Here is a 56,804-nt window from a genome sequence, read left to right as displayed (position 1 = left end):
CTCGCCTGTCGGGGCTCAGACGGCCAAGCTCTATCTGGACTCTGCGGTCGCGGCCATGGGCGGGATTGAGGCGCTGCTGGCGCTTCAGACTCAGCATATCCGGGCCTGCGGAGAAAACTTCGATCCTGCCCAGGCGATTCGTCCCGGCGCCGCCGCGCCCAAGGTCTCGCGTTTCTGCTACCGCCTGCTGCGCGACTTCGGTGGCGGCCGCTACCGCTATGAGTGGCAGCGCGACACCGTGTTCCCTGTTCCGGCCCGGTCGGTGTATACCGAAATCAGTGACGGCTATAGCGGCCTGATCCTTGGCGCCGACGGCCTGCGCAGTCCCCACCGGCGGGCGGCCTCGGCTGCTCGGATTGCCATGCGCAAAAAAGAGTTGGGCCGCTCACCAGTCTCGGTGCTGCTGACAGCCCTGTCCCGACAGACCTCGCTGCTCCGCCTCCGCGACCAGCTCATCCGTGACCGCCTGCACTATGTGATCGCCTACGATGACGGCGGGACAGCGGTGATTATCGCCCTGGACGCCCAGACCCGCCTGCTGAGCAGAGTCCAGTTTCTCGAAGACGACCCCCTGCACGGCGACAGCCACAACGAACGCTTCTTCTCCGATTGGCGGCAGGTGGGGGATATCACGATGCCGTTTTCATCGCTGTGGCGGGTGAACGGCCGGCTCATCATGACCGAACGGGTTGAGTCGATTGAGAACAACGTCCCGCTGGCAGAGGCGGATTTTGCCCTGCCGGCGTCCATTGTCCGGGCCGACAACGGCAGCCCGGCTCGGGGCGAGCTGAGCTCGCAGTGGCTGCTGCGGCGGATCGCCCTGGCCGACCCGGTGGATGAAGAGCAGACCCGGGTTCGGATGATTGATGTCGCCCCGGGTGTGGTGCATGTCACCGGCGGCAGCCATCACAGCTTGGGCATTGCCATGGCCGACCACGTCATCGTTGTTGAAGCGCCGCTGTATGAGGCGCGTTCGCTGCGGGTGATCGACAGCCTGGAGCGACGCTTTCCCGGCAAACCGCTGCGGACGGTCATCAACACCCATTTTCATGACGACCACGCCGGCGGGCTGCGGACCTATGTCGCGGCTGGCATCAGTCTGGTCACCAGCCAGACCAACGTCGCGTTTTTACAGCACGTCTTGGACGCGCCGCACACCGTCAGGCCTGATCGTTTGCAGCGCTATCCCAGGCCGGCGGTGATTGACGGCGTTGGACAGGACAAGAAGGTCCTGACCGACGGGCGGCGGACGGTCGAGATCTATCCGGTCGAAAACTCGCACGCCGAGGGGATGCTGATGGTGTTTCTGCCCCAGGACAAGCTGCTGTTTGTGGCGGATCTCTTCTCGCCCGGCGCCCCGCGTCAGGTGCGGGCCTGGAGCCGGGAGCTGGTAGCGGCGATCGAAGCCTACGGTCTTGAGGTCGAGTGGCTGGTCGGGAGCCAGGGCGGTCTGGCTCCTATCGGCGAGGTCTACCGGGCGGCGTATGACTGAGCACGCGTCTTGGATGGCCTTGGCCCTCGACCAGGCCCGGCGCGCCGCACGGGCCGGCGAGGTGCCGGTCGGCGCGCTGCTCGTTCGGGACGACCGGTGTCTGGGGCAGGGGCACAACCAGCCGGTCGGCCGCCACGATCCAACCGCCCACGCCGAAGTCCAGGCCGTGCGTGAAGCCGCGCGCACGGTCGGCAATTACCGACTGGTCGGGGCGACCCTGTACGTCACCCTTGAGCCGTGTGTGATGTGCATGGGTGCGCTCATTCAGGCCCGGGTCAAGCGACTGGTCTTTGGCTGTCCCGACCCCAGAGCCGGGGCTGCCGGTTCGGTATATGACTTGGCCCACGATACGCGCCTCAATCACCGGATTGAGGTCGTGGCCGGAGTGCGGGCTGACGAGGCGCGCACCCTGTTGCAAGGCTTTTTTCAGGCCAGACGAAAGGCCGGCCGGGGCTAGAGGACGGGTCGCCCCTGGCCTGCGGCCTTTACGCATACGTCAGAAATGCCGTATAGTGGCCAGTATAGCCGTGCGGAGAGATGGCAGAGTCCGGTTGATCGCGCACGACTCGAAATCGTGTATGCCGAAAGGCATCGAGGGTTCGAATCCCTCTCTCTCCGCCACCACCGCTGACGCTGTGAACCTGTAAGCCTCGGCGTACAAAGGCGCTTGTCTCTATGGATATCGGACTCGGTATTGCTCTGCTGGCCGGCTTTCTGTCATTTGCCTCGCCGTGTGTCCTGCCCATTGTTCCCGGCTATCTGACCTTTATTACCGGTCTGAGCTTTGAGGAGCTGAGCCAGGGGCGGTCGCGGGTCATGCTGGGCGCGATGCTGAAGAGCCTGCCGTTTGTGCTGGGCTTCTCGCTGGTGTTTATCGCCCTGGGCGCGGGCGCGTCGGCCCTGAGCGCTCTGCTGCGCGCCCATCTCGGTCTGCTCAAGGGCGTGGCCGGTATCGGCATCATGCTGCTCGGACTCCACCTGACCGGGCTGCTGCCCATCCCCGGCCTGTTGCGCGAGCGCCGTTTTTCCGGCCAGGATGCGCCGCCCGGCATGGTTCGGGCGTTTGTTGCCGGGTTGCTGTTTGCTTTTGGCTGGACGCCGTGTGTGGGGCCGATCCTGGCTGCGATCCTGGCCCTGGCGGCAACGGCTGATACCCTGGGCCAGGGGGTGTTGCTGCTGGCCGTCTATTCGCTCGGTCTGGGTATTCCGTTTGTTCTGTCGGCCGTTTTTCTGAACGGCTTTTTGACCGTCTTCGGTGGAATGAAAAGCCATCTGCGGCGGCTCGAGGTTGCCAGCGGCGTGTTGCTGATGGTGGTTGGTATCCTGGTCTTCAGCGATAAGATGGCGTGGATCTCCTCGCGGCTGACGTTTCTCAACCCTGAAGAACTGCTGGTTGCCGAGACATCCGAGCCGGCCGCCTCGGCGGCGCTCACGCCGGCGGATGAGCACTACGGCAGCTACAATTTCACCCTGACCACAATTGATCGTGAGCAGGTCAGCCTGGCCGACTACCACGGCAAGGTCGTCCTGGTCAACTTCTGGGCGACCTGGTGCGGCCCGTGCGTGGTCGAGACGCCGGCTCTGGTGCGCATGTACAACAAGTATAAGAACCAGGGCTTTGCGGTCATTGGCGTGGCCCTCCAGAGCGAAGAGGACGGGGTGCGGGAGTTTGCCGACAGATACCACATTCCGTACGCCGTTGGGCGGGATACCGAGCAGGCCATCGGTATGCGCTACCAGGTCTTTGCCCTGCCCAGCAGCTTTTTGTTCGCACCCGACGGCACGATCAAGCGGGCGTTTACCGGCTTTATCGCCGAAGAGGTCCTCGAAGCCGAGCTGAAAAACATGCTGCCGGTCCGACCATCCCAGCGTATCGCCCGTCAACCCTAGATAGAGTGGGGGAAGAGCCATGATCCAGGGGATTTTTCACATTAATATCAACGTGACCGACTTTGAACGCTCGCTCGAATTTTACCAGATGCTGGGTTTCAGGGTCGTGGCCGACCTGGGCGAAGGCGGGAGCCAGGCCCTGAACGCGGGGCTGCGGATTCCGGACGGACGGGGCAGGGCAGCCCTGCTGATGCTGGGCGAGGACCCGCACGCCACACGCATTGACCTGATCGAGTGGAAGAACCCCAAGACCGCCGGCCAAGCCTACCCGCACCTCTACCACGTGGGCATGGCCCGCCTGGCGCTGAAGACCAAGAACCTGCCCCAGGTCTACGAAGACCTCAAGGCCAAGGGCGTCGAGTTTTTCTCAGAGCCCCAAGAACTCAACTTTCCGAATCAGGGCCGGGCCAGTTTTGTGTGTTTTACCGACCCGGACGGCACCATTCTTGAGCTGATTGATTTCTAGCCTATGCCGACAGCCACGGCCAAGACCAAACGGATCTACAGGGTCATCTTCTCGAACCACGGCCAAGTCTACGAAGTCTACGCCAAGAGCGTCAGCCAGGGCAGCCTGTTTGGCTTTGTCGAGGTTGAAGGGCTGCTCTTTGGCGAAAAGACCAGCCTGGTCGTCGATCCCGCAGAGGAAAGCTTGCAGCGCGAATTCTCGGGCGTAGAGCGGAGCTATATTCCCCTCCACGCGGTCGTCCGTATCGACGAGGTCGAGAAACGTGGGGCGAGCAGGATCCATGCCGTGCCCGAATCCAGCGACAAGGTCACGCCCCTGCCGACGCCGGTGTATACGCCTCCAAAGACCGACAACTAGGTTCCTCTCCACGCCTCAGCCCTCCTACCGACAGATGGAAAGCGCATCATGAGCTGGCAAAAAGAAGTGGACGGTATTGAACTCCGTCGCCGACTGGCCCTCGAACACGGCGGCCCGGAAGCGGTCAAGCAGCAGCACGCCAGGGGACGGCTGACCATCCGCGAGCGCTGCACCGGGCTGCTTGACGAGGGCTCGTTTCGTGAGCAGGGCCGCATTGCGGGCTATTCGGAAACGGATGAGAACGGCGAGTTGCGGACCTTCTCGCCGGCCAACTATGTGTTGGGCTTCGGCAAGATCGAGGGTCGGCCGTGCGTGGTCGGCGGCGAAGACTTCACCCTGCGGGGCGGCTCACCCACGCCGGCCGGCCTGCGCAAGAGCGTGTTCATTGAAGAGTTGGCCGCCCAGTACCGCATCCCGCTGATCCGTTTTCTGGAGGGCGGCGGGGGCAGCGTGCCGCGTGGTCAAGGCCAGGGCGGTGGCGACGGTGGCAGTGCGGCCAATGCGCCACACCGTTTCATGTCGGTCATGCAGGCCATGAGCATGGTCCCGGTCGTGTCGGCTGCGGTCGGGGCGGTGGCCGGCTTGCCCGCAGCCAGACTCGTGGCCTCGCACTTTTCGGTCATGACCAAGGCGACCGCCCAGGTCATGATTGCCGGCCCGGCGATTGTCGAACGGGCGTTTGGCCGCCTGTACACCAAAGAAGAGCTGGGCGGACCCCAGGTCCACCTCAGCAGCGGGGTGGTGGATAATGTGGCCGATGACGAACACGGGGTGTTGGACCTGATTCGGCGCTTTCTCAGCTATCTGCCAAGCAATATCTGGGAGACCCCGCCGCTGGCGGCGTGCGATGACGACCCCAAGCGGCAGGACGAAGCGCTGCTGTCGATTATTCCCCACAACCGGCGCCGGGCGTATGCCATCCGCCGGATTATCGAGGCGGTTGTTGACCGCGGCTCTTTTTTTGAGTTGTCGTCGCTGTACGGGCAGTCGCAGGTCACCGGGCTGGCCCGGCTGAACGGGTATCCGGTCGGAATCATGGCCAACGATCCGATGTGGTTTGCCGGGGCCATGACTGCGGACGCCGCCCAGAAAGTGCGCCGTTTTGTCGACCTGTGCGATACCTTTCATCTGCCGGTGGTGAGTCTGGTCGATGAGCCGGGTTTCATGATCGGTCCCGAGGCCGAACAGGCGGCCACGATTCGGCACGGCACGGCCACTCTGTTTGCCATCATGCAGTCGAGCGTGCCTTGGATTTCGGTCATCGTGCGCAAGATGTACGGGGTGGCCGGTGCCGCCCACTTCGCCTCGGGCGGCACGGTCCTGGCTTGGCCGTCGGCCGAGGCCGGCGCCCTGCCGATTGAGGGCGGCGTGGCGGTGGCGTTTCGGCGTGAGATTGCCGCCGCGCCCGACCCGGATGCCAAACGGCGCGAGCTTGAGGAGCGCATCGCCGCCCAGCGCAACCCCTACTCCCGAGCCGAGAATTTCAGCGTCCACGATCTCATTGATCCCCGCCACACGCGTCCGGCCGTGTGTGACTGGGTTGAGATGGTCCAGCCCCAGTTGCAGGCCCAGCTCGGGCCCCGGGCGTATACCATCCGGCCCTAGCCGTCAGGTCTGGTCCCGGCCCCGTTGCTGGATGCCGAGGCGTCTGTCGGCAATGGCGGCCGGGGTGACGGAGCGCAGGTGGTCGCGCCACTCCCTGGCCTCGATCGCCAGTCCATCCGCCAGGCTCTGGGCAAAACCCGTGTTGATGGTGCGTTTCATCTTCACCAGCATGTCGGGCTCGCACGACAGCATGTCTGCGGCCAGCGCCCGGCAGGTCGGCAGCAAATCCTGAGGCGTCACCACCCGATTCACCACACCCCAGGCGGCAGCCTGTTCGGCGGACAGGAAGTTGCCGGTCAGCGACAGTTCTTTGGCGCGGTAGATGCCGACCAGCCGGGACAGTTTCTGGCTCAATCCCCAGCCCGGCATCACCCCGACCCGGGCGTGGGTATCGGCAAAACGAGCCGCGCTTGAGGCGATGAGGACATCGCAGGCCAGCGCCAGCTCGAAACCGCCGGTGATCGCCACCCCGTTGATGGCCCCGATAATCGGCCGCTCGAAGCGGTTGAGGGCTTCAACCACATCGAGTTCATTGCCGGGAGCCACGTCTCGGGTGAGGCTGGAATCGGCCTGGCCCAGCTCCTTCAGGTCCAGCCCGGCACAAAAGGCGCGCTGACCCGCACCGGTCAGAATGACCACCCGAATCTCAGGGTCGCCCCGCAGCTGTTCCAGGGTCTCGACCAGCCGCAGCCGCAACTCGCGCGACAGGGCGTTCATGGCCTGGGGACGGTTGAGGGTCAGGGTGGCGACGGCGTCGTGTGTATCGACCAGAAGCGTGGGGTCTGACATGGCTGCGGCGTATAGCGCAGGCGGGCGGGCATTGTCAACGCAGGGCGAAATTGCTAGGGCGGTGTGCGAGAAAGGGGAGAAGCCATGAGCACGACGCTGGATTGGCTCGGCTGCGCTACGTTTCGGCTCAGCATCGACGGGCTGGTTGTTTTTCTGGACGCCTATATCGACCGGGTGCCGAGTGCGGCCCCAACCGGCATGAGCACCGAGGACGTGCGGCAGGCCGACTGGATCGTGGTCGGCCACTCACACTTCGATCATCTGTACGGCGCCGAGCGGATTGCCAAGGCCACCGGCGCGACCATCATCGGCTCCTACGAGTCGATCCGCATCATGGCCGCCCAGGGGGTGCCGGAGGAGCAGCTGATGCCGGTGGCGGGCGGTGAAAAGGTGCAACTCGCCCCCCAGGTGAGCGTCGATGTCTACCCCAGCCAGCACTCGTGCGTGTGGTCCAAGACCGCCATGCCCGACTCCGACGCGGTGTGCATCGGCGAGCTGGGCGTGACCTATCAGGAACAGACCGAGCGCTTGCAAGGCTTATGGGCGCAACTCGGTGCCCTGGGCGGCGAGGTGGTTGAGCACCTCAAGGTCTCAGCTCAGGGCGCACGGGGGGACGGCGGCGCGCTGATCTATGTGTTTGAAACGCCCTACGGCTCGCTGCTGTATCAGGACACGTCCGGGCACTGGAGCGGCATTCTGCGCGACCGGCGGCCCGATGTGGCGATTGTCGCCGCCGCCGGCCGGGGCAATATTGACGGCGAGCCGATTCAGGGCTCGCTGGCCCAGTTCGTAGCCCGCCAGGCCGAGATGCTCCGCCCCCGGCGGATGATCCTGGGCCACCACGACAACTGGCTGCCGGGCTTCTCCAAGGCGATCGACATCGCCCCGATCCGGGAAGAACTGGCCCGCTGGGCACCCGGAGTCGAGCTGCTTGAGATGGGCTATATGGACGCTCATCCGATTTTCGAGGGCTGAGCGGACGGGGCTATCGGCGCCGTGGCCTGATTCCGCCGCTGGTCAAGCAGGCGGCGCAGTTCTGCCTGTCGCTCGCGCCCGAGACGAATACGGCTGAGCAGGAACAGCGGAAGCAGGAAGCTGGCCGACAGCACCGGCCCAACAATAAAGCCCAGATTCCACACCACATCCGCGTCCAGCGTGCCCGGTGCGGCACCTGGATTGAGCCGAATCAGATCAATCACAATCCCGCCGAAGAGCTGCCCCAGGCCGGTCGTGGCTTTGGTGGCAAAGGCATGGCCGGCGTAGAACACGCCTTCCTTACGCGCGCCGGTGTGGTACTCGTGCTCGTCGACGATGTCGGCGACGATGGACGGAACCATGATTTGGCTCAGCACGAGGCAGGTGACCTGGACATAGCTCTGGGCCAGGGCCAGCGGGAACAGCCACGGGTCGCCGTTGGCGGGCAGCACGTCGATCAGCCGCAGGCTGAACCACCAGCCGCCGTTCAGAATGATGAGGCCGAACGACAGCAGCAGGATCTGGCTCTTTTCCAGCCGTCGGCCGAGCGGTTTGACCAGGCCGAAGGCGGTGGCCGTGGCCAGCAGGAAGGGAATGGCAAACAGGGCCAGCTGCTGGGTCGAAAATTCCCAGAAGTAGGTGTTCACGTACAGCATCAGGCTGACGTAGACGCCGCTGCTGCCCAGGGCAAACAGCAGGGCCACGAACAGCCAGCGGAAGTTGTGGTTGCCCAGCGCCTGGTACATGTCGATAAACGGCTGGCGGAGACGAAAAGCCTGGGGCGTGGACGACGGGACGGGCAGATGCGGAATTTCCTTCCAGGTGAAGACGCAGGTGATGGTGCCGACGATCAGGACGAAGACGGCCGACAGGCTGCCGTAGATCGCATAGTTGTCGGCAATCAGGCGCCCGTCCGTGCCGTCCTGGGACTGAAACACAAACGCCAGGGACAGGGTCGGCAGGGCAACGCCGGCCAGCCAGGCCAACGAGGTTTTATAGCCCATGATGACCGAGCGCTCTTCGTAGTCCTGGGACAGCTCGGCGCCCAAGGCGTCGTGCGGAATGGAGAAAAAGGTCAGACAGGTACGCAGCAGCACCGAGACCAGGCTCAGCCACACAAAGGTGGCGAACTCGCCCAGGCTCGAAGGCGGGGAGAACAGAAACACAAAGGACACGGCCAGGGGCAGCAGAGCTGCGGCCATGAGCGGATGACGGCGACCGTAGCGGGAGCGGTAATTATCGGAGAACGAGCCGACGATGGGGTCGCTGAGGGCGTCGCTGCACAGGCCGATCAGCGCCGCCAGGCCGGTCAGGGTCCCCGACACCCCCAAGACCTGGGTGTAATAGAACATCACAAAATTGACAAAAGCGGCGTCTTTGGCGGCAAACGCCATCCGCCCCGCGCCGTAGGCGAGCTTGGTGCCGATACTGATTTGTCTGGAGGCGGGCATGTTCTCAGGCGGTCCTTGCCGGGGATTGCCGGTCCATGGACCCCGCCATTAGCGGGAGCCGGCCCGAGCTTGTCAATGGGGCGTGGTGTTCTTCGGCTTGAACACCCTTGGCTCCGCTTATGAGCCGATATGTATGGTCTTGCGTTGTCAAGCAAAACCGAGCGAGCCGTTCTGTGGCGTATGCTGCTCAGCTATACTGGCTGGTAGAAGGAGAACGCCATGGATGAACCGCGCAGCCCGTATGACCGGGGGTGGCACAAGTCGGATGAACAGGCCGCGACCGAAAGACCGAGCGGCGGCTTTCGCCACACGCTGGCCGCCACCCAGGATCATAGCCTGACCATTGATGTTCAAGCCGGACCGTTCAGCTGGACGCTCGATGAGCCGCAGGCCATGGGCGGACGCGGCAGCGCACCGGACCCGGTCACCGCTTTCCTGGGTGCGCTGTGCGGCTGTTTGCTGCTGTCGGTCCAGATCACGGCCCGCGCCCGGCGGGTCCCCCTGGCTGGGGCGACGATCTCGGCCCGGGCGAATGAAAAAGGCTTCGTGAAAACGATAGACGTGGATTTAAGCCTGTGCAGCAGTGCCCCTCAAGAGCAGATTCGGACGATTGTCGAACGAGCCGAAAAAGGTTGCTACATCAAGGGTCTGCTCAAAGACAGCATTGACTACCGGCTGCACCTGCATATCGAGACGGCTGATGCGAGCTGATGAGGCGACGCCCTTCGATGTGGCTCAGGACAGGCCCTTCGACCGGCTCAGGACAGATTTGGCACAAGTGGGTCTTCCGCTCGTGCTGAGCGTAGCCCGAAGGGCGAAGTCGAAGCACGCTCAGCACGAACGGGAGGCCGTCGGTCCTGAGCGTCAGGCGCAGCGTGTCTGAAGTCGAAGAGCTATACGGAATCGTGAATTGCGTTGGCCCGCTTGCCTTGAGCGGGCGGCCTGTCGCTTGACTTTCCAGGCGGTCCGGCATTGAATCCCCTCATGCGTCGGTGCTTTCTCCCTTGGGTTGTGGCTGTGCTCTTTCTGCCCGGTCCGGTGTGGGCGGTTGAAGCGGCGCCGGCCTTGACCGACCGCGAGATTGTCGAACGCCTGACCCGGCTGGAGGTAGGACAGGCCGCAATGCAGGCCGAGATGGGCCAACTGCGGGAGGATATGAACCTCCAGTTCGCCCGTCAGTTTCGCCTGACCGTGGCCTTGCTGAGCGCCTTTGCTGCATTGGTGGCAGCCATCATCGGCTTTGCGTTGTGGGACCGGCGAACGATGCTCCGACCGTTTGAGCGGTCCGTCAGAAGCCTGGAAGAGGATCTGACGACCAACCGACAGCGCGTAGAGGCGCTGCTGGAAGCCTTCCGCGTCCTGAGCCAACGCGATCCGGCCGTTGCCAACGTGCTCAAGCAGTTCAATCTGTTGTAGGCCCCATCTCCTGCCCGCGGGCAAGGTCAACTGTTGCTGAGGCAACAGGGTGCTGCCTTATAGGGAGGCAGGACGCTGGCATCTTTCCCTCTCCCTCCAAAAAGTCGTGTTGTATTCGGGCTTTTCGTGTGGCCCGATTTCGGCATCATTCTTGCTCTCCTCACTAGACTGAAAGCAAGGGCTCACACAGGCTTCATCCATTTGTCACCAAAGAGACACGAAATGCAGCTAGGTAGAACAAAACACCGACCTTAGTCACCTGGGTGACTGAGTGTATGTTGAGCGCGGCCAGGGGCTGGCCTAGCGTAGATATGGATACAGCACAGAGAAGGAGATCAACATGGCAGACACGACAACGAAGAACGGGATGAGTGAGTTCCTGAGCGCCTATACGGCGCTGTGTGTGGATCTGCCGTTCGCCGGGTTGCGGATGGGGTTGGGGATGGGCGATGAGAAGGAGGCGACTGAGGCGGCCTGGAAGGGCTATGACGCTACGGTCAAACTCACCTCAACGGCGATTGACGACCTGTACCGCAATCCGCTCGTCGGCGAACTGGCGGCATCGGCCCTGGACGGGGCGCTCCGTTTGCAAAAGGCCGGGAACGCGCTGAGCGGCGCTTTTTTCACCGGCATGTGGAGAGCCGTGGGCCTGCCGACGGCCGCCGAGGTCCAGGCCCTGCGCGAAGAGGTCCGGGCTCTGGCCGAGAAGAGCCAGCCGGTCGAGTTGCAGGTCAAACCCAAGATCAAACAGGTCAAGCCGGCCACCACGGCCAGCGAAGTTGTGCAGCTTCACAGCAAGGTCGCCTAGCCCCCACGAGGATCGCGGTATGTCTTTATTCAGTGAACTCCCCAAATATTGGCTCGACGGCGCGGTGCGCGGTCTGCACGGCTTTCGGCGTGGGGTGGGCGAGGCTTATCCAGCCGAAGAAGACCCGCCCCCGACCACCCCGTACGAGGTGGTCTACGAGGGCGGCAAGACCCGTTTGCGCTACTACCCGGCGGTTGGCGAGCCCTTGGCTACCCCGATCCTGATCTGCTACTCGCTGGTCAAGCGGCCGTTCATCCTGGACCTGCTGCCCGGCCGCAGCGTGGTCGAGACGCTGACCAAGAGCGGGCTGGACGTCTATTTCATCGACTGGGTGCCGCCGACCCAGGCCGACAGCTGGCGCGGCTTTGACGCCTATGTCAACGGCGACCTGGCCAACGCGGTGCGGGCCATCCAGATCCGCGAGGGCGTGGAGCAGGTCTCGCTGCTCGGCTACTGCTTTGGCGGCCTGCTGACCACGATGTACGCCGCCCTGTATCCCGACCAGGTCAAGAACCTGATCAATTTCACCCTGCCGCTCGACATGAGCGTCAAGGAGTTGCCTACCCAGGCGCTGATGGACAAGATCTCGCCCGAGACGCTCAAGCTGTTGACCGAGGTCCACGGCAACTGCCCGTCCTGGTTCATGAAGGCGGCCTTTGACGCGATGGCGCCGGTGCACCACGCGCTGGACAAGTATGTCGGCCTGTACCGGGGCAAAGACAATACCGATTACGTCCAGATGTTCGATCTGTTCGAAAAGTGGATGAACAGCGATGTGCCGATGGCGGGCCAGATCTTTCGCGAAATGATCGAAGAACTGAACCACAAAAACGCCCTGGTCAAGAATGAGTTCCAGATTCGAGGTCAAGCCGTCGATCTCCAGTCGATCTCCTGTCCGGTGCTGAATGTGATCGGCCAGCACGATGACGTGGTCCACCCCCAGTCCAGCCTGCCCCTGGTCGATCTGGTCGGCAGTCAAGACGCGACCAATCTGGTCTTTCCGACCGGTCACATCGGAGCTGCGGTCAGCACTGGCGCGCAGAAAAAACTCTGGCCCCAGGTCGGGACGTGGCTGCGTGAGCGGGACATGCTCGGTCACTAGACGGCGCGGTGTGACACACCGCTTTCACCAAGAGTGCTAGCAGGGCAGCCCAGAGGGCTGCCCTTTTTTGTGTCAGAAGAGTGGCGACATAAGAAAAGGGGGATGGTGTAGGAGAGGGACACCATCCCCCAGTATAGTAGAGAGAAGCCGAGAGGGGATAGGCATCCTCTCCACTACTCCGGTCGCACCGCTTTTTCTGGGCAGATATCGTGCCAGCCGCCAAACGTGTGAAATACCGGGGTTTTCGCCCAGCTGGTCGTATCGAGTCGTCAGACTTGCCTGTTTTTTGATCAGCGGGCTGCTGTGTCAGGAGCAGGCGATGGCTGTCAGACGATACCGCCATGCTCGTCTGGTATCTGCTCCGCCTGTGGCCCGCGCCCTACGGCCGGCCGCTCGCTTGAGTCGGTGGTGTCCCGATGGTACATAGCGAGTCGGCGGGCAGACTGGGGAAACAGACCATGCACGATGCGGATCTCGCCGTTCCGGCTCCGGCACGCAGCAGTCTTCTTGCGGACTATCACGTCCCGGCCGGGAGCTACGATGAGCTGTGTGCTGCACCCCAACAGCCGCGTCCCCACTGGGAGTATATGATTCGTGCCCTGGATGCCCTCGGGGCTAGGGAGCTGCGGTACCGCGAACAGGAAGTCCGCCGCCTGCTGCACGAGAATGGGGTCACCTATAATGTGTACCCGGATAACCGCGGTGGGGGACGGCCGTGGGCGCTCGATCTGATCCCGGTCCTGCTGACCAGCCAGGAGTGGAGCGGTATTGAACGCGGTCTGATTCAGCGCGCCGAGCTGTACAACCTCGTGCTGGCCGACCTGTACGGCCCACAAAAACTGGTCAGACAGGGCCTGCTGCCGCTCGATTTGATCTACAGCCATCCCGGATTTCTGCGCGCCTGTGTCGGCATCAGCCCGCCCGCCGAGCGCTTTCTGTTTTCCTACGCGGCCGATTTTGCCCGCTCTCACGACGGCCGGCTGTGGGTCATCGGCGACCGCGCCCAGGCGCCCTCGGGGGCCGGCTATGCCCTGGAGAACCGGCTGACCCTGTCGCGGGTCTTCCCGAGTCTGTACCGCGACACCCATGTCCATCGCCTGGCCCTGTATTTCCGAACCTTACGCAGCTCGCTGGCCCGCCTCGTTTCCCACCGCCAGGAGCCGGGCCGGACCGTGCTGTTGACGCCGGGGCCGGGCAACGAAACCTATTTCGAGCACGCTTATATCGCCCAGTACCTCGACTACACCCTGGTCCAGGGGAGTGATCTGACCGTCCGGGACGGGCGTGTGTGGCTCAGGACCCTGGACGGCCTGCAGCGGGTCGACGCCGTGCTGCGTCGGGTTGACGATGCCTTTTGCGATCCGCTGGAGCTGCGTAAAGACTCGCCGCTGGGCATTCCCGGGCTGGTTCAGGCGACACGCACGCATCAGGCCGTGGTCGCCAATCCGCTCGGCGTCGGCATCATCGAAAATCCGGGTCTGCTGGCCTTCCTGCCCGGCCTGTGCCGGGAGCTGCTGGGGCAGGACTTGCGCCTGCCGTCGGTTGCCACCTGGTGGTGCGGCGGCCAGGACGAACGCCGCTATGTCCTGGACCATCTGGATCGTCTGGTGATTAAACCGACCGTTCCACACCCCAGCGCTGAAACCGTCTTTGGCGCTCAGCTGTCTGCGACCGAGCGGCAGGCGCTTGCGGACCGTATCCAGGCCCAGCCGCACCGTTACGTTGGCCAGGAGCCGATTGCGGTGGCCACCAGCCCGACTTTTGTGGATGGCAAACTGGCGCCGCGTCCCCTGGTCCTGCGCAGTTTTCTGGTGGCGCGGGATGACGGCTATGTGGTCATGCCGGGCGGGCTGGCGCGGGTGGCGCCCGGCCCGGATGTCTGGCAGGTGTCGAGTCAACAGGGCGGGGTGAGTAAGGATATCTGGGTTGTGGCCTCGGAGCCCGAGCAGACGCTGAGCCTGCTACCCTCGGCCGAGCGGCCGGTCGCCATCACCCGCAGTGGCGGGGAGATCCCGAGCCGGGTGGCCGATAATCTGTTTTGGCTCGGCCGCTATACCGAGCGTATGGAAGACGGCACTCGGGTGTTTCGGGAGATGCTAGTGCGTCTGTTGGATACCGAGGCCGTCCATCATGGCCCCTATCTGCCGGGCCTGCTGTCGGCGGTGACCCATGCCGCGGTGACCTATCTGCACCTGGTCGGCCACGGCGACGGCCAGCGGCTGGTGGCCAAAGAGTCCGAGCTGTTGTCGGTCATCCTTGAGCCGACGCGCTCGGGCAGTTTGCGTGGTACGCTGGACGCCGTGTTGCAGGCTGGCCGGGCGGTCCGCGACCGCTTGTCCGACGATACGGCACGGGTGCTGAACACGCTGGATCGGGAACTCTCGCCGGGCATGAGCCTGAACCAGACCCTGCAAAGTCTGTCCCGGGTGATCGCTGGGCTGGCCTCGTTCAGCGGCCTGATGACGGAGAGCACGAGCCGGGGACAGGGCTTGCGGTTCCACGAGATAGGACGCCGTTTGGAGCGCGCCCTGCACACCATCAGCCTGCTGCACCTCGCCTGCGAGATGGCGCCGGGCGGGCGGGGCGGGCTGTGGGAGGTGGTGCTGACCATGACCGACAGCCTGCGAACCTACCGGCGGCGCTATCATAGCCAGGTGGACGCCCAGGCCGCGCTTGACCTGTTGCTGCACGATGAGAGCAATCCCCGCTCGCTCGGCTACCAGCTGGTCCGGCTGCAGGAGCACGTCGATGGATTGCCGCGCAAGGCCAGCCTGCCGCACCGCAGCCCGGCCCAACGTCTGGTGCTGCAAGCCCTGACTACGCTGCGTACGACGGATATTGAGGGGCTGTCCCAGGCCGTATGGGAAGCGACGGTGTATGAAAGCCTGGACGAGCTGTTTGCCCGGCTGGGGGCCTTGCTGCTGGCCCTGTCCGACGCCCTCGGCCAGACCTACTTCAGCCATATCGAAGCCCAGCAACAGCTGATGGAACACCGGGCATGATTTCCTACACGATCGTCCACACGACCCGCTATCGCTACAGTCTGTCGGTTCCTCAGTGCCAGAATGAAGCCTATCTGCTGCCGCGGTCTTGTGAGCGCCAGCAGTGTCAGACCAGCCAGCTCCAGATCGATCCGGCCCCGGTGGTGTATCAGGAACGCGAGGACTTTTTTGGTAACCGGGTGGTCCACTTTGCGGTCCAGGAAGCTCACACTGTGCTGGAGGTGCGGGCGTCGAGCAGGGTGCTGCTCAGACCAATCGTGCCGCCACCGCTCCAGGCATCGCCGGCCTGGGAGGAGCTTGGCCGGGAGCTGGCCCAGAGTCTCGATCCCGAGCTGCTGGCCGCCCGCCAGTTTGTGTTGGACTCTCCTCTGATCGTCGCCGCCCCAGCCTTTGCCGACTATGCCGCGCCGTCGTTCTCGCCCGGGCGCTGTGTGCTCGAAGCGGTCCACGAGCTGATGCAGCGCATCTACCACGACCTGAGCTACGATCCGAGCTTCACCCATGCGGCAACCCCGGTCGGCGAGGTCTTGTCCCACCGCCGGGGGGTGTGTCAGGACTACGCCCAGCTGGCGATTGCGTGTCTGCGCTCGCTGGGACTGGCCGCCCGCTATGTCAGCGGCTATCTCGAAACCGTGTCCGACCGGACCGACTCGGCGTCCCTGGTCGGAGCCGCAGCGTCCCACGCCTGGGTGTCGGTCTACAGTCCGGGTCAGGGCTGGGTAGATTTTGATCCGACCAACAATCTGACGCCGACCGAGCGGCATATCGTCCTGGCCTGGGGTCGGGATTACAGCGATGTGACACCCTTAAAGGGCGTGGCTTTTGGTGGCGGGACGCATAGCCTGGAGGTCGAGGTCGAGGCAAAACGGGCCTAGCCGGCCCGTGCCTCAGGGCTGCGGGACGGCGCCACCAATCGGCCGGTCGGCAAAAAAGGTGTCAAATATGCCGTCTCCGACCAGGTTGAGCTTGGTCTGAAAGGCGTCGACAAACCCGTGGACGCCCCGCTCAATGATCTGGCTGACCTCGGTGTAGGCGAGTTCTGAGCGGAGCTGACCCAGGTGTTGCTCGGCCGGATTTCTGAAGGCGCCCAAAGGCGTGCCCGAAATCGCGTGCAGGGACTCGTCGGCTTCAATCAGGCAGTGGTGGACCGAGCGGGGAAAGTCTCGGCCAAGCAGCAGGAAGTCAACCACCAGGGTCGGGACGATCTGGTGGTGGCGCTTGCGATACATCTCAAACGCGCTGCTTGAGCGCAGCACGGCCGCCCACTGGATGTTGTCAAACGGGCTGCCGACCCCAGACGCCGCCGGCAGCAGCATGAAGTATTTCACATCCAGGATACGGGAGGTCTTATCGGCCCGCTCCAGCAGGGTGCCGAGCCGCGAGAAGTGCCAACCCTCGCCGTGCGACATGGTATTGTCGGTCAGCCCCTCGAACAGGTGGCTGGCCAGCTTGATTTCGGTAAAGAAGTCGTGCGGGGCGCTCATGACGCGATTGTCCGCGGCCGATTCATTGACCATCAGGTAAAACGTGTTGACCTGCTCCCACATTTCCGAGGAGATGACCTCCCGGATGGACCGGGCGTTTTCCCGGGCGGTGCGCAAACACGACAGAATGGAGTTGGGGTTTTTCTGATCGAAGGTCAGAAATTGCAGCACGTTGGCCCGGGTCGCTACGCCGTAGGAGTCCTGGAATGGGGTGTGATCCCCGGAGGCGATAATCAACGGCTCCCACTGTTCGCGGACACCCGAGGGCAGGTCAAGCAGCATGAGCAGGTTGACATCAATGAAACGGGCGACATTTTCGGCCCGCTCGATATAGCGGCTCATCCAGTAGATCGTGTCGGCAACGCGGCTTAGCATACGACTCTTCCTGCGCTGGGTGGGCCGTCTCTAGGCGTCCTGTATGGCCGAGGGGACCGCCTGGGTGTGGGCCGACGACGGGCCGGACAGCACCCAGGTGTCTTTACTGCCGCCGCCCTGGGACGAGTTGACGACCAGCGAGCCCTTTTTGAGCGCCACCCGGGTCAGGCCGCCGGGCAGGACATACATATCCTTGCCGTACAGAATATACGGCCGCAGATCGACATGGCGGCCCTCAAAGCGGTCATCGACGAGCACCGGGACGCGCGACAGCGACACCGTCGGCTGGGCGATATAATTGCGCGGCTGGGCCGCGATCTTTGCAGCAAATGCAGCGCGTTCGGCGGCCGTCGAGTGCGGCCCGATCAGCATACCGTAGCCACCCGATTCATTGGCGGCTTTGACCACGAGCTGCTCAAGATGCTCCAGGACGTACTGGCGGTCGGAGGCGTCCCAACACAGATAGGTCGGGACATTGGGGATGAGCATTTCCTCGCCCAGATAATAGGCGATCATCTTGGACACATAGGCGTAGATGACCTTATCGTCGGCAATGCCCGTGCCGGGGGCGTTGACCAGGGCGATACGGCCGGCTTTATAGACCTCCATAATGCCCGGGATACCCAGCGTTGAGTCGGCCCGGAAGACCGTCGGATCGAGAAAATCGTCGTCGATCCGCCGATACAGCACGTCAACCCGCTCGAGTCCGGTGGTCGTCCGCATCTGGACAAAGCCGTCGGCGACCACCAGATCGCGTCCCTCGACCAGCTCGACACCCATCTGCTGGGCCAGAAACGAATGTTCGAAATAGGCCGCGTTATAGATCCCCGGGGTCAACACCGCGACCGTCGGCGTGCTCAGGTGGGCCGGGGCCAGGGACAGCAGCATTTCCAGCAGGCGGTTCGGATAATCGTCAACCGGGCGGACCTGAGAAGCTTCAAAGACCAGGGGGAAGGTCTGCTTCATGAGTTCTCGGTTTTGCAGGACATAGGACGCCCCCGACGGGCAGCGGAGGTTGTCTTCCAGGACGTAGATCTGGCCGTCGCGATCTCGGATCAGGTCGGTGCCGGTGATATGGCACCACACGCCAAGGGGAGGATCGAGGCCGACACACGAGGGACGGAAGCTGGTCGCCGAACGAACGATCTCTGCGGGAATGAGGCCGTCTTTGAGGATCTTCTGGTCGTGGTAGATATCGTCGATGAACAGATTCAGGGCCTGGATGCGCTGCCTGAGGCCGCGCTCGATCCATTCCCACTCTGCGGCGTCGATGATGCGCGGCAGCAGATCGAACGGCCAGATTTTTTCCATGCCGGCCCCGTCGCTATAGACATTAAAGGTGATGCCCCGATGCAGCAGGCTGCGTTCGGCTGCCTCCTGGCGACGGTTTATCTCGCCATCCGGCAGGCTCTGGATCCTTTCCAGCAGGAGTGCGGCGGCCGGCCGCGGCGTCCCCTCAGGAAACAGCATTTCGTCGAAAAATCCCTCGGTGTCATAGCCATCAAAACGCGTCATGGTCGGTCTCTCCCCGTCCTGCGAGTTGGACGCCGGTGTAGGCAGTAGAGAAACCGCATATATCATGCCAAACTGGGCCTGCGTAGCGGGGGAACCTGACAGCAGTCTCCAGCCCGAATTTCAGGCAAAACAGCTTGGCCGGATCGGATATTGGGTGGCACTGGGGGTGGCTGGAGAGGGCTGCACGCCTGCGCAAAAAGCAACACGACTGCCCATTTTTTGGGCATATAAGGACGACACGATGACACCCGCCCCCAAGCTCTACCTCATTCGCCACGGCCAACCGCAGGCCGGGTTTGGCGAAGACCCGGACCCCGGGCTTGACGAGCGTGGCCACCGCCAGGCTGCGGAGCTGGCCAAACGGCTCGAACCGCTCGGCCGCCTGTCGCTCATCACCAGCCCGCTGCGGCGGGCTCGGGATACTGCCGTTCCGTTTGAGCAGATGTGGAAGTGTGAGGCCCGGGTCGAGCCTGCGGTGGCCGAGATTCCCTCGCCCAGCCAGGAGCTGGCCGAGCGTGCAGCCTGGATTCGCCGCGTCCTGGGTGGTCGTTGGAGCGAGCTGCCGCAGGCGTATCAGGACTGGAAAGCGCAGCTGGTCGCTTTTCTGTGCGGCCTGCGAACACCGAGCCTGATCACGACCCATTTTGTGGCCATCAATGCTGCGGTGGGAGCGGCCAGGAGCGATGACCGGATGGTGTGTTTCGAGCCGGACCACTGCTCGTGCACTGTGCTCGAACAGCGTGACGGGAGCCTGCGGGTGGTGAGCCTCGGCCGCGAGCGACCCACCCGCGTCGGCTGAAGCCTCGCCTTGACGGCACCGCTGGCCGGGTGATTGAACTAGGGGACTGTTCGAGAAGGAGAGATGCGCCATGGCGACACCCCAACCCGTAGAGACCAGCCCGCTCACCTCGCTCACGGCTGAGACGGCGCCGGTGCTTGACCAGCACCGTTTCGATGAGGCCGCGCTGACGCGCTACATGACCGAGCATATTGAAACCTTCAGCCCGCCGCTGGCGGTCGGACAGGTGCGGGGCGGCATGTCGAACCCGACTTTTATCCTGACCGACGCGGCCGGCCGGCGCTACGTCCTGCGCAAGAAACCGCCCGGCAAACTGCTGCCCTCGGCCCACGCGGTTGACCGGGAGTTTCGGATCATCTCGGCTCTGTGGCAGACCGACGTGCCGGTTGCCAAACCCCATGTGCTGTGTCAGGACGCGTCGGTGCTGGGCGTGGACTTTTATATTATGGATTTTGTCGAGGGCCGGGTGTTTCGCGGCTATGAGCTGCCCGACCTGAGCGCGAGCGAGCGGCGGGCAGTGTATGACACCATGATCGATACCCTGGCCAAGATCCATCGGGTGGACTTCCGGGCCGTCGGGCTTGAGGACTATGGCCGGGTCGGGGGCTATATGGCGCGCCAGGTCAGGCGCTGGTCAAAGCAGTATGAGGCGAGCAAAACTGAGCAGCTGCCGGCCATGGAGCGGCTCATGGCCTGGCTGCCCGAGCATCTGCCGGACGATGATGAGACGACGATCGCCCACGGCGATTTTCGCCTGGAGAACCTGCTGTTCCATCCGACCCGGCCCGAGGTTCTGGCCGTGGTCGACTGGGAGCTGAGCACGCTCGGCGCCCCCCTGTCCGACCTGGCCTATAACTGTCTGCCCTACCATGTGCCGGACGATATCCGGGGCGACATCACGAGTCTCGATTTTGCCGCCTACGGCATCCCGTCCGAGCAGGACTGCGTGGCCCGCTACTGCCGCCAGATGGATCGTCCGGCCATTGAAAACTGGAACTTTTACGTGGTGTTTTCGCTCTTCCGGCTGGCGGCGATTGTCCAGGGGGTGTACAAACGGGCACTGGACGGCAACGCCAGCTCGCCCGAAGCCATCACCCGGGGCGAAAAGTGCAAACAGCTGGCGACCGCCGCCTGGGACCTGGTCGAGCGCGGCGTGTGAGCAAGGAGAAACTCAGAATGGCGACCGACCCGCAGGCCGAGGCGCTACCGCCGGTCTCGCTGACCGCAGAAACGGCACCGGTGCTAGAGCAGCACCGCTTCGACCAGGCTAACCTTGAGCGCTATATGCACCACCAGCTGCCCGACTTCAGCCCGCCGATGCATGTCGGACAGATTCGGGGCGGCATGTCCAACCCGACCTTTGTGTTGACCGACGCGGCCGGCCGACGCTACGTGCTGCGCAAGAAGCCGCCGGGCAAACTCCTGCCCTCGGCCCACGCGGTTGATCGCGAGTTCCGGGTCATTTCGGCGCTGTGGGACACCGATGTGCCGGTCGCCAAACCCTACGTCCTGTGTCAGGACGCGTCGGTGATTGGCACCGATTTCTATCTGATGGATTTTATTGACGGCCGGGTGCTGCGCGGCTATGAGCTGCGCGACATGCCACCGGCCGAGCGGGGGGTTGTCTACGGGGCCATGGTCGAAGCCATCGCCAAGCTGCACCAGGTGGATTTTCGGGCGGTCGGCCTGGAGGATTACGGCCGGGTCGGCGGCTATATGGCCCGCCAGGTCGGCCGCTGGACCAAACAGTACGAGGCCAGCAAGACCGAAGAGATTCCCGAGATGGAACGGCTCACGACGTGGTTGCCCGCGCATCTGCCGGACGACGACCAGACCACCATTTCCCACGGCGACTTTCGTCTGGAGAATATGATTTTCCATCCGACCGAGCCGCGCGTGCTGGCGGTGGTCGATTGGGAGCTGAGCACGCTGGGAGCACCGTTTGCCGATCTGGCCCACAACTGTCTGCCCTACCACGTGCCGGACGATATCCGGGGCGATATCACCGGGCTTGACTACGCCAGCTATGGCATTCCGTCCGAGCAGGACTACGTGGCCCGCTACTGCGCGCTGACCGGACGCGACCGGATCCCGCACTGGACCTTCTACATCGTGTTTGCCCTGTTCCGTATTGGCGCCATCATCCAGGGCGTGTACAAGCGCGGGCTGGACGGCAATGCCAGCTCGCCCCAGGCCCTGGGCTATAAAGAACAGTGTCGTCAGATGGCGGTCGCCGCCTGGTCTCTAGTCCAGCGGGGCGTTGACTAGGCTGACCTCCACCTGGGGCGGAGACAGAAATATCTCGGTCGCCCGCCGAACCGTGTCGGGATCGGCGCTGTCCAGCAGCAGGCCAAAAACCGACAGGCGATGCGCGCCGCTCTCCAAACGCTTGATTTCAAAAAACTGAAAGCCGAAATGGGGCAGGCCGGGGTCGGCCGTGTTTTCGGCATAATAGGCGCGCTGGTCGAGTTTGGCCAAGGCGCCCCCAAGCCGGGGAATGAACACGACCGTGCGGCCGCTCGGCAGCAGCAGGGCCGCCCAGCGCGCCGGGCGGCCGTTCAGGGCGCGTTTTGCCGCAGTCATGGAACCGTTCACGGCCTCGCCCAGCGGCGCACCGTTCAGCAGCAGGCGGGCGCCGCCGAGATTCAGAAAATCAAAATAGGTCTTGAACTCGCCGTCGGCCAGAACCAGGCGGGGCGGGATTTTCAGCTTGATCAGCGCACTGCCCTCGACAAAGTCACGGTAGAAGATGAGGTTGACCTTGCCCGAGGTGCGCAGGCCAAACGGCAGCGGCACCCAGTAGCGCGCCTGACGGATCACCCGGACCGGGCCGGGCTGGTAGCTGCGCAGCGTGCTGCGCAGATCGGCGTGCGTGCGCTGAAAGCTCAGCAGGCCGCCCAGCAGACGCACATCGGCTGCGGCTTTGATCCCGGCGATGGTATTTGTGCCAAAGTCGCCCAGCCGTTCGACCGGGGCAAAATGGGTTGGCAGCGGGGCGTCAAAGGCCAGGGCGTAGCGCTCGGCATAGACCCGGTCGGTCGCCGGGTCGTAGCGGGCGTAGGGCCGGGTCACGAACTGCGGGGCCTGAGCCGGGGGAAAAACACCCACATAGACAAAACCCAGCGGGTCCGTTTCCGTCCCGACCCGGACCTCGGCCCAGCGGCTGGCCCGGTCCGGCAGGACGGACGGGTCGCCGCGTCGGCCAAGGTCGCGGTTCATCACCACAATGGCGTCGTTGGCGTCAAACACCCCGGCCGGACTGTCGTGTTTGGCCTTTGGACCGTGGTTCAGAATCCAGCGCTCCCGCTCGTCCCGCTCGTCGATCTGAAACGGAACCGGCTGCGGCCTATCGTCGTGGAAGGCGTAGACCCGAAAGGCCGACACGGGCCGATTGTGGAAAAATGGCGCCAGGCGACCCTCGATGAGGCTGACGCCGGGCGGTGGGGACGCGAAAGCGGGAGTGGCGAGCAGAAGCTGGACGAGGCAGGTGGCAAAAAACATGCTGCGGAGAGCAAGCGGAATCGTATTTCGCATCTGTGTCATGACTGGGGTGGGGACCGTATCCATTGCCCGGCTTCAGAGAACGCTCTAGGATAGCGATAATATATCAGCAGGAGCGCACGATGAGCACCCGGACTATGCCAACGGACACAGGTCATCCCTATGTGGAGCGTCGTCCGCACGTTCAGGGAGGAAGACCTGTCATCAGAGGAAGCCGCTTTCCGGTGAGTTCCATCATTCAAGACTACCGTCGTGGATTGTCTGTTGAAGAACTCCTGCGCGAGTTTCCCGCTCTCAGGCCGGCAGAAATCCACGACGCGCTGTCTTACTACTACGACCATCAGGCTGAGATGGACCGGGAAATTACCGAATTAACCAATCTTGACGCAGTTCTGCGGAAATATCCGCCGACGATTCGTCCCTTTGACGATGGCCGCCATTAAAATCTACCTTACATCCTGAACAATTTTTCTGCTGAAGCGCTACGCGATCAGCTTCTTTACCTGAACAATTGGAGCTGAGTCAGCAGGAGAACGAAAGCGGTCACCGGTGTCGGTGGTTCGTGCCGCGACCGGTGTCGTAATGGCGACCCACCTTGCATGCGGGGCCGGTCTCGGCGACAACAGACGGGATGGCCACAACAAAAGATCGACAAGATATCCCAAAGGGGAGTGAAGTTTGGGTCAAGGAGTGGCTCGAACAAATCGGAGCAACAGATATTCGATATGTCGGTGATGGGGACGGTCCTCCCGATTTCTTGGTGAAGTACATGGAGGAAGAAATTGCTGTGGAAGTAACCCTCTTGCATGATTCTGACGGGTGGAGCAGGACCAAAAAACATGCCTTTGAGCGGGCTCTCAAGCGTCTGATTGAAGAAGTCTCGAAAGAAGAGAACGCACCGAGATGGCACTCCTTCTGCGAGTACGACCCCAGAGAGCCGCGCCCGCCAAGTAAGAGCGATAAAGAATGGAAGGAGAAAGCTCGCAAGGCACTCCGTACCAGGGGAGGAGGTAGAGAAATTCAGCTGTTGTCCCTGGAGCGGATACGTGGCCGAGGAGTGATATTGCAATTGTGGCCGGCAAGCAATGAGGGAAGCTTCGCGGAAGTGAGTGAAGACACAGGCTCCCTTATCGTATCCGTTTTGTCCGAGCGAATTGCTGCTGGTGTGGAGGAGAAAACCAAAAAGGTACGACAGGGAAAACGGGCGAAGGAATATAAACAGTGGTGGTTGGTTTTTGATGATGAAGTTCTTATAGCACCCATTAGAGTATTGACAGAAGAGGAGCGCGCAATAATCGAGGCAAGAGTACGGGAATGCGTGGGTAGAAAACAGTGGAGCAAAATCGTACTGGTGAGCCGATTTCAAACTACACCATCACCACCGAAGTGTCCAAAATGGTTCTACGCTCCGTGGGAAGACCATGAGCATCCACCCCTTCCAGTAAGTCCCTAGTGGGACTCCGCAGGTCGGATTAGCGAAGCGTAAGCCGACAATTCCCCTAACCTAAACACTTCTATAGAGATCGAGCCAGATGTTTGATCGTGACCGGTATCAGTCAGCACTGCCGAGCTGTCGATGATCACTTTGGCAATCCCCGCTCGTCGTAGAGCAGGTCGCCATGTTCCACGGAGGACGGTCCCGGCCTCAGTAGTTTGGCGCAACGCTGTCCAATGGCGTGCAGCTCCCGCGCGAGGGCATCCGCATCGTGCCGGCGTTTCTCGCGTGCAAGGCGCTCGCGCAACGCGACGGTAATCGCGCCGGTCATGGTCTCACCGGTCAACCGCGCCAACTCACCGGCCAGCCGGCAGGTTTCCTCGTTCTTGATGGTGAGGCTCATGGTCGTCCTCCAGGTAGAATAACATGAGCGAAGTCTACCCTACGCTGGGGTGTAATCATGTACAACACCATCACGTCGGATACTGTGTGCCTGCGTCTTCGTTCGGGGCAACGTTCCCTATCGTGATAAGCGAATCTGAAGCCTGGATAACGGGCCGGAAATGTTGGATTACGCCTGCGGCTCATCCGAACCTACGGACTCTGCCGAACATTTCCGAGAAGGCAGACGAGGTTGTGAGGCGACTCAGCTAAGGGGATTCGTCCAACGCAATCCTGGAAAGCGCGCCATGTCCGCGTCGGTGGAATGCATTTCGGCTTGATGTTCGATTGCGAGAGCGGCCAGGTGCGCATCCGTTGTCAGATTACCCGCCGTGCCGACTGCCTCAATCAGACCAAGCAGGATGTCAGCATGCCGGGGGCCGGGATGGATGAGAGCCGTTTGCGGGCGGTCAAGCCAGGACCGCACTCGGCGACAGGCGCCGCCCACGTCGAGCGGATTGTCGAGGATCTTCGCGTGCGTCGAGATGTGGATGAAACCCAGGATGGCAATCCAGGGGAGGCCCACTGTGTCTGTTCCATTCATGAGCGCTTCCCACCATTCACGCGCGGCTTGGTGCCGGCGGGATGCCGAATCGTGGGCCTATAGCAACGGGTTGATGTCGGGAACGATCACCGTTCGAGCTTTCGAGAAAGCGCTTCCGCCTTCAGCTCGTCCACGAGTTGATTGAGCCTGTCGGCGTCAACACCAGGTTTGAAATGAAAGGCGTGGGGCTCGACTTTAAACGGCGGCAATTGCCTCATCTTCCCCTGGACGCCGAGGCCGACTCGCAACGCATCGTTGACGACGGCCTTCATGCTCCTGTCGGTGCGCCGCATCTCCCGCTGCAGCAAGGTTAGGGTGGTACGCATGTATGCACCGTGATGCCCTTGATAGGTGCCGTCAATACATCTTCCTGAGCACGCGCCAGCCACGCACGATCAGGTCAACGGCAGGTCTTCGAGTGCCAGCAGGAATGCCCGGTGGGTCATACGAGGAGAATAGGGTAGCTCCCCTGAGCTGTGGGCGTCTAGCCGCGGCTTAGCGAAACAGGTCAGCTTCGGCCGGGCGGATCAGGACCTGTCCGTTGCCCTCGGCCGGAATGTATTTGTAGCCGCGCACAATACGGCCGCGCTCTTCTCCATCAGCAGGCCGGCCGCACAGGCGAGTTCGTCGGCCACCGAGATGACGGTGTGGCTCAGCTCGCGGCCCTGCAGGTCTTCACCGCCACGCAGGTCGAGTAGGCCCTCAAAGCCCGAGACGCCCAGCGCAAACTCGACCAGACCGTCGCGCCACGGCCGACCGAAGGTGTCGGTGATGACGATGCCGATTGAGATGTTGCGCCGCTCCTGAATGGCAATTCGCATGTCTTTGGCCGACTTGTCGGGGTCTTCGGGCAGGACGATGACGATATCGTCGGCCAGGGTATTCGACGCATCGACCCCCGAGTTGGCACACACCCAGCCCCGCTTGGTCTCGGTGATCACCACCCCGTTTTTCATCATGACGATCCGATTGCTCTCGCGCAGCACGACCTCGACGATGCGGGGATCTTTTTCCCACTGGTCGGCAATCTGGTGGGCGAAATCCGACGGCTCGACGGTCTTGAGATCGACTACCGCGCCCTCGGCCTTGGAGACGATCTTTTGGCACATGACCAGGATATCGCCGTCTTTGAGGCCGACCTTGGACCGGTCAATGGCGTCGAGAAGGATCGAAACCAGGTCGTCACCGGGTTGAATCTGGGGAATGTCGGGGATGGGGATGAGTGCAATCGTGCTCATGGAAAATCCTTCAGATCGACAGTCTGGCAAGACCTGTTCCTCTAGGTTTCTTGTGTGACGAGCTCAACAACCGTCCGGGCCAGGGCGACCGACTTCTCCATATCACTCATGATCGTATCGGTCACCCGAACCGTCAGCCCCTGGGCTTCGAGCTTGGTCCGCAGAGCCGCGTCTTGGCTATCAATGACAAAGGCGTCAAGAAAGTCGGCGTACAGGCCGGCCACCCCGGCCGCCGAGGCTTCGATACCCAGGCCGCTGAGCATGCGGTCGGCCGGGCCTTTGATCGGTTTGCCGGCCACCAGCGGACTGATGCCGACCACCGGCGCGGGGGTCTGACACAGGGCGTCCCGAACGCCCGGCAGGGCCACAATCGGCCCGATGCTGACGAGCGGGTTGCTGGGCGGGAGAATCACCATATGTGCAGATCGGATGGCCTCACACACGCCCGGCGCCGGGCAAGCGCCGTCCAGCCCGCGCAACTCGACCCGCCCGACCCGCCCCTCGCCCCGGCCTTTGACAAAATATTCCTGAAAGGGCAGGGCGCCCGCCTCGGTGTGGACCACCGTCCGGACCGGTTCGTTACTCATTGGCAGCACCGTGGCCCGTACCCCCCAGGCGCGGGTGATGGCGGCGGTGACTGCGGTCAGGCTTTTGCCCTGTCGCAGCTGCTGGGTGCGGAACAGGTGGGTCGCCAGGTCGGTGTCGCCCAGACCGAACCAGGTCTCGGGGTAGTAGCGTTGCAGTGCTTTGAGACTGCGGAAGCTTTCGTCCGGCAGCCCCCAGCCTTTGGTGTGATCGACGGCATCGGCGAGCGTGTAGGTGACGGTATCGAGATCCGGGGATACGCACAGACCGAAAAATTCGTCGTCGTCGCCGGTGTTGACCACCACACACAGATTGGCCGGATTGATAACGCGCACCAGCCCGCGCAAAAAGCGGGCCGCTCCCACCCCGCCGGCCAGAGCGGTAATCCTGAGGTCCTCAGTGCGTGGCATGCTGAACTGGGAAAAGGGCATGCCGCCCGCTGGTGTCAGTGAGAAGCGGCCCGCTTCTCGCGTTCGAACGGATGCACGTAGCGGAACTGATCCGAGGCGGTCAGCCTGCGGTAGGAACCGAACTGCTCGTCCGGGTTTTCGACCAGATCAAGCGGGCTCAGCTCCTCGTCCTGACCGCTGAAGACCGTCCGCAGCTTGTAGGTCGTCCCACGCTCGGCCGGGGTGCGACCTACATCGCGGATCAGCCGTCGGAGTTCTTTGGGCGGGACGAGCTGTCCGTACTGGGCGCCGGCCGAGGTGGAGATACTCTCGTTGATCAGGGTGCCGCCCAGGTCGTTGGCCCCGACGTTCAGCAGATGCTGGGCCATCTTCGGGCCCTCTTTGACCCACGACGATTGAATATTGCGGAAGGTCGGGCCGAGCATCAGACGGGCGACCGCGTGCATCTTGACGACTTCCGTGCCGGTCGCGCCCTGCCGCACATTGTCAACCAGTTTGCGCTGGTACATCGGCGCTTCCTGGTGAATCAGGGACAGGGGAACGAACTCGGTAAAGCCGCCGGTGTCCTTCTGGATGTCGCGCAGCAGGTTCATATGCTTGACCCAGTGCTGGGGGGTCTCGATATGGCCGTACATAATTGTCGAGGTGGTCGGAATGCCCAGGCCGTGGGCGGAGGTGATGACCTCAATCCACTGGTCGGTGGTGATGCGGCCCGGGGCGATGCGGTCACGGATGTCCTGGTCAAGAATCTCGGCCGAGGTGCCGGGCAGGGTATCGAGGCCGGCGTCCTTAAGGGCGGCTAGATAGTCGGGAATCGAGACCGCCGCCCGCGTTGCGCCGTACAAGACCTCTTCGGGTGAGAAGGCGTGGATATGCAGGTCGGGGAGCGCCTTCTTGACCGCCCGGGTCAGATCGACATACAGATTGCCGTTCATCTTGGGCGGCAGACCGGCCTGCATGCACACCTCGGTGGCGCCCACATCAACGGCCTCCCGGGCGCGCCGGATGATTTCCTGCTCGGGCAGAAAATAGCCTTCCTCTTCACGGTACTCGCGGCTGAAGGCGCAGAAGGTGCAGTGTTTGATGCACACGTTGGTGAAGTTGATGTTGCGGTTGACCACATACGTCACCACCTCGCCGACCTGACGCCGGCGCATCTCGTCCGCAACCAGGCACGTGACCTGGAAATCCAGCCCGTTTGTCTCACACAGGCGCAGCCCTTCCTGCCAGGACACCTCTTCCCCGTCCAGGGCCCGGTGCAGAATCGTGCTGACCTGGGGATCAATATGTTCGAGAACACTCGCAAGACCGTTGGTTGCCACAGTGGGCCTCCTTCTTCAGACCGAAAACATGCGGTTGGCCGGGGCCGGTTCAGGCGCTGACCTGGGCCTGCAACTCCTCGGTTCGCGGACGCAGGGCCGGCAGCAGCCAGCCGGGTCGATCAATATACTCGGGGTAAATGGCCAGCCGTTCACGCAGCCTGAAGCCCTCCTCTCGACAGGTCTGGGCCAGGCTGTCCAGATGCGGCCAGGCGGCTTCAGGGTTGACATAGTCTTTGGTGACCGGAGAGATGCCTCCCCAGTCGTTAATGCCGGCCCGCAGCAGGAGACGATGATCGGCCGGGTTGAGATTGGGCGGCGCTTGGACATTCATCTGGCCGCCGAGCAGTAGCCGGGCCACGGCTACGGTTTTGGCTACCTCGGGGCTGTCCGGCTCGGGCGCGCCGGCCATGCGGGTGTCGGGTTTGGCCCGGAAGTTCTGGATGATGACCTCTTGGATATGCTCGTGCTCGTCGTGCAGGTCGCGGATGGCGAGCAGACTATCGACCACTTCCTCGCGCGTCTCTCCGATGCCGATCAGAATCCCGGTCGTGAAGGGAATCTCCAGCTGGCCGGCTTCGCGGATCATCTTGACCCGCACCGCCGGCTCTTTGTCCGGCGCCGAAAAATGGGCCATGCCACGCTCGCGCAGCCGGGGGCTGATATTCTCCAGCATCAAGCCCAGGCTGACGTTCACGTCTTTGAGCTGGCGCATCTCGTCGGCGCTCAGAATACCCGCGTTGGTGTGGGGCAGAATACCGTACGACAGCGCAATCTGGCACGCCTCGTAGACGTATTCGGTCGTGGTCCGGTGGCCGAGGTCGGCCAGGGTGGTGCGGTAGGCCCGAGAGACCAGTTCGGGTTTGTCGCCCAGACACATCAGGGCTTCTTTGCAGCCCTGGACTTGGCCCCGGGCCAGCCATTCACGCAGGTCGGCGCGGGTCATGGTCCAGGCTGCCGGATCGCGCGGGTCCTTGCGAAAGGTGCAGTACGAGCAGCGATCTCGACACAGGTTGGTGACCGGCAGAAAGAGCTTGCGTGAGTAGGTGACCGTCCGACCCTTGTGGCGGTCGCGCAGGTCGCCGGCGGTCGCCAGCAGAGCCGGGAACTCCTCGTCCGTACAGTGGAGCAGGCGATAGCCCTCGGCCGCCGACAGCTGTCGGCCATCCGCTGCGTTCTGCAGGAGCTGATCAAAGCTCGGAGAAACATGCTCGGAAACGGGCTCGTGCACTGTGCAACTCCCCTCAACTAAAGCACTGCGAAGGTAGTCAAGACGGGCCGGAATGTCAACCGCTGCGTGGCGATTTTCTCACTTTTATGTGATATCACCTGTCCGCCTGCTTGAAAGGACGCTGGCGGCCGTCTCTTGGGCCTGATGCGGGTCTGCCCCGGACAGTCGGCGGCGGAAACGAATCAGACCCAGCGCCGTACACGCGATGCCCAGACCGAACATCAGCCGGCCACTCGTCAGCACGACATGATAGAAGTCGAGCTTGGCCTGGGCGATCTCCCAGCGCTCACGGGCTTCGCTGGGGACGTAGCGCTGGGCGCCACGGAAGACCAGCGCCGTTGCGGCTTCGACCTGGGGAGTCGTGGCTGTCAGGACCGCCCGGTACTCGTGCACCTTTGTCAGGGCGGCGACCGCATTCCCCACCCCCAGCACGATCAGGACCAGGCCGGCGATGAAGAGGTAGTTTCGGGCGAGCGATTGGGTTATGGTCATGGGGCACTCCCCCCAGCCCTAGCAGCCCGAGAGGGAAAGCGTCAAGTCTGGGGAGACTCCTTGCGCGCGGTGAGGAAGGAAGGCCATCATGTCGAAGCTGGTGCTGAGCGAGACGAGGAACCGAGTCCGGTGGATCACGATAAACCGACCTGAACGGCGCAACGCCCTGGATAGCGAGACGATTTTCAGTCTCAAGGATGCCCTTGGCGAGGCGGCTCGCGATCCTGACAGTCGGGTCCTGGTGCTGACCGGAGCGGGTGGAGCCTTCTGTTCGGGCGCCGATCTGTGGGCCGGACGGTCTGAGGGCAGGCCGCCGGGTGACGTGATGGAAGACGGCTTTAACGGCGTGATCCGTGCGATTTGGAACCTGCCCAAGCCGGTCATTGCGGCCGTTGACGGGGTAGCGGCCGGGTTTGGCTGCTCCCTGGCCCTGGCCTGCGACGTGCGCCTCGCTTCCTCGAAGGCGCGCTTTTCCCTCATCTTCGTCCAACGTGCCCTGACCATCGACGGTGGGGCCAGCTATCTGCTGCCCCGCCTGGCGGGCCTGAAGGGCGTGGAGGTGGCGCTGACCGGGGAGGCGGTCGATGCCGAACAGGCCGAGCGCATGGGCCTGGTGAATCGGGTCGTCCCCCACGACGCCTTCCACGCGTGCAGCGCCGAGTACGCCGAAAAGATGGCCCGACAAGCTCCGCTGGCTCTGGCCGCAATCAAGGCCTCACTCCACCACGCTTTGGAGAGCAGTCTGGATGAGGTGTTGAGCTACGAGATGGCCGAGCAGCGCAAGATGGTCCGTACATCCGACTTTCGGGAAGGGCTGAGCGCCTTTTTGGAGAAACGGGAGCCCCGCTACTCCGGCCGTTAGCCCGAGCGCAGGCTGAGAGACATGGCGCGTTTGTTCATCGTCGGCGACATCCACGCCTGCCCGGCCGAGCTGGAGGCTCTGCTGAGCGCCTTAGGCCTCGAGGCCAAAGATCATCTCGTCTTTTTGGGCGACTATATCGACCGTGGCCCCGGAGCGCGTGAGGTGATTGACCTGCTGCTGGCTCTGCGGGCCGATCAGGAGTGTGGGCTGACCTTCCTCAGGGGCAACCATGAGGATATGTTCCTCGACTTTCTCGGCTACGGGGGAGGCTACGGCGAGGCGTTTCTGATGAATGGCGGGATTCAAACTCTGGACAGCTACGGCTGCTGGCCCGATGTCGACGCTCTGCCCGCGCGTATCCCCGAGACGCATATCGCCTTTCTGCGTGGCTTAGGCCTGTCCTTTTCCGGTCGGGAGCCCGACCACGATCTCGGTCAAGATATTTTGTGCGTCCACGCCGGTATTGATCCCCAACGTCCGCTCGCAGACCAAGGGGTCGAACACCTGCTGTGGATTCGCCACGAGTTCATCGATACGCCCCATTCCCTCCCGTATACGGTCGTTTACGGGCATACGCCCCAGCCTGAGCTGCGGTTCCACCTGCCCTACAAGGTCGGAATCGATACGGGTCTGGTGTATGGGGGGCGTTTGTCGTGCCTCGAATGGACCGCCAAGACCGTGTACCAGGTGGCAAAGGGCAGCCGGCAGGTGCGAGTCGTTGACGTCGGCCGGCAGTGGTCGAGGGGCGGATAGGACGGGCTTGCCGAGCCGGGGTCTTGTCGGCTAATATCCCGAGTTGTCCCGCTAGGGACGCCGTGGCGACGTAGCTCAGTAGGCTAGAGCGAGGGTCTCATAATCCCTAGGTCGGCAGTTCGATTCTGCCCGTCGCTACGCCTACGCCGTGTATCAACACCCGCTGGAGTTCCAGCCTCAGCCAAGGAGAAAAGCCATGGATCCCCTCGCCATCTTTATGCAGATCGTTGCCGGGGCTGCGGTGGTGCTGACTGCGATATCGGCCGCTGCGGTGTTTCTGACCGGAAATCCAGACTAGGGCGCTGGGGAGCCGACGGGCTGAACAGTCGCGCGTCATCGGCTCCGGGCGGAGACTGCCTCGCTTCCCGGTCGTGTCGCTCGAACCGTCGGGACTGTCTTGAGCCGCGTCGCGCCAATGGAACGACACTCGCTCACGGGCTCGTCCAGAGCACTCTTCTCCGAGTGGGTCACGCGGCCTTGATACAGGCGGTATAGCCCAAACGCGGCTGGAGAGAGGGAGATTCGTCCGGCATGCTGCCCCGCCTTTGCCTGCACGCTGTAGAGGAAAAATCGGGCTGTCTGCCGTCGAAGCGAGAGGTGGGGATATGAGCGCACTGACACGGAGAGCGTTACTCCGTTCCGGTTTGCGCTGCTGTCTGGTCATGCCGTGGTTGAAACCCCTGGAGGCAATTGCCGACCAGTCTGCGCCGCAGGCAAACCCGTCGGATCAACGGACGGCGTCCGGTCTGACCGACACCGAGATCATTCTCGGGGTGTCGGCGGCATTCTCCGGTCCCTCCCGGGGGCTGGGCATCGAGCTGTGGCGAGGGGCCAGCGCCTACTTCACGCATGTCAACCGGCACGGGGGCGTGGCCGGCCGCAAGGTGACGCTCAAAACGTATGACGACGGCTACCAACCCGACCCGTCGGTCAGGAACACCATGCAGCTGATGCTACAAGACCAGGTGTTTCTGCTGTTCGGTTACGTTGGCACGCCAACGGTGACCCGTGTCCTGCCCATGCTCAAGAAGTTCCAGGACCGGAATATCTTTTTGTTCTTCCCCTTTACCGGAGCGCAGCCGCAGCGGGAGCCGCCGTATGGCGACTTCGCCTTTAATCTGCGCGCCTCCTATCGCCAGGAAACCGCCGGTCTGGTCGACAATTTCGTGCGCATCAAGCGCAGACGCCTTGCCGTGTTCTACCAGGCCGACGCCTATGGACGGAGCGGCTGGGCTGGGGTCAGACGTGCCCTCCAGCAGTACGGGGAACGGATTGTCGGCGAGGCGACCTACCGCCGGGGCGAAAAGTTCACCGCCAGCATGCGCAAGCAGGTCGAAATATTGAAGGCGTCCGAGCCCCAGGCGGTGATCTGTATCGGCTCGTATGCGGCCTGCGCGGCCTTCGTGCGTGATGCGGTAGACCTCGGGCTGCGGGTGCCGATTGCCAACCTGTCCTTTGTCGGTAGCGAAAACCTGTTGAAACTCCTGACCGAGATGGGTGGCGACAGCGATCCGTATACGCGACTGCTGGTCAATTCTCAGGTGGTGCCGAGTTATGAAGAAACCGCCATACCGGCCGTCAGAGAATATCGTGCATTGATGCAACGCTACGATCCGCAGCCCCCCACGGCACTATTGAAGGAAGCCTACACGCCCTTTGCCCACAGCTTCGTCAGCCTCGAGGGGTTCCTCAACGCCAAGCTGATGGTAGAAGTGCTGCGCCGGCTTGGCGACGACCCGGCACGCGGCCGTCTCGAGAAGGCGGTGTTCAGCGTCCGGGATTTCGATCTCGGCATTGGTGAGCCGGTTTCCTTCGGTCCCGAGCGTCGTCAAGGTCTCCAGCAAGTCTACTATACCGTTGTCGCTGAGGGCCGGTTTGTGACGCTGGATAATTGGGAAGCCAGATTTTCATAACATGAAGGTCCACAAACTTTTTCAGAAAACGCTGTTCGGCGTGTTTTTTCTGTTTGGGGCGATCAGCCTGTCAACCTCCATTCTGTGTGTCTACACGGTCGATACACATTTGTCGGAGGAGTACGAGAGCAACAGCAAGAACATTGCCAAGACCATCGCCGATTCGAGCGTGGACATTCTCTTGAATCGGGATCTGGCGGCCCTGCAATCGCTCATCGACCAGTTCGTCGAAATTCAGAGCATCCGCTATATCTACATCACGGACGAAACAGGCGAGTTGCTGGCCCACACGTTTGTTCCCGGCATTCCCGAAGAGATTCGGCTCGGAGACGCGACGCGTACCGAGACCGTGGAACGCAATCTGCCCGGCATGGGAGATTTCGTGGAAGTCGGCAGCCCGATTCTGGCCGGCGTTGCGGGCACCGTTCATGTCGGCATGGACACGGGTCTGATTGCACTGAAAATTCAAAGAGCGATCGGGCGCCAGGTGTATCTGATCTCGATCATCCTGGTTGTTGGCGTCTTTTCTGCCATCTGGTTCGTCAACCTGGCGGCCAAGCCGCTGGGCGACCTGCTGGCTTATGCGGTGGAGCTGGCGCGTGGCCGGGATGGCGTGGGAGCGGCGGACGACGAGCTGCTGGGACGAAACGACGAGGTCGGCCAACTGGCCCGCCTGTTCCTCTATTTTGCCCAGGGCCGGGATGCCGAAGGAGGGCAGTCGGCACCGCCCGGAAGCGAAGGCTTGGCGGACCGCACCGGTGTCGAGGGCGAGGGGCGGGCCGCGCCGTCCGGAAGCGAGAGGTAGCGCTGTCCGCACGGGAGTTCCGACGGCGCGCCGCGCGGGGTGGAGCGCACGGGGAAATTGCGAGAGGCGATGGAGTGAGAATGGCGAAACCACAGGCGCGGCTCCCGCGCTCGATCATCGCCCTGTTTTGCGTCGTCCTGCAGCTGTGCTTTGGGACGGTGTATGCCTGGAGTTTCTTTCAGACTCTCCTCGTCAGACAGCTTGGCTGGTCGTTCACGGAAACAGCCTGGGCTTTCAGTATCGCGATTTTTTCGCTAGGCACCGCTGCGGCCTGGGCGGGCGCCGCCCTGCCGCGGTTCGGGCCGCGCCGCTTGGCGCTGGTCGGCAGCGCCCTGTTTTCGGGTGGCTATCTTGTGGCCAGTCTGGCCCTGCATCTGGACTCTATTGGGCTGTTCTACCTCGGCTATGGCGTTATTGGTGGGGTGGGAATCGGGCTTGGCTACGTAACGCCAGTCGCCACCGCAGCCAAGTGGTTTCCGGACTACAAGGGCTTGGTGACCGGTACCGTGGTGATGGGCTTCGGTGTGGGGGCGTTTATTTTGAGCAAGGGACTGGCGCCCTTTCTGGTTCTGCGAACCGGGGGAGACCTGGCCCTGATCTTCTTGTGGCTCGGAGTTGTTTTTGCGTGTATCCTGCTGCCTTCCAGCCTGGCCTTGAGCGATCCTCCGGCCGGGGGTGAACCTGTTGCCCCAAGTCCTCGGAATGCGACGGAATCGAGTGACTCGGTTGCGCCCTATCTGCGGTCTTCCGAGTTCGTCTTCATGTGGATCGTCTTTTTTTTCAATATCGCGGCGGGCATCTCCGTCATCAGCTTTCAATCGCAACTCCTGCAGGAAGTGTGGGGACTGGCCGACCCCTCGGTGGAGCCGGCAACGCTGGCCGAGTATGGGGCGACCCTGATCGCCGTCAGTTCGCTGTGCAACGGAGTGGGGCGGCTATTCTGGGGCCTGCTCTCGGACCGGATCGGCCGCGTTCGGGTCTTTAGAATTCTGCTCCTCAGTCAGATGATCGTCTTCGGTATTCTGATGACCGAGCGGAACCCCTGGGTCTTTTCCGCGCTCGTGTGTTACGTCCTGTTATGCTTCGGAGGCGGCTTTGCCACCATGCCCTCTTTTGTCCTCGATGTCTTTGGCATGAAGAAGATGTCCACCATCTACGGAGCGATTCTGACGGCCTGGGCCGCAGCAGGGATTTTCGGTCCCCTGTACGTGGGTTATCTGAAGGACAGCTATCCCGACCGGGCCGTGATCTATTGCTTTTTGATCGGGATCCTGATGCTTGGCCTGGGCTACATCTTCTCCTACCTGTTGAACGACGATCGTATTCGGCTCGGTCGGCCGACTGTGGAGGACACGCTCCGGCAGTATGGTATCGCGCCCGTTCGGTGAGCAGCCCTTGGGGTCCGGGGATCAGGCCGCCTAGGTCTGGCTCTTTGGGGCGGGGGGAAGCTGGAGGCTGACCGGGACTCCGTTGGCAAGAATGGTGGCTTGGGCCAGCAGCTCCTGAGCCGAGAGTTCTTTGTTCAGAAAGGCGTGCAGGGGTTCTGTCGGGAAATAGAACTTGACCTCTCCGGCTTCGCCCGCCTGATCGGGATCGTCGAGCGCCGCGTTCAGCTGCTCAAGGTTGGCGTAGGGTCGGGAGTGGTAGTGGAGGGCCAGCATCACGCCGTCGGCCGGAAATTCCAGGGTCTCAAAGGCCAAGAACGACTGCGCCACGATCTTGGTCCACAGGTCCACCAGCCGGTCGGTTGGGTTCAGCACTTGAGAGTTATAGATCAGGCCGGTCTGCACCCGAAAAGTCAGGAAGGTCTGTTCTTGCCGGGTTTCAATGCCAACCACTTCCACCGATGCGGTGAGCAGACCGCCGCTACGTCTGGCGGTATCGAGCAGGCGGCCTAAGAGGGCAATCGTATCGGGGCCATACTTTTGGTGGAGTTCGTGGAGCAGCTCCGCCAAGCCCGGTGGGAGCGACCGATTCCAGGTGGGGAGGTCGGTTGCCGAAGCGGAGCCGGGTCCAAGCAGGCAGCCGACAAACAGAACCCACCGAAGATATGCCAATACGCGGTGCCGCACAGCTCGGCATCATGCCAAGCTTCTCGCCGTGGCACAAGGACCTTGCCGACCGCTCCAGGCTTGGTGTATGGAAGGGTGCATTCCTGGAGTCTGGATGTGAAAAATCGCTTGCGTTTTTCTCCGCTCGAACGCAAGGTCAAAACCGCTCTGGCGCGGTTTTTTTCCTCCCAAGGAGATGCTGGTCCGGGTGACCGCCCCATCCGTATTGGAGTCGGGGTGTCAGGTGGCCCGGACTCGGTGGCCCTGTTGAGCGCCCTGCTGGCCCAACCGGAGAGCACCCGACTGTCCCTCAGCGTGCTCCACGTCAACCATGGGCTGCGGCCGGAAGCCGAGCGTGAACAGCGTCACGTCGAGCGGCTGTGTCGGCGCTGGCAGCTGCCCTGTGTGGTCAAGAAACTGGACTCCTCCCCCCCACATGGCCTCGAAGCCTGGGCGCGCGCCGAGCGCTATCGGTTTTTTGGCGTGGCAATGGAGCGGGAGGGGCTGGACTATCTGGCTCTGGCCCATACCCGGGACGACCAGGCCGAAACCGTGTTGTTTCGGCTCTTGCGGGGCAGTGCCCGGCGTGGCCTGAGCGGTATGCCGCCGAGCCGTATGATCGGAACGCGGGGGGATAAGCGGCTCATCCGTCCGCTGCTGGACTGTACGCGGCAGGAAGTCCTGGCGTATCTGGCCGAGCGCAGGCTGTCGTCTGTGACCGATCCCAGCAACGCCGACCTGAGCTATGCCCGCAACCGCATTCGGCACCGTCTGCTGCCCCTGCTGGCGACCGAGTTCTCGCCCCGTATCGCTCGTCATCTGGTTCATCTGGCCGACACTCTGCGCGCAGAGGAGGACTGGCTCGAAGCCGCGACAACGGGAGCGCGGGAGCGCGTCGAGCAGGAGCGGGACGGTAAGCCCGGCCTGTGCCTGCACGCCTGGGCGGCGGAGCCCGCAGCCCTACGGGTGCGTATCGTGCGCCAGTGGCTCGAACGCGCCGATCCCGACCGCGAACTGGGCTTTCGCCACCTCGAACAGGTCTGCGTCCTGGCTGAGGGCCGGATCCGGGGGACTGTTGAACTGCCCGGCAGCCTCCAGGTCCGGGTCGAGCACGGCTGTCTGATCGCTGAGCCAAAGCGACTCATCACCCAACCCTACGCCTACCCCATCGCCTGCGGACAAGAGCTGAGGCTGCCCGCCGTCCTCCACATTCCCGGTAGCGGCTGGCGGTGTCGGCTGGGTGCGCCGATCGCGTGGCAGGCTGCTCCGGCCCAGGCACGAACGGTTGACCCGTGGCGGACCGTGTTTGACGCCAGGCTGGTGGCCTCAGGACTCCAGATCCGGAGCGCACGTCCCGGAGACCGGATTGCTCCCCTGGGCATGGCTGGCCGAAAGAAAGTTTACGATGTATTCAGTGATGCCAAGCTGCCGCGCCGTCTGCGCCCAGTCTTTCCCCTGGTCGTTGTGGCGGACAACGATGTCGAGGTGGCCTGGGTGCCTGGCCACGTCCGGGGCAAGGTCGGACTGGTGACGACGACGACGCGTGCGGTATGCCAGTGCGTGGTCAGCCCATTGCCGGAGAAAGTAGAACTATGTTAGGCTGGCCGCAGGTAACGGAAGGGGGCTTTAAGGAGTGAACAAAGTTTCACACAATCTCGCTTTATGGCTGGTGTTGGGACTCATGATTCTCCTGCTGTTTAACGTATTCAGCCGCCAGCAGTCCCCAAAACCCGAGGTAGCGTTCAGCGATTTCTTTGCCGCTCTCCAACGCGGGGAAGTCTCCGAGGTCACCATACAGGGACAGACGATCCACGGCCGCTTCAGCGACGACAGCCGCTTTACCACCTTTGCGCCGGACGATCCCGAGCTGATGCACACCCTGCGCGAGCAGGGCGTGCGAGTGAGCGCCCGGCCCGAGGACAGCGATCCGTGGTATGTGGCGGTTCTGGTCCAGTGGTTCCCGATGCTGCTCCTGATCGGCGTCTGGGTGTTCTTCATGCGCCAGATGCAGATGGGCGGGGGCAAGGCCATGTCGTTTGGCAAGAGCCGCGCCAAGGTGCTGACCGAAAATCAGCAGACGGTGACTTTTAGTGATGTCGCGGGCATTGAGGAGGCCAAGCAGGAGCTGGAAGAGATCATCGCCTTCCTGAAAGACCCCAAAAAGTTCACCCGCCTGGGCGGTCGGATTCCCAAGGGCGTGTTGCTGGTTGGCGCGCCGGGAACCGGGAAAACCCTGCTGGCCCGGGCGATTGCCGGCGAGGCCGGGGTGCCGTTCTTTTCCATCAGCGGCTCCGACTTTGTCGAGATGTTTGTCGGCGTCGGCGCGTCGCGCGTCCGCGACCTGTTCATCCAGGGCAAGAAACAGGCGCCGTGCCTGATCTTTATCGACGAGATTGACGCGGTCGGTCGCCACCGCGGGGCGGGACTGGGCGGCGGCCACGACGAACGCGAGCAGACGCTCAATCAGCTCCTGGTCGAGATGGACGGGTTCGAGGCCAATGAGGGGGTGATCCTCATTGCCGCCACCAACCGGCCCGACGTGCTCGATCCGGCCCTGCTGCGGCCGGGACGGTTTGATCGGCGGGTGGTCGTGCCCCACCCGGATGTCCGTGGCCGTGAAGAGATCCTGCGCGTCCACAGCCGCCGGGTTCCAACCGACGAGAGTGTTGATGTCGAAACCCTGGCCCGGGCAACGCCGGGTTTCTCCGGGGCCGATCTTGAGAACCTGGTGAACGAGGCCGCCCTGCTGGCCGCCCGCCAGAACAAAGAAAAAGTCGGCATGGAAGACTTTGAGCTGTCCAAAGACAAAGTCTTGATGGGAGCTGAGCGGCGCAGCCTGATCCTGACGTCCGAAGAGAAACGCAACACCGCCTACCACGAGGCTGGCCATGCGCTCGTCGCCGGACTCACCCCCGGCACCGATCCGGTCCACAAGGTCTCGATCATCCCGCGCGGCATGGCGCTGGGAGTGACCCAGCAAGTCCCGGTCGACGACCGGCATACCTTCTCCAAAGACTATGTGCTCAAGCGGCTGGCGGTCATGTTTGGCGGTCGGGTGGCGGAAGAGATTGTGCTCGGCCATACCACGACCGGCGCGGGCGACGATATTGAGAAAGCGACCGACCTGGCCCGGCGTATGGTGTGTGAGTGGGGCATGAGTGAGAAGCTGGGGCCGATGACGTTCGGCAAAAAGGATGAGCAGATTTTTCTGGGCCGCGATTTCACCCAGATGAAAGAATATTCTGAGCAGACGGCGATTGAGATTGATACCGAGGTGCGTCAGATCATCATGCACGCTTATGAACGGGCCAAGGCGCTGTTGCAGACCAATATCGAGGTCTTGCACAAGATGGCCGAGCACCTTCTGGAGAAGGAAGTCCTTGACGGGGCCGAGATTGCCGAGATGATTAAGCTGTTTGGCAAAGAGCCGGACGGGATGAAGGATTCCCCGGCACCGGCCGGAGCCTAGTCCGAAAAGTGAGGCCACCAATGCCACCCGCCGCCTGTCCCGGCCACCGGTGTTCGAGGGGTGTCCTCAGGAGACGCCCCGACGCCGTCGTACAGGCACCGCCCCTGTCCGGGCGGATGGTCGCTCTGATTGGTGCGGGGGCGGTAGCCTAAGCTCCATGGCCGATCTCTTCGTTCAACTGCGCTGGCAAGACCTGCTTGATGTCGTCCTCATCGCCTGTGGGGTGTACTGGATCCTCCATCTGATCCGCGGCACCCGGGCGGTGCAGATGCTGGTCGGTCTCGTCCTCCTGTTTCTGGCCTACCTCGGCTCTCAGCTCTTGGAGTTGTACACCCTGAACTGGATGCTGGATAACTTCCTCGGCTCGATCCTGCTGGTGATTGTCGTGCTGTTTCAGAACGATATCCGCCGGGCCTTGACCGAGATGGGGCGTGGCTCGCTGCTCGGCGTTCGCGTGCGAACCGCGTATGCCTCGGTTGTCGAAGAGGTCAGTCAGGCGGCAGTGTCCTTGGCCGCAAAACGAGTCGGGGCGCTGATCGTCCTCGAGCGGACTGTTGGGCTTAACGATTACATCCGGTTCGGCACCCCGCTTGATGCTCGGGTGGGCAGAGAAATGCTGGAGAGTATTTTTCTGCCCGCCTCGCCGATTCATGATGGTGCGGTTGTCATCCAGGCCGGGCGGATAAGCGCAGCAGGATGTTTCTTGCCGCTGACTGCCAATCCCGGAGTAGACAGACACCTCGGTACACGTCACCGGGCGGCAATCGGGCTGACCGAGGAGACCGATGCGCTTGTTGTTGTGGTGTCGGAAGAGGAAGGGGCTGTCTCCCTGGTGCGGGAAGGGCGGATTGAGCGCAACCTGGATGTCGGCACGCTGCGTGCCTCGCTCCAGCAGTTTTTTGTCCATGCTTAAGCACGGCTTGCATATCGCCTGGCGGCTCATCTTTCGGAATCTCTTTATGAAAGGGTTCTCCGTGGTCTTTGCCGCCGGACTGTGGCTGATGGTGAACGCCGGAGAGCGGGACACCGAAAAGTCGTTGACCTTTCCGCTCGAATGGCGCAACCTGCCGCCCCACCTGGTCGTGACCGGCGCACAGGTCGATTCGGTCGATGTTCAGGTCCTTGGACCGCGCACCCTGCTGGGCTTGCTTGACCAGCAAAAAGTCGTGCTGGACCTGGCCGGGATGCGTCCCGGACGCTCGTCTTTCCGGATCGGGTCCGAGCGGCTCAGCCTGCCGCGCGGAGTGCAGTTGGTGCGGATCAGTCCGTCTCAGGTCAACCTCGATATTGCTCGGATTGAGACGCGCACCTTGCCGGTCCATCTTGACGTGCACGACGAGCCGCCCCCGGACTACCGGGTCGGCGAGATGGAGCTAGTGCCCGATACCGTCGAGGTCACCGGTCCGGCGCCGGCTGTCGCCCGTCTGCAGTTTGTGCTGACCGAGCCCTTGCAGCTGAGTCGGCTGACCCAATCGACGACGCTCGATCTTGATTTGATGCGGCCCCAGGACGGTCTGCTGTCCTACAATCTGCAACAGGTGCGCGTCCGGGTCGACGTGCAGGACGTGATACTCTCGCGTGCCTTCCAACAGATCGCGCTGACCGTGCGCAATACGGACTTGGCCTCCAGCCTCGATCCCGCCACGGTCGATGTTGTCGTGTCCGGCCCCAGGCGGGTGCTGGAACAGCTACAGCTGACCGAGGAGGAGGTGTTTGTGGATGCGGCCAGTCACGAGCCGGGGACGGCGCCGGTTGTCGTCACGGTGCTGGTGCCGCCGGGGGTGGAGATTGTCTCCCAAGAGCCGCACGAGGTGTCTCTGACCCTGATCGACATACCGGCCGTTCAGTCGGATGTGGAAGACCAGGAGTCACAAGCGGAATCCGTCGGGACTGCGGACGGACACTAGGCGCGTCGCAGCCGCACGGGCGAGAGGGATACGGCGTATGACGGACAGGGGCAACGGGCAGGGCGATGCGCATACCGGGGAACGCTTGTTTGGCACCGACGGCATTCGGGGCGTCGCCAATATCGAGCCCATGACGGCTGAAACGGCGCTGCGGCTCGGCCGGGCTCTGGCCTATGTGTTTCGCGACGTGCCGGGCCGGCACAGGATTCTGATCGGCAAGGACACCCGTTTGTCGGGCTATATGCTTGAGACCGCCCTGGCCTCCGGCATCTGTTCGATGGGTGCCGACGTGCTCCTGGTCGGGCCTCTGCCGACTCCCGGGATTGCCTTTCTGACCCGCAGCCAGCGGGCGAATGCCGGCGTCGTGATCTCCGCCTCGCACAACCCGTTCCAGGACAACGGGGTCAAGATTTTCTCGCGGGACGGGTTCAAGCTACCCGACAGTCTGGAAGACCGCCTTGAGGCGCTGGTCATGGACGGCAAGATCGACCATTTGCGACCCACCGCAACCGCCATCGGCAAAGCCACCCGGGTGGATGACGCCCTGGGCCGCTACAACGTCTTTGCCAAGACCGCCTTTCCGCGTGAACTGACCCTAGACGGGATCAAAGTCGTCATCGACTGCGCCAACGGCGCGGGCTACCGAGTAGCTCCCGAAGTCCTGACCGAGTTGGGCGCGCAGGTGACTGCGGTTGGGGTTGAGCCGAACGGAGAGAATATCAACGCCGACTGCGGAGCGCTCCACCCGCACCACGTACAACGCCTGGTCCGCGAGACCGGGGCGGACATCGGGCTGGCCCTCGACGGCGACGCCGACCGGGCCATCCTGGTTGATGAGACCGCCGAGGTCGTTGATGGCGACGCCATTTTGGCGATTGCGGCCGAGGAAAAACTGCGGACCGACAGCCTGCCACACAAGACCCTGGTAGCCACCGTGATGAGCAACCTCGGCCTTGAGGCGGCGCTACGCCGGATGGGTGGACAGCTGGTCCGCACCCCGGTTGGCGACCGCTATGTGGTCGAAGCGATGCGACGGGGTGGTTATGTGCTGGGCGGAGAGCAGTCCGGACATGTGGTCTTCCTGGACACCGGTACGACCGGGGACGGGCTGATTACCTTTTTGTCGGTCTTGGCCATCATGATTCAGCGCCAACAGCCGCTGTCCGGACTCAAGCGGGTGATGACGCGTTACCCCCAACACCTCATCAATGTCAGAGTCCGGGAGCGGCGCGATCTGGCCAGCGTCGAACCTATCGCCCTGGCCATTCGGCGGGTGAGCGAGGCGCTGGGCGATTCCGGCCGCCTGCTGGTGCGCTACTCCGGCACCGAACCCCTGGTCAGAGTCATGGTTGAAGGCGCCGACGCCGACCGGGTACGCGGCTACGGCGAGGAGGTGGCCGACGCGGTGCGCACCCATCTGGGCGAATCGGAGCAAGAGCCGTGACGTATCTGGTGACGGGCCAACAGATGCGGGAGCTCGACCGGCTCACCATCGAGCGCTACGGCACACCGGGTCGGGTTCTCATGGAACGGGCCGGAGCTGGGGCCACGACTCACCTGCTGGAGGCGTTTCCGCAACTCCTGAGCGACACCCGGAAGGCTCGCGTGCTGGTGCTGGCCGGCAAGGGCAACAACGGCGGTGATGGCTTTGTCATGGCTCGCCTGCTCAGACAACGCGATCTGACCTGCGAGGTCGTCCTGGCGGCAAAACGGGCGGACGTAGGTGGCGATGCGCGCCGCGCGCTGTCGGCCTTTGTGCGCGGCCGAGGACGCATCACCGAAGTGACCCGGCCGGATCAGCTGCCGCTGGTCGAGGACAAGCTCCGCAGCTGTGGTCTGGTCGTTGATGCCCTGCTGGGGACCGGACTTAACGCGCCAGTCCGGGGCCTGGCCGCCGGACTGATCGCACTGGTCAACGGCAGTGGCCGGCCGGTGGTCGCGGTCGATATTCCGTCCGGCTTGGATGCCGACCGGGGACAGCCCCTGGGGGACGCGGTGCGGGCCCGACTGACCGTCACCTTCGGCTATCCCAAGCTCGGTCTGAGCCAGTACCCCGGGTTGGACTATGCCGGCCGTCTGGTGGTCGTTGATATCGGAACCGCGCCTGAAGCGCTGGCCACAGTCCGGCCGACCGTGGAGCTGCTGAGTCCCGAAACGGTGCGGCGGTTTGTTCAGGCTCGTCAGCCCGACTCACACAAGGGCAGCTTCGGGCACCTGCTGGTTTTAGCCGGCGCCCGGGGCAAGAGCGGTGCCGCGCTGTTGGCCGCCTCGGCCGGTCTGCGGACCGGAACCGGTCTGGTGACCCTGGCCGGGCCTGAGTCCCTCGTTCCGGTCTTTTCTGCGGCGGTGCTCGAAGCCATGACGCTTGGCCTGCCCGAACGCGCCGATGGCAGCCTGCGGATGGCGGCCGGTGCGCTGCGTGAGGCGCTCCAGGCCCGGACCGCGGTCGCCTTCGGGCCGGGTATTGGCGTATCGGCCGACACGCTGAAGCTGACCCGCTGGCTGCTCAAGAATACTGAGCTGCCGCTCCTGATCGACGCCGACGGCCTGAACTGCGTGGCCAGCCAGCCCGCCATGCTGCGGGACGCGTCGCAGCCGGTCGTGCTGACCCCGCATCCGGGCGAAATGGCAAGGCTGACCAACTCCAGCTCGGCCGAGGTCCAGGCCAGCCGTCTTGAGTGTGCCCGCGACTTTGCCACCTCCTTTCGGTGTCATGTCGTTCTCAAAGGCGCCCGGACGGTCATTGCCGCTCCCGACGGCTGGGCCTGGATCAACCCGACCGGCAATCCCGGGATGGCCAGCGGGGGGATGGGCGATGTCTTGGCCGGGATTATTGGCGGCCTGCTGGCCCAGGGCTATCAACCCGCCGAGGCGTGTCAGCTGGGCGTCTTCATACATGGCAGCGCGGGTGACCTGGCCGCCCGGGAGATCGGACCGGCCGGGATCCTGGCCCGCGATGTTATCGACCGGCTGCCGCGCTCGCTCCGCTCGCTGTCAGCCTCCGCCCGGCCCGCGCCTCGGCCATGAATGCCAGCCTGACCGTACGGACGTGCAGCCCCGAACAGACCCGGGCGCTCGGCCGGGAGGTCGGGCGGCGCCTGTGGCTCGGCGCCGTGGTCGGCCTCGATGGTGACCTGGGGGCCGGTAAAACCTGTTTTGTGAAGGGCCTGGCCGTCGGCTTGGGACTTGATGGCGAGGAGATCACCAGCCCCACCTTTACTCTTATCGCTGAGCATTATAGGCAGGGGGCTGCGCTGTTCCATATCGACCTGTACCGTCTGGAGGGCCTTGGGGCTGAGGATATGGAGGAGTTGGGGCTTGAGGAGTATCTGTCCGGCCGGGGAGTGAGTGCCGTCGAATGGTTCCGGTTTCTGCCGGCCGGTCTGCTTGAGGAGTATCTGTTGGTATCCATACGCTTTGGTCCTGCCGATGCCCGGGTCATTACGCTGACGGCGTATGGCGGGCCCTACCAAGGCGTGATACGTCAACTTGGCGAACACCTTTCCTGCTGAAGACATGCCCTATGCTTATTGTTCAGAAATACGGCGGCACATCGGTCGGGTCGTCCGAGCGGATTAAAGCGGTCGCCCGGCGAATCGCCGAAACCCGTGACGCCGGCCATCAGGTCGCGGTTGTGGTGTCGGCCATGAGTGGCGAAACCGACCGGCTGTTAGGCTTGGCCAGGCAGGTGACCGACCGACCCGACGCCCAGGCCAGCGATCTGCTGGTTTCGACCGGAGAACAGGTCACCGTCGCCCTGCTGTCCATGACCCTCAAGGACATGGGCTACCCGACCCAACCCCTGCTCGGCCATCAGGTCGAAATCACCACCGATAGCGCCTTTGGCCGGGCGCGGATCCAGCGCATCGCCACCGACCGCCTGACCAGCGCGCTCAATGACGGCGCCATTGTGGTGGTGGCCGGCTTTCAGGGCGTTGACGCCGACGACAATATCACCACCCTGGGCCGGGGCGGCTCGGACACCTCGGCGGTGGCTATTGCGGCCGTGACCCGGGCCGACGTGTGTGAGATCTATACCGACGTGGACGGCGTCTATACGGCCGACCCGCGCATCTGCCCCAGGGCCCGAAAAATGCAGCGCATCTCCTACGACGAGATGCTGGAGTTGGCCAGCCTGGGGGCAAAAGTCTTGCAGATTCGATCCGTCGAATTTGCCAAACGCCACCACGTGGCGGTCCATGTCCGGTCGAGCTTTGCGCCCGACACCGGAACATTTCTGGTTGAAGAGGAGCCGAGTATGGAGGACGTGATCGTCTCAGGCGTGACGTCTGACCTGAACCAAGCCAAAATCACCCTGCTGCGGGTTCCCGACCGGCCCGGTCTGGCGGCCAAACTGTTTGGCCCGATTGCGGATGACAATATCGTGGTCGATATGATCATCCAAAACGCCAGCGCCGAGGGCTCTACCGATCTGACCTTTACCGTGCCCCAGGACGATGTGCAAAAAGCGCTGAGCCGGGTTGCACACATCGCCGAGGAGATTCGGGCCGGCGGAGTAACGTCCGATACCCAGGTCGCCAAGGTGTCCATCGTCGGGCTCGGCATGCGTAGTCATGCCGGGGTCGCCTCCCGCATGTTTCAGGTCCTGGCCCGCGAGGGGATTAACATCCAGATGATCTCGACCTCAGAGATCAAGATTTCCATTGTCATTGAGGCCAAATACCGCGAGTTGGCCGTCCGCGTCCTGCACGACGAGTTTATTGCTCCGGCCCAGTAGAAGCGTCCCTCATCGACACCCACTTCGAGGTTCAGCATGCCAAGCATAGCCTTGTACGATACCACTCTGCGTGACGGCTGCCAGTCCGAAGACGTGGCCTTTACCCTGGAAGATAAGCTGTTGATCGCCCAGCAGCTGGACGATTTCGGCATCGGCTATATCGAGGGCGGTTGGCCGGGCTCGAACCCGCGGGATGAGGAGTTTTTCAGCGCGGTCAAAAAGCTCTCCCTCAAACGGGCCAAGGTTGCCGCCTTCGGCTCGACCCGTCGGGCCAATATCACGGCGGCCGATGATCTGAACATCAGGCTGTTGCTGCAAGCCGAGACCCCGGTCGTCACCATTGTCGGTAAGACCTGGGATTTACACGTCCGGGACGATCTGCGGATTTCGCTCCAGGCCAACCTCGAGGTCATCGGCGACTCAATCGCCTATCTCAAGACCCGGGTGGACGAGGTCTTTTTTGATGCCGAGCACTTTTTTGACGGCTACCGGGCCAACCCCGACTACGCCTTGGCGTGTCTGAAGGTAGCCGCCCAGGCCGGGGCTGATGTGCTGGTTTTGTGCGATACGCGTGGGGGCAGCATGCCGCACGAGATTCGCCAGGCGACCCAGGCGGCCGCCGGACTGGACAGCCGGCTGGGCATTCACTGCCACAACGACTGCGAGCTGGCGGTGGCCAACTCGCTGGCCGGGGTGGAAGGCGGAGCCAGCCAGGTGCAGGGCACGATTAACGGCTTTGGCGAGCGGTGCGGCAACGCCAATTTGTGCTCGGTCGTGCCCAACCTCCAGCTCAAGCTGGGCTACGGGTGTGTCAGCCCAAGTCAGCTCAAGACCCTGCCGACGGTTTCCCGTACCGTGTACGAGCTGGCTAATATCGAGCCGCACAAGCGTCAAGCCTACGTCGGCGCCAGCGCCTTCGCCCATAAGGGCGGGCTGCACGTCGCTGCGGTCCAAAAAAACCGCGAAACCTATGAACACATCGACCCCGAACTGATCGGCAACCACCAGCGCGTTCTGGTCTCCGACCTGTCGGGCCGCAGCAATGTGATTTACAAAGCCAAGCAGTTCGGGCTCGATGTGGACAATACCGATCCGGCGGTGAAGACGATTCTGCGCGAGGTCAAACAGCTCGAAAACGCCGGCTTTCAGTATGAGGGAGCCGACGCGTCGTTCGAGCTGCTGATGCAAAAAGCCCTCCACGGCAAGGTCCGCCACTTCCGCCTGATCGGCTTCCGGGTGATTGACGAGAAGCGCAGGGAGGACGAGCCCCCGCTGTCCGAGGCGACGATCATGGTCGAGGGCCCGGACGGGGCGGTCGAGCATACCGCAGCCCAGGGCAACGGGCCGGTCAACGCCCTCGACCGGGCGCTGCGCAAGGCGCTGACCCAGTTCTACCCCCAGCTCGAGACCATGGAGCTGCTCGACTACAAGGTCCGGGTGTTGGGCGGAGACGCCGGAACCGGGGCGACCGTACGGGTGCTGATCGAATCCGGCGACGAACACAGCAAATGGGGAACGGTCGGAGTATCTCCGAATGTGATCGAGGCCAGCTGGCAGGCACTGGTCGATAGCATTGAGTACAAACTGTACAAGGACAAGAAGCGCGCGGGCGAGTCCGCGCCGGTCGAGGCGCCCGCCGCGTCGCGGGCCGACTGAGTGTCGGCCGGACCGGGTCGGACACGCGCCGTCTCTCTGCTGTAGGCCATGCTTCGGCGTGTTTATGACTGGGTCCTGGGCTGGGCTGACCACCGTTACGGCGGGCTGGCCCTGCTACTGCTGGCTTTTGCCGAGTCGTCCGTCTTTCCCATTCCCCCGGATGTCCTGCTGATGGCCCTGGCCCTGGGCAAACCGGGTGCGGCTTTTCGGTTCGCGCTGATCTGTTCGGTCGGTTCTGTGGCAGGTGGTCTGGCCGGCTATCTGATTGGCTGGCTGCTGATGGACGGCCTTGGACGGCCGATCATCGAGCTGTACAACGCCCGGGCCGCGTACGCCGAGGTCGAGCAGCGCTTTGTGGCGCATGGCGGCTGGGCGGTCGCTATTGCCGGCTTCACGCCTATTCCGTACAAGGTGTTCACCATTGCGGCGGGAGCGACCCAGCTGTCACTGTCCAGCTTTGTACTGGCCTCGGTGGTGAGCCGTTCGGCCCGCTTTTTTCTCATCAGCGGCCTGATTTACTATTACGGGCCGACCATCAAGGTCTTCATTGACAAATACTTCAATATCCTGACAATAGTCTTCACCGTCCTGGTGCTGCTCGGGTTTGTGCTGCTGGGGTGGTATGGCTAGAATGAGGGAGTGGTGGTGCGGAGGCGGATTGCTCTGGGGCTGGGCCTCATCTTACTGTTGTGTGCGGCCATGTCGGCCTGCTCACGCGGGGTCAGACAGCCGATCCATACCGTTCGGGCGGGGGAAACCCTGTCCGCAATCGGCGTGCGCTACGGCGTTCCCTTCCGAGACATTGCCCGTCTGAATAATCTGGCCGACCCGGATAGGATTCGGGTCGGCCAGCGCCTGCGCATCCCGCACGGCGGGACCGATAGCCTGAAGACCGCCCGCTCCAGGTCTGCACCGGCGCGCCGACGCGCCGCGACCCGCCGGGCGGCAGTTCGGGAGCCGCAGCGTGGCCGCAAGCGGCCGCCGGCCGCGGTGGGACGTTTTATGTGGCCGACCCAGGGCGTCCTGACCTCTCGCTATGGTCCGCGCAATAACAGCTTTCATGACGGGATTGATATTGCCGCGCCGGCCGGAACCCCGATCGTGGCCACCGCTCCCGGTGAGGTCATCTACAGCGGGGTGTTGCGCGGTTACGGGAAGGTCATTATTCTGCGACACGCCAACGGCTACGCCTCGGTCTACGCCCACAACAGCCGGCACTACGTGAAACAGGGCCAGCTTGTGAAACAGGGCCAGAAGATCGCCGCCGTCGGCAACACCGGGCGGGCCACCGGCCCCAATCTGCATTTTGAAATCCGACGCAACAATAAAGCCCGCAATCCGCTCAAACTCTTACCCCCGAACCATCAGATCGTCAGCCGATGACGTGCCGGAGACCGCCATGCGTGACCTGACAGCCCATATCCGCAGCATCCCGGATTTTCCCAAACCGGGCATTATGTTCCGCGATATCACCCCCCTGCTGGCCAACGGTCCGGCCTGGCGGGCGTGTATCGACCGCCTGGCCGAGCGCTATCAAGGCCGGGTTGATACGGTCGTTGGGATAGACGCGCGAGGCTTCCTGGTCGGCGGCGCGCTGGCTTACAGCCTGGGCTGTGGCCTGACGGTCGTACGCAAGTCCGGCAAGCTGCCGGCCGAAACCCTGGCGGCCGATTATGGGTTGGAGTACGGGACCGACCGCCTGGAGATCCATAGAGACGCGTTTGCGCCCGGCAGCCGGGTTCTGCTGGTCGACGATCTGCTGGCCACCGGCGGCACGGCCCGGGCGGCTCTGGGACTCATTCAGCAGCTGGAGGGAGAGGTGGTGGAAGTCGCCTTTCTGGTTGAGCTGCTCAGCCTGGGCGGCCGCCAGAACCTTGTCCCGCACGAGGCGTTTGCGCTGATGCAGTTCGAGTAGCCGGCCCTGGACCTTGTCCGTGACGCTATGGACGCGGTTCGGCTCTGCCCAGGATCAAGCCGGCCCGCAGCGCCGCAATGTGGCCCGGTGTGGTGTGGCAACAGCCGCCGATCAGCACCGCTCCGGCCCGCTGCCAGGTCTGGGCGGCGCTGGCAAACTCGCCGGGCCGGGCCTGCACCCCCCAGCGCCGGGTCTGCCTGTCATGGCTCTCGGCACAGTTGGGATAAACGATAAGCGGTTTGGCGCTCAGCCGCCGAACCGTCCTGGTCAGGGGCAGGACGTGACGTAGCGGCGTGCAGTTGATGCCCAGCGCGACGACCTGGGGCAGCCCGACAAACGGGGCCATAGCTTCAGCCAGAGGCGTGCCGTCGCTGATATGTTGCCCGTCCCGACAGCTGAAACTGACCCAGGCTACAACGTGGGGCGTCTCAATCAGCAGGCGAGCCAGGACCCGCGCTTCACGCGCGCTGGGGATGGTCTCGCAGGCCAGCAGGTCGGCCCGGCTGGCGGCCAACAGCTGCCAGCGCGGCCGATGAAAGGCGAGCAACTCGTCCTCGCTCAGATCGTAGCTGCCAGTATACTCGGAGCCGTCGGCCAGGTACGCACCGTAGGGGCCGACACTGGCCGCAACCAGCGGCCGCAGACGACCGGTCCGATTATCGGCCTGAGCCCAAAACGCCTCGCGCGCGTTCAGGGCCAGCTCGACCGATCTGTGGAGCAGCGCAACAGCCTGGTCTTGACTGTAACCGTGGTCCACAAAGCCGGGCAGGCTGGCCTGATAGCTGGCCGTGATAATGCAGTCGGCACCGGCCGCCAGGTAGTCGGCATGAACCTGTTGGACGGTCAGGGGCGCGGTGTCCAACAGACGGGCCGACCACAGTCCGTCGCCCAGCCGGTAGCCCCGCGCTTCGAGTTCGGTGGCCAGCCCGCCGTCAACAATCAGGACGCCGGTGCGGGCCACAAAAGGTCTGAGCGGTGAGTCTGGGGGGGAAGGCACGGCTTGCATGAACCACACAGTCCTTGGCGCCCCAGCATGCCCTGAGAGCCGGCCCGAAATCAAGCCAGCTGGCTGTACCAATCTTGACAACACCGGTGAGGCCAAGATTGAAGTGTGCTCCGATGGAACGGCGGACACACAGGGCGGAGTTGACGATACTCCACTGCGGGGCAGCCTCGAACGCTGTCAGACAGGAGTCACGATGAAAAGCCATCTCACTATCAGCCTGGCAAGCCTTGTCCTGGCCTCTTCCCCGGCGCAGGCCGGGATGCTGGAGATTCCCGGCCCGGACGCCAAGCTGTCGGGTATTGGTGTGATATCGGGCTGGAAGTGCGACGCCAGCGGAGACATCACAGTCCGCTTCAACGATGGTGATCCGCTTGTCATGGTGTATGGGAGCGAGCGGGACGATACTTATCGTGCCTGTGGGGATACGAACAACAGCTTTGTGTCCATCTTTAACTGGGCGCTGCTCGGGGATGGAGAGCACGTCGCGGTGGCCTACGACGCTGGCGTGGAGTTTGCCAGGAACAGGTTTGAGGTCGCCACCACCGGAGAGGAGTTTCTGAGCGAGGCAAGTGGCCAGTGTCTGGTCCCGGATTTTCCTTCGGCGGGAGAAACGACCCTGCTTGAATGGAGTGAGGGTAGCCAGCATTTTGAGATGGTCCTGAATGAGGAGCCCGAAGAGCCACAAGAACCGGGCGCGTGTGTGTCCTCTGCCCAGGAAACGGCAGAACCGTTGGCAGACAGCAGCTCCGCGACCGATGCCCTCGTCTGGTGGACGCCCCTTCGGGCCGCTCCCGAAGACGAGTACAACGCCGCCTGGTGTACCGCTCAAGACGGACAGCTGGAAGTCCGCCTGCTGGACGATACGCGGGCGGACTGCGTGCTGCCTGCGTATGCCGTAGAGGCTGACTTTGCGGATAAATGGTACGAAGCGATCGGCCAGGCGGTGCACTATGCCCGCCTCCTCAAGAAGCGGCCTGGAGTGCTGCTCATTCTCGAGCAGACCCGTGATTGCCGTTATCTGTCTCGGCTGTGTGCCGCGCTGACGGGGGTCCGCGTCCGAGGCCAGTCGATCCGGGTCTGGACGACAGGACCGGTCTCTTGTCAATCTCGGTAACACATCTTGCCTGCGATCCCAGCCTGTTCCGCTTGACCACAGGCTGACGAACGCTTATGAAGCAGGCCCGGGACCATCTGTATCGGAGCCGGGTGACGGCTACGACAAAAGACGCCCCGAGCTGAGACCCGTCCGTCGTCCACGCGCCGCCTATGCTGACCGCCTCACCCATCCCCCGCCCGTTGTCCCGTCGGCGGTTCCTGGCCTCGAGCCTGGGGCTGGCTGCGGCCGCACCCGGCCTGTTGGCCCAGACGCGGATCAATCGCCCGCAACAAGGCGGGCTGTTGCGGCTGGGGATCTCGGGTGGCTTTACCAGCGACTCGCTTGACCCGGCCCGCATCTCGGACGCCTTCATGACCCTGCTGTCTTTCGGCCAGCTTCGCAATACTCTGGTGGAGATCGACGAGCAGGGCCGGCCCAGGCCCGAGTTGGCCGACGGCTGGGACGTGTCGCCGGATGCCAGGGTGTGGCGCTTTGGGCTGCGGCGGGGCGTTGAGTTCCATCACGGCAAAACCCTGGAGGCCGCGGATGTGGTTGCCTCGATCAACCATCACCGGGGCAGGCAATCGGTGTCGCCGGTCAAGATTCTGCTGGACAATATCCTCCAGCTCCGTCCCGACGGCAAGACCGGGGTAGTCTTTGAACTCCGGGACGGGCAGGCCGATTTTCCGTTTGTGCTGGCCGACATCCACCTGACGATTCAGCCCCACGACGGCGATGTCACGACCGGTGTGGGAACCGGTGGCTATCAACTGGTCGAGTTCGAGCCCGGCGTTCGCTCGCTGACCCGGCGCAATCCCAACTACTGGAAGGCTGACCGGGCCCACTTCGAGGCTGTGGAAATGCTGGCCATCGCCGATGTGAACGCCCGAACCGCAGCCCTGCAAACCGGCCGCGTCGATGCTATCAACCGCTGCGAGCTGAAAACCCTGCATCTCCTGTCCCGTCTGCCCGGCATCCAGATACTGCAAACCCACGGCACCAAGCACTACTCCCTGCCCATGCACACCGATGTCGCCCCATTCGACAATCCCGATGTGCGTCTAGCGCTCAAATACGCCATCGACCGGGACGCTCTGCTGCGCACCATTCTGCGCGGCTATGGCAGCCTCGGCAACGACCATCCGATCAGCCGCGGCCAGCCCTATTTTGCCGCCCGGCTGGCCCAGCGACCCTACGATCCGGATCGGGCCCGATTCCATCTGCGGCGTGCCGGGCTGGATGGCCTACGCCTGCGGCTGAGCACCTCAGACGCCGCGTTTCCGGGCGCGGTCGATACGGCCGTGCTGTATCGGGAGCACGCCGCAAAAGCAGGTCTGACGCTCCAGATCGTCCGCGAGCCGGCCGACGGATACTGGAAAAACGTGTGGCTCACAAAGCCCTTTTGCCTGTGTTCGTGGAACGGCCAGCCGACCGCAGGGCTGATGTTTGCGACCGCCTATGCCGAGGACGCAGCCTGGAACGACACGCGTTTTCGTCACCCGCGCTTCAATCGCCTGCTGAGAGCCGCCCGGGCCGAACTCGACGAGCACAAACGCGCCGAGCAGTACGCCGAGATGCAGACGATTGTGCGCGATGAGGGCGGGGTTATCATCCCGCTGTTTGCTGCGGACGTGTGCGCCGCCGACAGCCGGCTGCGCTTCGGGCAGTTGGCCAGCCATCGGGAACTGGACGGCGGCCGGTGTGCCGAGCGCTGGTGGTGGGCCCGGGAGCCCGGCGGGTCATGAGTCTGCGCGTCCTGATCGTCCGGCGGCTGGCCCTCGGCCTGCTGACCCTGTTGGCCATCTCGCTCATCCTGTCGCTCGGTCTGGAGGTGCTGCCGGGCGATGTGGCCGAGGCGGTGCTGGGCCAGTCGGCAACGCCCGACACGGTCGCCGCCCTGCGCCGCCAGCTGGGCGTGGACCGGCCCCTGCACGTTCGCTACCTCGACTGGCTGGCCGACCTTGTGCGCGGCGAGCTTGGTACCTCGCTGGCCAATCAGCAGCCGGTGGCCGAGCTGATCCGCGGGCGTCTGGCCAACACCGTGCTGCTGGCCACGCTGACCGCGCTGGTCGCGGTGCCGCTCGCTCTGAGCCTGGGTCTGGTGGCTGCGGTGTATCGCGACCGGTGGATCGATAAAACGCTGTCGATTGTCGGCCTGAGCACGATTTCCCTGCCGGATTTCTTTATCGCCTATCTGCTCACGGTCGTCTTTGCGGTTCGCTTGCAGGTCTTTCCGGCGGTGTCGATCATCTCTCCCGGCATGGCGCTGGCCGACACGCTGTCCGCCCTCAGCCTGCCGGTCCTGACCCTCGGTCTGGTCGTCGGCGCCCACATGATGCGGCTGACCCGGGCGGCGATTCTGAACCTGCTGCACAGTCCATATATTGAAATGGCCCGGCTCAAAGGGCTGTCTCCGGGCCGGATTATTGTCCACCACGCGCTGCCCAACGCCGTCTCGCCGATCATCAACGTCGTTGTCCTGAACCTGGCCTTCCTGGTTGTCGGGGTGGTAGTGGTCGAGGTGGTGTTCGTCTATCCTGGACTCGGCCAGCTCCTGGTCGACGCGGTGTCCAAGCGTGACCTGCCGGTAGTCCGGGCGTGCGGCCTGATCTTCGCCTCGGTGTACGTCGTGCTCAACCTGACGGCCGATGTGTTGGCTCTGCTGAGCAACCCCCGGCTGCGCCAGCCCAGTTCGCCATGACTGTTTTACGGACATTCGGCCGCGCGCCGCTGAGTGCCAGGCTCGGCCTGGGCTTGATCGCCGTCTACCTCGGGGCGGCGCTGCTGGCCCCGCTGCTGGCGCCCTACGGCGAAACCGAGGTGGTCGGCGATGTGTGGGAGGTGTCCAGTCGCTCGGCGCTGCTGGGGACCGACCAGCTCGGCCGTGACCTGTTGTCGCGTCTGCTGTACGGCGCTCGGAACACCGTCGGCGTGGCCCTGGTGGCAACCCTGCTGGCCTTCGGTGTTGGCGTTGTCGGCGGCTCGGCAGCCGCTCTGATCGGCGGCTGGGTCGATAGCCTGCTCAACTGGCTGGTCGAGGTGTTGCTGGCGCTGCCCAGCCTGATTTTTGCCCTGCTGCTGCTGTCGGTGTTGAGTCCCTCGGTGACGACCGTCGTCCTGGTCAGCGCCCTGCTGAGCGCCACCCGTGTCTTCCGCCTGTCGCGTGCCCTGGCCCTGGATATGACGGTGGTGGAGTTTGTCGAGCTGGCCAGGCTGCGGGGGGAGGGCTGGTGGTGGGTCGTTCGTTCCGAGATTGTGCCGAATACGTATGGGCCGCTGCTGGCAGAACTCGGCCTGCGGTTCTGCTTTGTGTTTCTGTTCATCAGCTCGCTCAGTTTTCTGGGTCTGGGCATGCAGCCGCCGACGGCCGACTGGGGCAGCATGGTTCGTGACAATGCCGGCGCCATGCCGTTCGGGCTGGCCGCCCCGTTTTTCCCGGCTGCGGCGATTGGGCTGCTGACAATCGCCGTCAACCTGGTCGTTGACTGGCTGGCGCAGACAGAAGCGGCCCCCGACCGACGGCCCTGAGCCGGGGTCGGAGGACCGGTCGAGTGAAAAGGCGGGGCCGGTGTGATAGGCGATGAGCATGCCGGAGCGACTGCTCAGCATCCACCAGCTGCGGGTCGAAGGCTTTGCCCAGGGGCAGAGCCGGCCCATCCTCCACGGGTTCGACCTCGAGCTTGATCGTGGAGAAGTGCTGGGTATCATCGGCGAGTCCGGGGCGGGCAAATCGACGCTCGGCCTGGCCGCCATGTACTACAGCCGCAGCGGCTGCCGCATTACGGACGGCGCCGTCGTTTTTGACGGCTTGGCGCTTCACTCCCTGGCCGAGACTGAGCTGCGCAGGCTACGCGGCAGCCGTATCGCCTATGTCGCCCAGAGCGCGGCCGCGTCTTTCAACCCGGCCCACC

At 63.4% G+C, this 56,804-nt stretch carries 54 protein-coding genes, 2 tRNA genes and 1 pseudogene (1 of these 57 running past the window's edge); 42 read left to right on the top strand and 15 right to left on the bottom strand.

Annotation, left to right across the window (positions count from 1 at the left end):
* The 7 genes from J4F42_06790 to J4F42_06760 all read left to right on the top strand — a co-directional run.
* Positions 1–1,492 carry the 3' portion of an MBL fold metallo-hydrolase gene (locus J4F42_06790; GenBank protein MCE2485201.1) on the top strand. 131 nt of this gene lie to the left of the window's left edge, so 1,492 of the gene's 1,623 nt are visible here — the last part of the coding sequence; its start codon lies beyond the left edge, outside the window; its stop codon occupies positions 1,490–1,492.
* A gap of 13 nt (positions 1,493–1,505) precedes the next feature.
* The gene (tadA, locus tag J4F42_06785) at positions 1,506–1,949 is read left to right on the top strand and encodes a tRNA adenosine(34) deaminase TadA (GenBank protein ID MCE2485200.1); all 444 of its coding nucleotides are present in this window, start codon (positions 1,506–1,508) and stop codon (positions 1,947–1,949) included.
* 74 nt (positions 1,950–2,023) lie between these two features.
* A tRNA-Ser gene (locus tag J4F42_06780) sits at positions 2,024–2,113 on the top strand.
* A 54-nt stretch (positions 2,114–2,167) separates the two neighbouring features.
* Positions 2,168–3,382, top strand: a complete 1,215-nt coding sequence (locus J4F42_06775) for a redoxin domain-containing protein (GenBank protein MCE2485199.1) — start codon at positions 2,168–2,170, stop codon at positions 3,380–3,382.
* A gap of 19 nt (positions 3,383–3,401) precedes the next feature.
* Positions 3,402–3,848 carry a VOC family protein gene (locus J4F42_06770; GenBank protein MCE2485198.1) on the top strand — a complete coding sequence of 149 codons (447 nt, stop codon included), beginning with the start codon at positions 3,402–3,404 and terminating at the stop codon, positions 3,846–3,848.
* A gap of 3 nt (positions 3,849–3,851) precedes the next feature.
* Positions 3,852–4,205 (top strand): DUF1820 family protein, encoded by a 354-nt coding sequence (locus J4F42_06765; protein MCE2485197.1) that lies wholly within the window; start codon positions 3,852–3,854, stop codon positions 4,203–4,205.
* A 48-nt stretch (positions 4,206–4,253) separates the two neighbouring features.
* Positions 4,254–5,810, top strand: coding sequence for a hypothetical protein (locus J4F42_06760; GenBank protein ID MCE2485196.1), 1,557 nt, complete (start codon positions 4,254–4,256; stop codon positions 5,808–5,810).
* Between the two features lie 3 nt (positions 5,811–5,813).
* Here the strand turns inward: J4F42_06760 and J4F42_06755 are convergent, their stop codons facing one another.
* Positions 5,814–6,599, bottom strand: coding sequence for an enoyl-CoA hydratase (locus J4F42_06755; protein ID MCE2485195.1), 786 nt, complete (start codon positions 6,597–6,599; stop codon positions 5,814–5,816).
* Between the two features lie 84 nt (positions 6,600–6,683).
* Between J4F42_06755 and J4F42_06750 the strand changes: the two genes are divergently transcribed.
* Positions 6,684–7,574 carry an MBL fold metallo-hydrolase gene (locus J4F42_06750; GenBank protein MCE2485194.1) on the top strand — a complete coding sequence of 297 codons (891 nt, stop codon included), beginning with the start codon at positions 6,684–6,686 and terminating at the stop codon, positions 7,572–7,574.
* On the opposite strand, the gene J4F42_06745 is transcribed toward J4F42_06750, so the two are convergent.
* The gene (locus J4F42_06745) at positions 7,553–9,025 is read right to left on the bottom strand and encodes an MFS transporter (protein ID MCE2485193.1); all 1,473 of its coding nucleotides are present in this window, start codon (positions 9,023–9,025) and stop codon (positions 7,553–7,555) included. The genes J4F42_06750 and J4F42_06745 overlap by 22 nt on opposite strands.
* 219 nt (positions 9,026–9,244) lie before the next feature.
* On the opposite strand from J4F42_06745, the gene J4F42_06740 reads away from it, so the two are divergent.
* From J4F42_06740 to J4F42_06715, 6 genes are all read left to right on the top strand, one after another.
* Positions 9,245–9,736, top strand: coding sequence for an OsmC family protein (locus J4F42_06740; GenBank protein MCE2485192.1), 492 nt, complete (start codon positions 9,245–9,247; stop codon positions 9,734–9,736).
* A gap of 306 nt (positions 9,737–10,042) precedes the next feature.
* Entirely contained in the window at positions 10,043–10,441 is a 399-nt protein-coding gene (locus J4F42_06735) for a hypothetical protein (GenBank protein ID MCE2485191.1), read from the top strand.
* A gap of 340 nt (positions 10,442–10,781) precedes the next feature.
* Positions 10,782–11,249, top strand: coding sequence for a hypothetical protein (locus J4F42_06730; protein ID MCE2485190.1), 468 nt, complete (start codon positions 10,782–10,784; stop codon positions 11,247–11,249).
* A 19-nt stretch (positions 11,250–11,268) separates the two neighbouring features.
* On the top strand, positions 11,269–12,351 hold the full coding sequence (locus J4F42_06725; GenBank protein MCE2485189.1) for an alpha/beta fold hydrolase: 1,083 nt from the start codon (positions 11,269–11,271) through the stop codon (positions 12,349–12,351).
* Between the two features lie 458 nt (positions 12,352–12,809).
* Positions 12,810–15,353, top strand: a complete 2,544-nt coding sequence (locus J4F42_06720) for a circularly permuted type 2 ATP-grasp protein (protein ID MCE2485188.1) — start codon at positions 12,810–12,812, stop codon at positions 15,351–15,353.
* Positions 15,350–16,228 (top strand): transglutaminase family protein, encoded by an 879-nt coding sequence (locus J4F42_06715; protein MCE2485187.1) that lies wholly within the window; start codon positions 15,350–15,352, stop codon positions 16,226–16,228. The genes J4F42_06720 and J4F42_06715 overlap by 4 nt, the downstream gene beginning before the upstream one ends.
* 12 nt (positions 16,229–16,240) lie before the next feature.
* On the opposite strand, the gene J4F42_06710 is transcribed toward J4F42_06715, so the two are convergent.
* Positions 16,241–17,212, bottom strand: coding sequence for an alpha-E domain-containing protein (locus tag J4F42_06710; protein ID MCE2485186.1), 972 nt, complete (start codon positions 17,210–17,212; stop codon positions 16,241–16,243).
* A 30-nt stretch (positions 17,213–17,242) separates the two neighbouring features.
* A complete protein-coding gene (locus J4F42_06705) occupies positions 17,243–18,727 on the bottom strand; it encodes a circularly permuted type 2 ATP-grasp protein (protein MCE2485185.1) in 1,485 nt (494 codons plus the stop codon).
* Between the two features lie 241 nt (positions 18,728–18,968).
* On the opposite strand from J4F42_06705, the gene J4F42_06700 reads away from it, so the two are divergent.
* From J4F42_06700 to J4F42_06690, 3 genes are all read left to right on the top strand, one after another.
* Positions 18,969–19,526, top strand: a complete 558-nt coding sequence (locus J4F42_06700; protein MCE2485184.1) for a histidine phosphatase family protein — start codon at positions 18,969–18,971, stop codon at positions 19,524–19,526.
* Positions 19,527–19,596: 70 nt separating this feature from the next.
* The gene (locus J4F42_06695; GenBank protein ID MCE2485183.1) at positions 19,597–20,685 is read left to right on the top strand and encodes a phosphotransferase; all 1,089 of its coding nucleotides are present in this window, start codon (positions 19,597–19,599) and stop codon (positions 20,683–20,685) included.
* Positions 20,686–20,702: 17 nt separating this feature from the next.
* Positions 20,703–21,794: a phosphotransferase gene (locus J4F42_06690; protein MCE2485182.1), complete on the top strand. Its 1,092-nt coding sequence runs from the start codon at positions 20,703–20,705 to the stop codon at positions 21,792–21,794.
* On the opposite strand, the gene J4F42_06685 is transcribed toward J4F42_06690, so the two are convergent.
* Positions 21,771–23,060, bottom strand: a complete 1,290-nt coding sequence (locus J4F42_06685) for a hypothetical protein (protein MCE2485181.1) — start codon at positions 23,058–23,060, stop codon at positions 21,771–21,773. The two genes, J4F42_06690 and J4F42_06685, sit on opposite strands and share 24 nt — an antisense overlap.
* A gap of 104 nt (positions 23,061–23,164) precedes the next feature.
* On the opposite strand from J4F42_06685, the gene J4F42_06680 reads away from it, so the two are divergent.
* Complete coding sequence (locus J4F42_06680; protein ID MCE2485180.1) at positions 23,165–23,470, top strand: DUF433 domain-containing protein; 306 nt, start codon at positions 23,165–23,167, stop codon at positions 23,468–23,470.
* Between the two features lie 188 nt (positions 23,471–23,658).
* Entirely contained in the window at positions 23,659–24,480 is an 822-nt protein-coding gene (locus J4F42_06675) for a hypothetical protein (GenBank protein MCE2485179.1), read from the top strand.
* Between the two features lie 127 nt (positions 24,481–24,607).
* Here J4F42_06675 and J4F42_06670 read toward each other — a convergent pair whose 3' ends face one another.
* The 8 genes and pseudogenes from J4F42_06670 to J4F42_06635 all read right to left on the bottom strand — a co-directional run bounded on the left by J4F42_06670 (position 24,608) and on the right by J4F42_06635 (position 30,722).
* Entirely contained in the window at positions 24,608–24,865 is a 258-nt protein-coding gene (locus tag J4F42_06670) for a type II toxin-antitoxin system VapB family antitoxin (protein MCE2485178.1), read from the bottom strand.
* Positions 24,866–25,108: 243 nt separating this feature from the next.
* Positions 25,109–25,498, bottom strand: a pseudogene (locus J4F42_06665) (PIN domain-containing protein).
* A 35-nt stretch (positions 25,499–25,533) separates the two neighbouring features.
* Positions 25,534–25,773, bottom strand: coding sequence for a hypothetical protein (locus J4F42_06660; protein MCE2485177.1), 240 nt, complete (start codon positions 25,771–25,773; stop codon positions 25,534–25,536).
* A 201-nt stretch (positions 25,774–25,974) separates the two neighbouring features.
* A complete protein-coding gene (cofE, locus tag J4F42_06655) occupies positions 25,975–26,685 on the bottom strand; it encodes a coenzyme F420-0:L-glutamate ligase (GenBank protein MCE2485176.1) in 711 nt (236 codons plus the stop codon).
* Positions 26,686–26,726: 41 nt separating this feature from the next.
* Positions 26,727–27,680: a 2-phospho-L-lactate transferase gene (locus J4F42_06650; GenBank protein ID MCE2485175.1), complete on the bottom strand. Its 954-nt coding sequence runs from the start codon at positions 27,678–27,680 to the stop codon at positions 26,727–26,729.
* A gap of 35 nt (positions 27,681–27,715) precedes the next feature.
* The gene (gene cofH, locus J4F42_06645; GenBank protein ID MCE2485174.1) at positions 27,716–29,002 is read right to left on the bottom strand and encodes a 5-amino-6-(D-ribitylamino)uracil--L-tyrosine 4-hydroxyphenyl transferase CofH; all 1,287 of its coding nucleotides are present in this window, start codon (positions 29,000–29,002) and stop codon (positions 27,716–27,718) included.
* A 49-nt stretch (positions 29,003–29,051) separates the two neighbouring features.
* On the bottom strand, positions 29,052–30,230 hold the full coding sequence (gene cofG / locus J4F42_06640) for a 7,8-didemethyl-8-hydroxy-5-deazariboflavin synthase CofG (GenBank protein MCE2485173.1): 1,179 nt from the start codon (positions 30,228–30,230) through the stop codon (positions 29,052–29,054).
* Positions 30,231–30,314: 84 nt separating this feature from the next.
* Entirely contained in the window at positions 30,315–30,722 is a 408-nt protein-coding gene (locus tag J4F42_06635; GenBank protein ID MCE2485172.1) for a hypothetical protein, read from the bottom strand.
* Between the two features lie 88 nt (positions 30,723–30,810).
* Here J4F42_06635 and J4F42_06630 point away from each other — a divergent pair, with 88 nt between their 5' ends.
* From J4F42_06630 to J4F42_06605, 6 genes are all read left to right on the top strand, one after another.
* Positions 30,811–31,584, top strand: a complete 774-nt coding sequence (locus tag J4F42_06630; GenBank protein MCE2485171.1) for an enoyl-CoA hydratase — start codon at positions 30,811–30,813, stop codon at positions 31,582–31,584.
* 21 nt (positions 31,585–31,605) lie between these two features.
* The gene (locus tag J4F42_06625; protein MCE2485170.1) at positions 31,606–32,337 is read left to right on the top strand and encodes a serine/threonine protein phosphatase; all 732 of its coding nucleotides are present in this window, start codon (positions 31,606–31,608) and stop codon (positions 32,335–32,337) included.
* 64 nt (positions 32,338–32,401) lie between these two features.
* Positions 32,402–32,475, top strand: a tRNA-Met gene (locus J4F42_06620).
* 467 nt (positions 32,476–32,942) lie between these two features.
* Complete coding sequence (locus J4F42_06615) at positions 32,943–34,250, top strand: ABC transporter substrate-binding protein (protein MCE2485169.1); 1,308 nt, start codon at positions 32,943–32,945, stop codon at positions 34,248–34,250.
* Between the two features lies 1 nt (position 34,251).
* Entirely contained in the window at positions 34,252–35,055 is an 804-nt protein-coding gene (locus tag J4F42_06610; protein MCE2485168.1) for a hypothetical protein, read from the top strand.
* Positions 35,056–35,135: 80 nt separating this feature from the next.
* Positions 35,136–36,443, top strand: coding sequence for an OFA family MFS transporter (locus J4F42_06605; GenBank protein ID MCE2485167.1), 1,308 nt, complete (start codon positions 35,136–35,138; stop codon positions 36,441–36,443).
* 30 nt (positions 36,444–36,473) lie between these two features.
* On the opposite strand, the gene J4F42_06600 is transcribed toward J4F42_06605, so the two are convergent.
* Complete coding sequence (locus tag J4F42_06600; GenBank protein MCE2485166.1) at positions 36,474–37,010, bottom strand: hypothetical protein; 537 nt, start codon at positions 37,008–37,010, stop codon at positions 36,474–36,476.
* A gap of 213 nt (positions 37,011–37,223) precedes the next feature.
* Between J4F42_06600 and tilS the strand changes: the two genes are divergently transcribed.
* The 12 genes from tilS to J4F42_06540 all read left to right on the top strand — a co-directional run bounded on the left by tilS (position 37,224) and on the right by J4F42_06540 (position 50,791).
* A complete protein-coding gene (tilS, locus tag J4F42_06595) occupies positions 37,224–38,705 on the top strand; it encodes a tRNA lysidine(34) synthetase TilS (protein ID MCE2485165.1) in 1,482 nt (493 codons plus the stop codon).
* Positions 38,706–38,787: 82 nt separating this feature from the next.
* Positions 38,788–40,575, top strand: a complete 1,788-nt coding sequence (gene ftsH, locus J4F42_06590; GenBank protein ID MCE2485164.1) for an ATP-dependent zinc metalloprotease FtsH — start codon at positions 38,788–38,790, stop codon at positions 40,573–40,575.
* A 157-nt stretch (positions 40,576–40,732) separates the two neighbouring features.
* On the top strand, positions 40,733–41,488 hold the full coding sequence (gene cdaA, locus J4F42_06585; GenBank protein ID MCE2485163.1) for a diadenylate cyclase CdaA: 756 nt from the start codon (positions 40,733–40,735) through the stop codon (positions 41,486–41,488).
* A gap of 46 nt (positions 41,489–41,534) precedes the next feature.
* A complete protein-coding gene (locus J4F42_06580) occupies positions 41,535–42,482 on the top strand; it encodes a hypothetical protein (protein MCE2485162.1) in 948 nt (315 codons plus the stop codon).
* Positions 42,483–42,519: 37 nt separating this feature from the next.
* On the top strand, positions 42,520–43,926 hold the full coding sequence (locus J4F42_06575; protein MCE2485161.1) for a phosphoglucosamine mutase: 1,407 nt from the start codon (positions 42,520–42,522) through the stop codon (positions 43,924–43,926).
* Entirely contained in the window at positions 43,923–45,509 is a 1,587-nt protein-coding gene (locus tag J4F42_06570) for an NAD(P)H-hydrate dehydratase (protein ID MCE2485160.1), read from the top strand. The genes J4F42_06575 and J4F42_06570 overlap by 4 nt, the downstream gene beginning before the upstream one ends.
* On the top strand, positions 45,506–45,994 hold the full coding sequence (gene tsaE / locus J4F42_06565; protein ID MCE2485159.1) for a tRNA (adenosine(37)-N6)-threonylcarbamoyltransferase complex ATPase subunit type 1 TsaE: 489 nt from the start codon (positions 45,506–45,508) through the stop codon (positions 45,992–45,994). The genes J4F42_06570 and tsaE overlap by 4 nt, the downstream gene beginning before the upstream one ends.
* A gap of 11 nt (positions 45,995–46,005) precedes the next feature.
* Complete coding sequence (locus tag J4F42_06560; protein ID MCE2485158.1) at positions 46,006–47,220, top strand: aspartate kinase; 1,215 nt, start codon at positions 46,006–46,008, stop codon at positions 47,218–47,220.
* A 36-nt stretch (positions 47,221–47,256) separates the two neighbouring features.
* A complete protein-coding gene (cimA, locus tag J4F42_06555) occupies positions 47,257–48,876 on the top strand; it encodes a citramalate synthase (GenBank protein ID MCE2485157.1) in 1,620 nt (539 codons plus the stop codon).
* Positions 48,877–48,924: 48 nt separating this feature from the next.
* Positions 48,925–49,506: a DedA family protein gene (locus J4F42_06550; GenBank protein MCE2485156.1), complete on the top strand. Its 582-nt coding sequence runs from the start codon at positions 48,925–48,927 to the stop codon at positions 49,504–49,506.
* 15 nt (positions 49,507–49,521) lie between these two features.
* Positions 49,522–50,259, top strand: a complete 738-nt coding sequence (locus J4F42_06545) for a peptidoglycan DD-metalloendopeptidase family protein (GenBank protein ID MCE2485155.1) — start codon at positions 49,522–49,524, stop codon at positions 50,257–50,259.
* A 16-nt stretch (positions 50,260–50,275) separates the two neighbouring features.
* On the top strand, positions 50,276–50,791 hold the full coding sequence (locus tag J4F42_06540) for an adenine phosphoribosyltransferase (protein MCE2485154.1): 516 nt from the start codon (positions 50,276–50,278) through the stop codon (positions 50,789–50,791).
* 25 nt (positions 50,792–50,816) lie between these two features.
* Here the strand turns inward: J4F42_06540 and mmuM are convergent, their stop codons facing one another.
* Entirely contained in the window at positions 50,817–51,797 is a 981-nt protein-coding gene (mmuM, locus tag J4F42_06535; protein ID MCE2485153.1) for a homocysteine S-methyltransferase, read from the bottom strand.
* A 193-nt stretch (positions 51,798–51,990) separates the two neighbouring features.
* Here mmuM and J4F42_06530 point away from each other — a divergent pair, with 193 nt between their 5' ends.
* The 5 genes from J4F42_06530 to J4F42_06510 form a co-directional block, all read left to right on the top strand.
* Positions 51,991–52,911: a hypothetical protein gene (locus J4F42_06530; protein ID MCE2485152.1), complete on the top strand. Its 921-nt coding sequence runs from the start codon at positions 51,991–51,993 to the stop codon at positions 52,909–52,911.
* 152 nt (positions 52,912–53,063) lie between these two features.
* Positions 53,064–54,638, top strand: coding sequence for an ABC transporter substrate-binding protein (locus tag J4F42_06525; GenBank protein ID MCE2485151.1), 1,575 nt, complete (start codon positions 53,064–53,066; stop codon positions 54,636–54,638).
* The gene (locus J4F42_06520) at positions 54,635–55,594 is read left to right on the top strand and encodes an ABC transporter permease (protein ID MCE2485150.1); all 960 of its coding nucleotides are present in this window, start codon (positions 54,635–54,637) and stop codon (positions 55,592–55,594) included. The genes J4F42_06525 and J4F42_06520 overlap by 4 nt, the downstream gene beginning before the upstream one ends.
* Complete coding sequence (locus J4F42_06515; protein MCE2485149.1) at positions 55,591–56,421, top strand: ABC transporter permease; 831 nt, start codon at positions 55,591–55,593, stop codon at positions 56,419–56,421. The genes J4F42_06520 and J4F42_06515 overlap by 4 nt, the downstream gene beginning before the upstream one ends.
* Before the next feature lie 58 nt (positions 56,422–56,479).
* Positions 56,480–56,804: ATP-binding cassette domain-containing protein (locus J4F42_06510; protein ID MCE2485148.1), on the top strand; the 325-nt coding region annotated here is incomplete at its 3' end.

It is taken from the genome of Desulfurellaceae bacterium (assembly GCA_021296095.1).
GTDB lineage: Bacteria > Desulfobacterota > Binatia > Bin18 > Bin18 > JAAXHF01.
This window is presented reverse-complemented; position numbering and strand designations above follow the sequence as displayed.

Excerpts from the sequence above, each read along its gene's own strand:
- tadA (MCE2485200.1), top strand. The coding sequence starts at position 1,506 with ATGGCCTTGGCCCTCGACCAGGCCCGGCGCGCCGCACGGGCCGGCGAG.
- J4F42_06775 (MCE2485199.1), top strand. The coding sequence starts at position 2,168 with ATGGATATCGGACTCGGTATTGCTCTGCTGGCCGGCTTTCTGTCATTT.
- J4F42_06770 (MCE2485198.1), top strand. The coding sequence starts at position 3,402 with ATGATCCAGGGGATTTTTCACATTAATATCAACGTGACCGACTTTGAA.
- J4F42_06765 (MCE2485197.1), top strand. The coding sequence starts at position 3,852 with ATGCCGACAGCCACGGCCAAGACCAAACGGATCTACAGGGTCATCTTC.
- J4F42_06760 (MCE2485196.1), top strand. The coding sequence starts at position 4,254 with ATGAGCTGGCAAAAAGAAGTGGACGGTATTGAACTCCGTCGCCGACTG.
- J4F42_06755 (MCE2485195.1), bottom strand. The coding sequence starts at position 6,599 with ATGTCAGACCCCACGCTTCTGGTCGATACACACGACGCCGTCGCCACC.
- J4F42_06750 (MCE2485194.1), top strand. The coding sequence starts at position 6,684 with ATGAGCACGACGCTGGATTGGCTCGGCTGCGCTACGTTTCGGCTCAGC.
- J4F42_06745 (MCE2485193.1), bottom strand. The coding sequence starts at position 9,025 with ATGCCCGCCTCCAGACAAATCAGTATCGGCACCAAGCTCGCCTACGGC.
- J4F42_06740 (MCE2485192.1), top strand. The coding sequence starts at position 9,245 with ATGGATGAACCGCGCAGCCCGTATGACCGGGGGTGGCACAAGTCGGAT.
- J4F42_06730 (MCE2485190.1), top strand. The coding sequence starts at position 10,782 with ATGGCAGACACGACAACGAAGAACGGGATGAGTGAGTTCCTGAGCGCC.
- J4F42_06725 (MCE2485189.1), top strand. The coding sequence starts at position 11,269 with ATGTCTTTATTCAGTGAACTCCCCAAATATTGGCTCGACGGCGCGGTG.
- J4F42_06720 (MCE2485188.1), top strand. The coding sequence starts at position 12,810 with ATGCACGATGCGGATCTCGCCGTTCCGGCTCCGGCACGCAGCAGTCTT.
- J4F42_06715 (MCE2485187.1), top strand. The coding sequence starts at position 15,350 with ATGATTTCCTACACGATCGTCCACACGACCCGCTATCGCTACAGTCTG.
- J4F42_06710 (MCE2485186.1), bottom strand. The coding sequence starts at position 17,212 with ATGCTAAGCCGCGTTGCCGACACGATCTACTGGATGAGCCGCTATATC.
- J4F42_06705 (MCE2485185.1), bottom strand. The coding sequence starts at position 18,727 with ATGACGCGTTTTGATGGCTATGACACCGAGGGATTTTTCGACGAAATG.
- J4F42_06700 (MCE2485184.1), top strand. The coding sequence starts at position 18,969 with ATGACACCCGCCCCCAAGCTCTACCTCATTCGCCACGGCCAACCGCAG.
- J4F42_06695 (MCE2485183.1), top strand. The coding sequence starts at position 19,597 with ATGGCGACACCCCAACCCGTAGAGACCAGCCCGCTCACCTCGCTCACG.
- J4F42_06690 (MCE2485182.1), top strand. The coding sequence starts at position 20,703 with ATGGCGACCGACCCGCAGGCCGAGGCGCTACCGCCGGTCTCGCTGACC.
- J4F42_06685 (MCE2485181.1), bottom strand. The coding sequence starts at position 23,060 with ATGCGAAATACGATTCCGCTTGCTCTCCGCAGCATGTTTTTTGCCACC.
- J4F42_06680 (MCE2485180.1), top strand. The coding sequence starts at position 23,165 with ATGCCAACGGACACAGGTCATCCCTATGTGGAGCGTCGTCCGCACGTT.
- J4F42_06675 (MCE2485179.1), top strand. The coding sequence starts at position 23,659 with ATGGCCACAACAAAAGATCGACAAGATATCCCAAAGGGGAGTGAAGTT.
- J4F42_06670 (MCE2485178.1), bottom strand. The coding sequence starts at position 24,865 with ATGAGCCTCACCATCAAGAACGAGGAAACCTGCCGGCTGGCCGGTGAG.
- J4F42_06660 (MCE2485177.1), bottom strand. The coding sequence starts at position 25,773 with ATGCGTACCACCCTAACCTTGCTGCAGCGGGAGATGCGGCGCACCGAC.
- cofE (MCE2485176.1), bottom strand. The coding sequence starts at position 26,685 with ATGAGCACGATTGCACTCATCCCCATCCCCGACATTCCCCAGATTCAA.
- J4F42_06650 (MCE2485175.1), bottom strand. The coding sequence starts at position 27,680 with ATGCCACGCACTGAGGACCTCAGGATTACCGCTCTGGCCGGCGGGGTG.
- J4F42_06635 (MCE2485172.1), bottom strand. The coding sequence starts at position 30,722 with ATGACCATAACCCAATCGCTCGCCCGAAACTACCTCTTCATCGCCGGC.
- J4F42_06630 (MCE2485171.1), top strand. The coding sequence starts at position 30,811 with ATGTCGAAGCTGGTGCTGAGCGAGACGAGGAACCGAGTCCGGTGGATC.
- J4F42_06625 (MCE2485170.1), top strand. The coding sequence starts at position 31,606 with ATGGCGCGTTTGTTCATCGTCGGCGACATCCACGCCTGCCCGGCCGAG.
- J4F42_06615 (MCE2485169.1), top strand. The coding sequence starts at position 32,943 with ATGAGCGCACTGACACGGAGAGCGTTACTCCGTTCCGGTTTGCGCTGC.
- J4F42_06610 (MCE2485168.1), top strand. The coding sequence starts at position 34,252 with ATGAAGGTCCACAAACTTTTTCAGAAAACGCTGTTCGGCGTGTTTTTT.
- J4F42_06605 (MCE2485167.1), top strand. The coding sequence starts at position 35,136 with ATGGCGAAACCACAGGCGCGGCTCCCGCGCTCGATCATCGCCCTGTTT.
- ftsH (MCE2485164.1), top strand. The coding sequence starts at position 38,788 with ATGATTCTCCTGCTGTTTAACGTATTCAGCCGCCAGCAGTCCCCAAAA.
- cdaA (MCE2485163.1), top strand. The coding sequence starts at position 40,733 with ATGGCCGATCTCTTCGTTCAACTGCGCTGGCAAGACCTGCTTGATGTC.
- J4F42_06580 (MCE2485162.1), top strand. The coding sequence starts at position 41,535 with ATGAAAGGGTTCTCCGTGGTCTTTGCCGCCGGACTGTGGCTGATGGTG.
- J4F42_06575 (MCE2485161.1), top strand. The coding sequence starts at position 42,520 with ATGACGGACAGGGGCAACGGGCAGGGCGATGCGCATACCGGGGAACGC.
- tsaE (MCE2485159.1), top strand. The coding sequence starts at position 45,506 with ATGAATGCCAGCCTGACCGTACGGACGTGCAGCCCCGAACAGACCCGG.
- J4F42_06560 (MCE2485158.1), top strand. The coding sequence starts at position 46,006 with ATGCTTATTGTTCAGAAATACGGCGGCACATCGGTCGGGTCGTCCGAG.
- cimA (MCE2485157.1), top strand. The coding sequence starts at position 47,257 with ATGCCAAGCATAGCCTTGTACGATACCACTCTGCGTGACGGCTGCCAG.
- J4F42_06550 (MCE2485156.1), top strand. The coding sequence starts at position 48,925 with ATGCTTCGGCGTGTTTATGACTGGGTCCTGGGCTGGGCTGACCACCGT.
- J4F42_06540 (MCE2485154.1), top strand. The coding sequence starts at position 50,276 with ATGCGTGACCTGACAGCCCATATCCGCAGCATCCCGGATTTTCCCAAA.
- mmuM (MCE2485153.1), bottom strand. The coding sequence starts at position 51,797 with ATGCAAGCCGTGCCTTCCCCCCCAGACTCACCGCTCAGACCTTTTGTG.
- J4F42_06530 (MCE2485152.1), top strand. The coding sequence starts at position 51,991 with ATGAAAAGCCATCTCACTATCAGCCTGGCAAGCCTTGTCCTGGCCTCT.
- J4F42_06525 (MCE2485151.1), top strand. The coding sequence starts at position 53,064 with ATGCTGACCGCCTCACCCATCCCCCGCCCGTTGTCCCGTCGGCGGTTC.
- J4F42_06520 (MCE2485150.1), top strand. The coding sequence starts at position 54,635 with ATGAGTCTGCGCGTCCTGATCGTCCGGCGGCTGGCCCTCGGCCTGCTG.
- J4F42_06515 (MCE2485149.1), top strand. The coding sequence starts at position 55,591 with ATGACTGTTTTACGGACATTCGGCCGCGCGCCGCTGAGTGCCAGGCTC.